The following is a 55576-nucleotide window of genomic DNA, read 5'->3' on the forward strand; positions in this document are numbered from 1 at the left end:
CCTCCACCCAGCAACTGGTGTTCAAGATCGTGGGACCCGGGCCGGGCAACGACGCCTTGCTCCGGATCACGAACCACACGACCCTCAACGCCGACGGCACCGTGACGGTCGCCTTCGACACGTTCTCAGCGGAGTGCGAACCCACCGCACCCTGACCTCCCCGGGTTCACGGCCCGTCGTCGCTTGCGGTGGTGGGGTTCGGGGCAGCCCGACCCGCTCCGGGCGGTCAGGCTTGATCCCTGCGCGGGTCGGGCTGCCCCGAACCCCGCGCTGGTCGGTGTCCGTCCGTGGGTTGCGGCTTCGTTCGCCGCTGGCGGTGGAGGCGGACTTTCGGGCGCTCGTTTCTCAGGTGGGCTTGCTTGTGCTGGCGGACCTGCTCGTCCCAGGCGGTTTACCGCCGGGAGCGTTCCTTGCAGCGGGACATATGCCCTGCTCACCGCACGGCGCGGCCTCGCAATGGACGACCCCGCCACCGGTCGGGCGCTTGTCGACCGAGCCGCCATACTGCTGGACAGCGACCGGATCTCAGCAGGAACTAACGTCTATCGTCTACAGCCTTCGCGCAGACGGACTGACCGGCACAGGAACGGGCACATGAGCGACGACCACGACGCCGCCGGAGCGATGAGCTTCATCTTCGAGGCCGGCGTCCTCAAACGCGCGGCCCGAACCGGCTGGTGGTTCGCCGGCGTCAAGCACCCCGAGTCCATCGCCGAGCACTCGTTCCGCACGGCGCTCATCGGCATGATGCTCGCCGCCATGGAGGCCGCCGACCCCGCCCGGGTGTCCATGCTCTGCGTCCTGCACGACACCCAGGAAACCCGGATCACCGACATCCCCCACATCGCCAAGCGCTACCTCACCGCCGCCCCGAACACGGCCGTCACCGCCGATCAGGTGGCCGACTGCCCACCAGCCGTCGCCGATGTCATCACCGCCGCGGTCGCGGAGTACGAGGCCGGAGAAACCCTCGAAGCCGTCGTCGCGCGCGACGCGGACAAGCTCGAATGCCTGGTCCAAGCCGTCGAGTACCGCCACCAGGGCATCGACAACGTCCAGCGTTGGATCGACAGCTCGCGGGCCGCGCTCAAGACCGCGTCCGCCCACCGCCTCGCCGACGCCGCCCTCACCGGACAACCACTCGCCTGCCTTAGCCCTCCTTCCGAGGAGGAGTAGGGGGCGCCGCACGATGTGCCATCAATTCAAGCCGCATATTGATGTACTTGGAGTTGTCTGGTCCTTCCCGGAATTTCCCGTCCGGCTTCCAGCCGTGTCTGGTGTAGAATGCTCGCGCGCGGCTGTTTCGCTCCCAGACTTCGAGGAGCCCGGTCGACAGCGAATCGTCCTCTAGGTATCGCACGAAGAGTCCGTGCAACCTGCTGCCGATGCCCTCTCCCCAACTGCCCGGGACGACGTGAATCTGGTACAGCTGGCCCACCTCACCGGCATCCACCTCCGTGGACAGCGGAGGACCCATGGCGGCGATACCCACGATCCGGCCTTCGACGGCAGCGCACAGGACCCTCTTGCGGGGTGATTCAATCGCGGCCGTCCACCCAGCTCGCTGTTCCCGCGCCAACGTGGGATTCACGACAGACTCGGAGGCCAGCCCGCCGGCTCCGTAATAGGCCAGACGCGCCTGAGTGTGCACGTCGATGATCCCATCCAGATCGGCGAGGGTCGCTTCTCGCACGTCCAGCGGCCTGCTCATGCGCAGATCCATGCATCGACATTACTAGTTGTGAGGACGTCCGCGTCGACTGGTTGCCGAAGGCGCGAAAGCCCCTCGACGCCAAAACGGGCGGCCTTGCGCGAAGCAGGACCGCCCGTTCCGGCGTAGCTGAGGTCAGTTCTTTGCGGTGGCCTCGTCCGCAGCAGGATCGACCGACTGGGCGTCCAGCCCCGAGATCCACCCGGTCACATTCCGCGCTACGTCCTGGGCCGTCAGCCCCAGGTCGGCGAGGATCTGCGCCCGCGTCCCGTGCGGGTGCCAGTCCGCCGGCACACCGAGGTCCTTCACCGGGACCCGAACATCGGCGTCCCGCATGGCCTGAGCGAGGGCGGACCCCACGCCACCAACCCGCACCCCGTCCTCGACAGTGACGACGAGCCGGTGCCCGGCGGCCAGCTCGACCAGCTCGGCCGGCACGGGCCGCACCCAGCGCGGGTCGACCACGGTCACGCCGTACCCCTGCTCGGCGACCCGGGTGGCGACCTCCATGCCGAGGCCGGCGAAGGAGCCGACCGCGACCAGCAGCACGTCGGTACGCGCCGACTCGGCCAGCACGTCGACCGGGCCGACCCGGCGCACGGTCGGCAGGTCGGCGGCGACGGTGCCGGTGGGGAAGCGCAGGATGGTCGGCCCGTCGTCCACGGCGACCGCCTCGCGCAGCTCCTCGCGGAGGGTGGCCGAGTCGCGGGGCGCCGCGACGCGCAGGCCGGGCACCACGCCGAACACGGACATGTCCCAGATGCCGTAGTGGCTGGGCCCGTCGGGGCCGGTGATGCCGGCCCGGTCCAGCACGAAGGTGACCGGCAGCTTGTGCATGGCCACGTCGAGCAGGACCTGGTCGAAGGCGCGGTTGAGGAAGGTGGCGTAGACGGCGACCACCGGGTGCAGGCCGCCCATGGCGAGGCCGGCCGCCGAGGTGGCGGCGTGCTGCTCGGCGATGCCCACGTCGTAGACCCGGTTGGGGTACTTGCGGGCGAGGGTGGCGATGCCGGTGGGCTCGGCCATGGCGGCGGTGATGCCGACCACGTCGGGGCGCTCGTCGGCGATGGCGACCAGCTCGTCGGCGAAGACGTTGGTCCATTTCACCGAGGGGACGGCGAGCAGCTTGCCGGTCTCGGCGTCGAACGCGCCGGGGCCGTGCAGGCAGTCGGCCTCGTCCTCCTCGGCGGGGCGGTAGCCGTAGCCCTTGCGGGTGACCGCGTGCACTATCACCGGCCCGCCGAAGTTCTTCGCGGCGCGCAGCGCCGACTCGACCGCCGACACGTCGTGGCCGTCGACCGGGCCGACGTACTTGATGCCGAGGTCCTCGAACATGGCCTGCGGGGCGACCGCGTCCTTGATGCCCTTCTTGACCGCGTGCAGCACCTCGTACATCGGCCTGCCGACCAGCGGGGTCGAGCCGAGGGCGTCCTTGACGGTGTCGAGCACCTTCTCGTAGCTCGGGTTGAGCCGCAGCGACGAGAGGTGGTCGGCGAGGCCGCCGATGGTCGGCGAGTAGGACCGGCCGTTGTCGTTGACCACGATCACGAGCGGGTTGCCGGCGGTGGCGATGTTGTTCAGCGCCTCCCAGCACATGCCGCCGGTGAGGGCGCCGTCGCCGACCACGGCGACGACGCTGCGCTTCTCGCCGCGCAGCGCGTACGCCTTGGCGAGCCCGTCGGCGTAGGAGAGGGCGGTGGAGGCGTGCGAGTTCTCGATGAGGTCGTGCTCGCTCTCCGCCTGGCTCGGGTAGCCGGAGAGGCCACCACGCTGGCGGAGCTTGTCGAAGCCCTCCTGCCGGCCGGTGACGATCTTGTGGACGTAGGACTGGTGGCCGGTGTCGAACAGGAGCCGGTCACGCGGCGAGTCGAAGACCCGGTGCATGGCCAGGGTCAGCTCGACCACGCCCAGGTTGGGGCCGACGTGCCCGCCGGTGCGGGAGACCTTGGCGATCAGGAAGTCCCGGATCTCGGCGGCGAGGATGTCCAGCTGCTCGGCCGTCATCCGCTTCACGTCCTGCGGGCCGCGGACGGTGCCCAGCAGCCGACCGTGGTTGGCCGTGCCCTCTTCAACACTCATGACCGAAGAGTCTATCGGCCACCCGACAGCCCGCAGCCCGGCCGTGGATCTTCCCAGGTCAGACCTCCGATCAGGGGGTGACGACCAGCCGCAGGGGCGGAGCCGGCGGGGTGGCCGCCCAGGCCGGGCCGGAGGGGGTCCAGGAGCCCAGCACGGCGGCCCGAGACGCCCCGGTCACCGAGGGGATGGCCCCGGGCAGCCCGTGCCAGGAGAGCCACCCCAGCAGGGCGAACGCGTACGCCTCCTTGGCCTGGGCCGGCACGCCCAGCTCGTCGGTGGTGCGCAGCCGCCAGCGCCCCTCCCCCAAGGCGGCGAGCCGGGCCCGGAGTGTGGGATTGCGCACTCCCCCGCCGGCGGCGATGACCTCGGTCACGCCGTGCCGGTCGCAGGCGTCGGCGATTGTCCGGGCGGTCAGCTCGGTGAGCGTGGCGAGCACGTCGTCGGCGGCCACCGGCTCCCCCAGGGCGGCCAGCCGGTCGTCCAGGTAGCCGCCGTGGAACAGCTCCTTGCCGGTCGACTTGGGCGGGGGCGCGGCGTAGTAGGGCTCGGCGAGCAGCAGCGCCAGCAGCCCCTCGTGCACCCGGCCGGCCGCCGCCCGCGCCCCGTCGAGGTCGCAGGGGCGGTCCAGGAAGCGCCGGGCCGCGGCGTCCAGGAGGGCGTTCGCCGGGCCCACGTCGTACCCGAGGACCGGCGCCCCGGGGGCAACCACAGTGAGGTTGGCGATCCCGCCCAGGTTGAGCGCCGCCCGCGGGCCGCCGGCCGCGTCGAGCAGCAGCGCGTCGAACGCCGGGACCAGCGGCGCGCCCTGCCCGCCGACCGCCACGTCCGCCGACCGCAGGTCGTGCAACACGGGTACGCCCACCCGGGCGGCCACCCGGGCCGGCGCGCCGAGCTGAAGGGTGCCCCGCACCCGGCCCGCCTCGACCCAGTGGAAGACGGTCTGCCCGGGCGAGACCACGGCGTCGACCGCGCCCCCGGCCAGCTCGACGCCGGCCGCCGCCGCCTCGGCGAAGACCTCGCCGAGCCGGTTGTCCAGCCGGCACACCGCCTCGATGGTGGTGGCCGCCGGGGGCAGCAGCGCACCGATCTCGGCCCGCAGGTCGTCGGGATAGTCCAGGCTGCGGTGCCCGAGCGGCCGGAGGGTCAGCGTCTCCCCGTCCCGGGTGAACTCGGCCGCCACCACGTCCACCCCGTCATACGAGGTCCCCGACATCAGCCCGACGATCTTCATCGAGCCAGGCTAGTCACTCCCCGGGCGGGAGGAACAGCCCGACCAGCTCGACGTGCTGGGTCATCGGGAACAGGTCGTAGCCGCGCAGCGCGGCGAGCCGCCAGCCCGCCCCGGTGAAGGTGCGCACGTCCCGGGCGAAGGCGGCCGGGTCGCAGGCCACGTACGCGACCGCGCGCGGGCCGGCGGCGACGATGTCCCGCACCACCGGGGCGCCCGCGCCGGAGCGCGGCGGGTCGAGCACCACGAGGTCGACCGGGCCGGTGACCCGGCGGCGGGCCAGCGCGGTCTCCACCCGGGCGGCGACCACCTCGACCCGGGGCAGGTCGGACAGGTTGGCCCGGGCGGCGTCCACCCCGTCCTGGCTCGACTCGACCAGGGTGACCCGGGCGTCGCCGACCCGGACGGCGAGGGCCGCGGCGAACAGCCCGGCGCCGCCGTAGAGGTCCCAGGCGGTCTCGCCGGGGCGCGGGTCGAGCAGGTCGAGGACGGCTCCGACCAGGGTGTCCGCCGCGGCGGGGTGCACCTGCCAGAAGCCGGACGCGGGCAGCGTCCACTCCCGGCCGGCAGCCACCTCGCGGACCTCGGCCGGGCCGCTGACCGGGGTGGGGACCCCCTCGGCGTACGCGACCACGCTGACGTCGCCGCCGGTCGAGGCGACCGTCTCGACGGCGTCGGCGTCCGGCCAGCGGGCCCCGCTGGGCGCCAGCACCGGCAGTTCCTGGATGGCCGGGTGGGCGATGAGGCAGCGGTCGATCGGCACCACCTCGTGCGAGCGGTGCTTGAGCAGCCCGGCCCGACCGGCCGCGTCGACCGCGTACCGGACCCGGGAGCGCCAGCCGAGCGGCCCGCCGGGCAGCGCCTCGACCCGGACGCCGAGCGCGTCGATCTGGTCGTCGGTGAGCCCGCCCAGCCGGGTGAGCTGCTCACGCACCACGGCGACCTTCCAGTCGAGCTGGGCGGCCGGGGTGACGTGCTGGAGGTCGCAGCCGCCGCAGCGGCCCGGCTTCGCGTACGGGCAGGGTTGTTCGACCCGGTCCGCCGACGCGGTCAGGATCTCCACGGCGTCGGCGCGGGCGAAGCCCCGGTGCAGCTCGGTCACCTCGACCACCACCCGCTCGCCGGGCAGCGCGTGCCGGACGAAGACGACCTGGCCGTCGACCCGGGCCACGCAGTGCCCGCCCGGGGCGACCGCGTCCACGGTCAGCTCGACCCGCTGCGCCTCCTCCAGCCCGCTCCGGGCCGGCGCGGTCACGGGCGCTCCCCCGAACCGCTCTCGCCGGGCGGCGCGGACACCACCGGCGGCACGCTGGGCGGCAGGGTGCTGCGCGGGGCGACCCGGGGGCCGCGCGCCGGGCCACGGGTGAGCGTGGCGTCCAGCCGGTCCAGGTTCTTGCTGGCGGTCGAGGCGAGCTGCCAGGGCACGCTGGTGACCATCACGCCCGGCTCGAAGAGCAGCCGGCCCTTGAGCCGCAGGGCGCTCTGGTTGTGCAGCAGGTTCTCCCACCAGCGGCCCACCACGTACTCCGGGATGAAGACGGTGACCACGTCGCGGGGCGACTCCCGGCGGGTCGACGCGACGAAGTTGAGGATCGGCCGGGTGATCTCCCGGTACGGGGAGTCGACCACGGTCAGCGGCACCGGCAGTTCGCGCCGCTCCCACTCGGCCTGGAGGTCCCGGGTGTCCTTCTCGTCCACGTTCACCGTCACCGCGGTGAGCGTGTCCGGCCGGGTCGCCCGGGCGTACGCGATGGCCCGCAGCGTCGGCTGGTGCAGCTTGCTGACCAGCACGATGGCGTGGTTGCGGGCGGGCAGCACGGCCCGCTGCTCGGTGGGCTCCAGCTCCGCGGCGATCCGGTCGTAGTGCCGGCGGATGGCCAGCATGACCAGGTAGATCATCGCCATGGCGGCGATCGCGATCCAGGCGCCGAGCAGGAACTTGGTGAGCAGCACGATGACCAGCACCACGCCGGTCATCGCCATGCCGAACGCGTTGATCGCCCGGGAACGGATCATCCGCCGCCGCGCCTCCGGGTCGCGCTCGGTGCGCAGGTGCCGGTTCCAGTGCCGGATCATGCCGGCCTGGGAGAGGGTGAACGAGACGAACACCCCGACGATGTAGAGCTGGATGAGCCGGGTCACCTCGGCCTGGAAGCCGATGATGAGCACCACCGCGAAGACGGCCAGGAACACGATGCCGTTGGAGAAGGCCAGCCGGTCGCCCCGCGTGTGCAGCTGCCGGGGCAGGTAGCGGTCCTGGGCCAGGATCGAGCCGAGCACCGGGAAGCCGTTGAAGGCGGTGTTCGCGGCCAGGAACAGGATCAGCGCGGTCATCCCGGCCACCACGTAGAGCAGCACCGAGCCGTCGCCGAAGACGGTCTGGCCGAGCTGGGTGGTGACGGTCTTCTGCACGTACCCGTCGGGCCCGGAGATGATCTGCGCCGGGTCCTCGACGAACTGCAGGCCGGTCAGCTTGGCCAGCCAGATGATGCCGACCAGCATGCTCACCGCAATGGTGCCGAGCAGCAGCAGCGTGGTGGCCGCGTTCTTCGACTTCGGGGTCTTGAAGGCGGGCACGCCGTTGGAGATCGCCTCGACGCCGGTGAGCGCGGCGCAGCCGGAGGAGAACGTGCGCAGCAGCAGGAAGATCAACGCGAAGCCGGTGACGCTGTGCTCGGCCTCGATCTGCAACCCCGCGCTCGGCGCCCGCAGGTCGTCGCCGAGGATGAAGATCCGGACCAGCCCGGTCAGCAGCATGCCGCCGATGACGATCACGAAGCCGTAGGTGGGGATGGCGAACGCCGTGCCCGACTCGCGCAGGCCGCGCAGGTTCACGGCGGTGAGCACCACCACCGCGATGACCGCGATGAGCACCTTGTGGGTGGCCACGAAGGGCACCACCGAGCCGAGGTTCGCCACGCCCGAGGAGACCGACACCGCCACGGTGAGCACGTAGTCGACCAGCAGCGCGCTGGCCACCGCGAGCCCGGCGCGCGGCCCGAGGTTGACCGTGGCCACCTCGTAGTCGCCGCCGCCCGAGGGGTAGGCGTGCACGTTCTGCCGGTAGCTGGCCACCACGGTCAGCATCACCACGACGACCGCGAGGGCGATCCAGGGGGAGAACAGGAAGGCCGACGCGCCCGCGATGGAGAGCGTCAGCAGGATCTCGTCGGGGGCGTAGGCGACGCTGGAGAGGGCGTCGGAGGCGAAGACCGGCAGCGCGATGCGCTTCGGCAGGAGGGTGTGCTGGAGACGGTCGGACCGGAACGGTCGACCGAGGAGGAGTCGCTTCAGCAGCGAGGTGGGTCTGGCCACAAGCGCCAAGAGTACGACCACCCCGCGCTGGGCGGTGGGGGTGGCTGATCGCCCGCGCGGTACGGTCGGTCCCCCGCCGGGCGCGGGGACGTGGCAGGCTCGCAGACGACGGGCCAGCGTGCGGCACCGTGGGAGGAGCGGACACCGTGCATGTCGTGATCATGGGCTGCGGCCGGGTCGGGTCGACCCTGGCCCAGAGCCTGGAGTCCCGGGGGCACTCGGTGGCGGTGATCGACCAGGACGCGGACGCGTTCCGCCGTCTCGGGCCGGACTTCGCCGGCATCACGGTCACCGGCGCCGGCTTCGACGGCGAGGTGCTGCAGCAGGCCGGCATCGAGCGCGCCGACGCTTTCGCCGCGGTCTCCAGCGGCGACAACTCCAACATCATCTCGGCCCGGCTGGCCCGGGAGACCTTCGGCGTGTCCCGGGTGGCCGCCCGGATCTACGACCAGCGGCGCGCCCAGGTCTACGAGCGCCTCGGCATCCCCACCGTGGCCACCGTGCGGTGGACCGCCGAACGGATGCTGCGCCACCTGGTCCCCGAGGGCAACGTGGAGATCTTCCGCGACCCGACCAGCACCGTGTCGATCATCGAGGTGCCGGTGCACAAGGACTGGATCGGCCGGTCGCTGCGGCAGCTCGAGGAAGCCACCGGGGCCCGGGTGGCCTACCTGATCCGGTTCGGGATCGGCACGCTGCCCACTGCCTCCACGGTGGTGCAGGAGGGCGACCAGGTCTTCATGCTGGTGACCGACGACATCACCGCCTCGGTCACCTCGGTGGCGGCGGCGCCGCCCGAAGGGGGGCACTGAGCATGCGCATCGCCATCGCCGGCGCCGGCAACGTGGGCCGGTCGATCGCCCAGGAGCTGATCGACAACGGCCACCAGGTGATGTTGATCGAGCGGCAGCCCAAGATGCTCCGCCCCGACCGGGTGCCGGCCGCCGACTGGGTGCTCGCCGACGCCTGCGAGCTGGCCAGCCTGGAGGAGGCCAACCTGGCCGGCTGCGAGGTGGTCGTGGCCGCCACCGGCGACGACAAGGTCAACCTCGTGGTGTCGCTGCTGGCCAAGACCGAGTTCGCGGTGCCCCGCGTGGTGGCCCGGGTCAACCGGGCCGAGAACGAGTGGCTCTTCACCGAGCAGTGGGGCGTGGACGTCGCGGTGAGCAAGCCGCGGGTGATGGCCGCGCTGGTCGAGGAGGCGGTCACAGTCGGCGACCTGGTCCGGCTGATGACTTTCCGCCAGGGCGAGGCGAACCTGGTCGAGATCACCCTGCCCCCCACCGCGCCCTATGTCGGGCAGCCCATCCACGCGGTGCCGCTCCCCCGGGACGCGGCGCTGGTGGCGATCCTGCGCGGCAAGCGGGTGCTCGTGCCCAGCCCGGACGACCCCATCGAGGCCGGCGACGAGCTGATCTTCGTGTGCACGGCCGCCGTGGAGGACGAGGTCCGGGCGGTGATCCTCGGCCCGGACAGCGTCGAGCGCAAGCGGGAGCGGACCTGACCGACCGCCGGGGGGCTCAGGCCCCCGGCAGCGGTTCCGGCGCGGACTCCCGGGTCACCCGGCGCACCACCCAGACGGTGATCAGCAGCAGCAGCGCGTACGGCGGGTAGCCCAGCGCGAGCCGGGCCACGCCCAGCGCGGTGTCCTGGTGGGCCAGGTAGAGCCCGGCCTGCACGCCCACCTTGGCCAGCCACACCACGCCCCAGAGCACGGTGAGCTGGGTGAAGGTGCGCACCAGCTTCGGGTCGTCCCGCCACTCGGAGCGGCCCTTGGCCACCAGCACCGACCAGATCCAGCCGACCAGCGGCTGGCGGATCGCCGCCGAGAGCAGCAGGGCCAGGCCGTAGCCGATGCCGTAGAGGATGCCGGGCAGGTAGAAGTCGCGCTCGTCGCCGGTGCGCCAGGCGATGGCCGCGCCGATGGCGATGCCGAACAGGCCGTTGACCGCGTGCCGCACCGGCCGGCGCTGGGCCAGCCGCAGCCCGGCGATCAGCAGCGCCACCGCCACCGAGGCGATCACGGCGGGACGCAGGTCGCCCACCACGTTGGCGATCACGAAGACCACCACGGGGATGCTCGACTCGACCAGGCCCCGCCAGCCACCGAGCTGGTCGGCCATCTGCTCGGCCATGCTGGGCAGCCGCTCGTCCTCCGGCCCGAGTTCCGGCTCGGTGTGCTGTCCGGTCGTCACTTCGGCGACTCCAGCTCGTAGTACGGGTTGTAGATCACCTTGCGGTCGTCCCGTACGGCCACCCGGCCGCGGGCGGTCAGGTGCCGGCCCGGCTCGATGCCGGCGATGTGCCGCCGGCCCAGCCAGACCAGGGTGACCACGTCGCTGCCGTCGTAGAGGTCGGCCTCCAGCGTGGGCAGATTGGTCCGGGGCGTGTAGACCACCGTGCGCAGCCGCCCGGCCACCGAGACCACCTGGCCACGCATGCACTGGTGGGCGGGCATGCCGCCGGACTCGGCGCTCTCCCGGCGCAGCTCCTGCGCCTCGATCTCGGCCTCGCTCGCGGTGAGCCGTTGCAGGAGCCGCCGCAGCGACACCCGGCTCTCGTCGGTCGTCATGACCTCCGCGTCACCTCTCCACCCCGGCCGGCCCGCGCCGGCTCCCTGGATCGGCCGGCCGCGCCGGCGCCGGCCCCGCAGGTGGCGGGAACCGTCCCGCCAGCGTACGCCGATCCGGACCGCCGGCGGGACCGGCGTCGGGGCGTACCGCCGCTCGGGGCCGGACGCGCGACGGGCCCGGCGTCGTCGACGTCACGCCGACTCGACCGGGCCCGGATCGCGGTGCTCAGACCTCGCGCTGCTGCGGTGCGCCCTCCTGCTCGGCCTGCTCGGCCATTTCCCGGGGCAGCCGCAGCGGCAGCGGCTCGCGGACCGGCTTGGCCTCCTGGCCGCGGTCGACGACCAGGCCGTCCAGGCAGGCGGCGAGAGGGCCGGCGGCGTCGGGGTTGGTGGCGGCCTCGCCCTGGTAGACCCCGCGCACCATCCAGCGCGGCCCGTCGATGCCGACGAAGCGCAGGTCGGTGATGCCGTCCGGGGTGCGGACCCGGGCGCGCAGCTCGGTGCCGTACTCCCCCTCGACCTCCTGGGCGGCGGCGCCGTCGTTGAACAGCGACTGCCGGATCTCCTCGCGCACCTCGTCCCAGATGCCGTCGGAGCGGGGCGCGGCGAAGACACCGAGCTGGAGGGCGTTCTCGCCGTGCACCAGCACCACCTGCTGGATCACGCCCTGCGGGTCGGCCTGCACCCGCACCTCGACCTCCGGCACCGCCGGGATCTGCAGGCTGCCCAGGTCCAGCCGGGGCGCGTCGGGCGCCTCGGCCAGGTCGTAGGGGCCGCGGGCCGGCGGCTGCGGGGTCTCCTCGGCGTCCAGGACCCCGGTGTCCATCTCGTCACGCGCGTGCCGCGCGCCCTCGGCCCGCTTACGGGAGAAGATCACTGCGCCCACCCTCCGCTGTTCGCACTCACCCTGCCACCTCTTCCGTCCGCCCGCCCGCCGGAGCCGGGACCAGCCCGGCGTGCCCGCCGGTGGAGCCGTGCCCGCCGGTCCCGCGCCGGGACGCGGGCAGCTCGACGACCGGCTGGAACTCGGCCCGGGCGACCCGCTGGACCACGAGCTGCGCGATCCGGTCGCCCCGGCTGATCTTCGCCGGCGTCTCCCGATCATGATTGATCAGGTTGACCAGGATCTCACCCCGGTAGCCGGCGTCGACCGTACCGGGCGCGTTGAGCACCGTCACGCCGAGCCTGGCCGCCAGCCCCGATCGGGGGTGCACCAGGCCGACGTACCCCTCGGGCAGGGCGACGGCCACGCCGGTGGGCACCAGGGCCCGCCCGCCGGGCGGCAGCTCGACGTCCGCGGCGGCCACCAGGTCCGCGCCCGCGTCGCCGGGATGGGCGTACGCCGGCAGCGGCAGTTCCGGGTCGAGCTGCCGTACGGGCACGGGTACGACGTCTGTCACGGTCATCCTCTTCCGTCCGGTCCTTGCGGGGGTGACCCTGCCATCCTGCCGGTTCGGCGGCCGCCCGCGCGCCGTACCCTCGGAGTGTGCGTCAGTCGTCATCCTCGGCCGCTCCGGTGGCCGCCGTTCCGGACTACTCGGAGCGCCTCGGGCTGCCCTGGTGGGCCTGGCCGGTCGGCCTGGCCCTCGCCGGGCTGCTCGCCGCCGAGCTGTGGATGGGCGCGACCGGCGTCCGGGCCTGGCTGCCGTTCGTGCTGCTGCTCCCGGCGGCGGCCGCCACGCTGTGGTGGCTGGGCCGGATCCGGGTCACGGTGCGGGCCGGGGAGCTGCGGGTCGACGACGCGCACCTGCCGGTGCGCCACATCGCGGACGCGGTGCCGCTGGACGCGGCCGGCCGGCGCGAGGTGCTCGGCGTCGGCGCCGACCCGCTCGCCTTCGTGGTGCAGCGCCCCTGGGTCGGCGGCGCCGTGCAGGTGGTGCTGGACGACCCCGACGACCCCACCCCGTTCTGGGTGGTCAGCTCCCGCCACCCGGTCGAGCTGGCCGCGGCCCTGACCGCCGCCCGCGACGCCGCCTGACCCGCCCGCGGCGTTCCCCGGTCAGGGGTGCGTGCCGGGCAGGGCGCGGGCCTGGTGGCGGAGGTCCTTGCGGAGCTGGTCGCCGAGGCTGCGGGTGGACCGCCGGTTGAGGTAGCCGGCCACGGCGGCGCCGGTCAGGAACGGGCCGAGCGTGGTGAGGTTGCGGCCGAAGCGGCGCAGCAGGCTGTCGCGCAGCTCGCGGCGGGCGGCGGTGCCCAGCACCGCGCTGACCCCGACCCCCGGCATCATCGGGTTGACCCCCCGCTGGGTGGCCCAGGACTGCACCAGCGACACGGCCCGCTGGGCGCCACCGGCGGGCAGCGGCAGCCGGTGCACCTCGTGCAGCTCGCCGATCAGCTTCAGCTCGATCGCCACCACGGCGACCGTCTCGGCGGCCAGCAGCACCGGGGCGGAGAGCAGGGTCGGGGTGACGGCCCACTCGACCGCGGCCACGCCCCCACCGGCCGCGCCGACGCCGGCGGTGGCCCGGGCCGCGTTGCGGATCAGCCGGTCGGCGAGCGCCTCGTCGTCCAGGCCGGGGAAATGCTTCCGGAGCGTGGCCAGGTCGCGGATCGGCACGCGCGGGGCGACCTCGGCGACGGTGTCGGCCATCCAGCGGATCGCGGCCTTCGGCTTGTACAGGTCGCTGATGCCGCGGGCGCGGGCCTGGCCGACCAGCCGGGTGAGCAGTTGTCGACGGCGGGCCACGGGCAGGTCGTCGGCGGTCAGCGCGGCGACGGTCGCGCCGAGCTGGTCGGCGTCCGCGCCGGACGGCGTGGGCTCGGCGGCGCCCGCGGGCGACGTCTTCTCGGTCGGCCGGTCGGCGCCGCTGTCGTCGGCGCCCGGCCCGTCGGTCCGCTCGCTCACCCGTCCGCCCTCCTCCTCCGCGCGGCGTCAAAGCCGCTCGTACGAGTCAAGCAGCTTCCCGCCACCGGCGCACGGCGGCTCGATAAGCGGCGGCCCCGTCGAGGAGGCCGCCGCCGGTGTCTCGGGTCGGGGTCAGACGCACTCGCGGCAGATCAGCTCGCCGTTGCGCTCGACCGCCAGCTGGCTGCGGTGGTGGACCAGGAAGCAGCGGGCGCACCGGAACTCGTCCTGCTGCATCGGTAGCACCTTGACCGTGAGCTCCTCGTCGGCCAGGTCGGCGCCGGGCAGCTCGAAGCTCTCGGCCACCTCGGCCTCGTCAACGTCCACGGCGCCCGACTGTGTGTCGACGCGTCGGGCCTTGAGCTCTTCCAGGCTGTCCTCGCCGAGGTCGACCTCGTCGCGACGCGGGGCGTCGTAGTCGGTGGCCATCGGTTTCACTCTCCCATATCGATATGGTCGCTTCCGGTTGTAACGCCGGACGACGCTGTTTCGGTTCCGCTGGCCGGCCACCAAATGTGTCGGTCACCCGACCCGACCGTCGTTGGGTCGGATCGGCCAGGAAGGAACTCCCCCAGCGAGCGCGGAACCTTACCCCCCCTTTGGGCGAGGCATGTATACCGCCCTCGCGGCAGAGATGTACGCCCCTGCGCCCGAAGTTGTTCCCAATGTGACTCAGGCGACACGAAGATAGGGGTAGTAGTACCCGTTCCCCCGGTGGCGCGCCGGCATGTCGGGCTGTTTCCACGCGACGGCCGGACAAGCGTTAACCTCAGCGGCGTACTCGACGGCCGGCGGGGCGGACCGACCGCCGGCGGCCGCCGCCACCCAATCATCGTCCGGGGAGCGCCCAGAATGAGTTTTGCGCGAGTGCGGGCACTCGTTGTCGTCGGACTGCTGGCGGTCATCGCCCTGGTCTTCGTCGTCGTCGCGATGGTCCGCGACACCCAGAGCAAGGCCGGCACCGCCGAAGACTGCCCCGAGGGCTGGCCGATCGCCGACGTGCGCCTGCGCGAGCAGAAGGACGTCAAGATCAACGTCTACAACGGCACCGACGAGGTCGGGCTGGCCGGCAGCGTCGCGGACGACTTCCGCAACCGCAAGTTCCAGGTCAAGAAGGAAGGCAACGCCAAGGCCGTGGACGACGTGGCGGTGCTGCGCTACGGCCCCAAGGGCGTCGGCTCCGCGCACCTGCTGCGGGCCTATTTCCTCAACAACGCCAAGCTGGAACCCGACCTGAAGCGCAAGGACGACACGGTCGACGTGATCCTCGGCAACGGTTTCCAGCAGTTGGCCACCACCACCGAGGTCAACCAGTCCCTGGGCGACCTCGGCTCGCCGGAGGCGCCGGCCGGCACCTGCCCGGGCCCGGTGAAGTAGCCGGTCGGTCGACCCCGTCATCGCCAAAAGAGTGGCCACCCCCGGCGGGGCGGCCACTCTTTTCGCACCGGTCCACGGGACCGGTCACGGGCCCCCGGAGGCGTCCAGGGCGGCGAGCCGGGTGTGCAGCGGCTCGTGCAGCGCCGGCGGCGCGGCGAGCACCAGGTCCGGACCGGGCGGCCGGCCCGACAGCCCGGTCACCAGCAGCCCGGCCTCCCGCGCCACCAGCCCGCCCGCGGCGAGGTCCCAGGCGGCCAGCCCCTTCTCGTAGTAGGCGTCCACCCGGCCCTCGGCGGCCAGGCACAGGTCGAGCGCGGCGGCGCCCATCCGGCGGATGTCCCGCACCTGCGGGATCAGCTCGGCGACCACCCGGGCCTGGTGCGCCCGGCGCCCCGCGTCGTAGCCGAACCCGGTCGCGATCAGCGCCTGCCCGAGGTCGGTCTCGGCGGAGCAGCGCAGCCGCTGCCCGTCCCGCCACGCGCCGCCGCCGGCGGTGGCGGTCCACTCCTCGCCGGTGGCGACGTTGCGCACCACCCCGGCGACGTCCTCGCCGGCCACCTCCGCGGCCAGGGACACGGCGCAGTACGGCAGCCCGTAGAGATAGTTGACGGTGCCGTCGATCGGGTCGACGATCCAGCGCACCCCGTCCTCGGCGGCCGGGCCGGTCTCCCCCGCGCCGTATTCCTCGCCCAGCACCGCGTCGCCGGGGCGCCGCGTCCGCAGCGCCCCCAGCACCTGCCGCTCCACCGCCCGGTCGGCGGCGGTGACCACGTCGGTGACCGTGCTCTTGGTCGCGGCGACCGAGACCCCCTCGGCCCGCATCCGGTGCGCGGTGGCCGCGGCGTCCCGCGCCACCTCGACGGCGATCGTGAGAAGTTCCTGCGGCGTGGGCGCCGAGGCGATCATGTTCGTCCCCTTCCCGCACGAGCCGGACCGGCCGGTTCGTGCGCGGGTATCATCCTTACAAAGTCCACAACTGCGCCTAATCGGTGGTCCATACGGCCGGTCCGCCGTGCGGCGCAGGATGATCGCGGCAGACGGCGTTACAATTCACCCTGCCCACGCGCCACGGACCGCCAGCGACCGGCCGGCCCGGGACACGGGGGTCCCTCAACGACATCGCCCGACACCGCGTTCCTTGCCGTGCCGGACGACCCGGCCGTGCTCGCTCTTCGCCTCCGGAAGGTCATTCGTGACAGAACCCCGCCAGCCCGGCGCCGACGTTCGCTCGCTCACCGACACCCTGATCGCCCACGCGCAGAGCGCCGGCGGCCAGCTCACGTCGGCCCAGCTCGCGCGCACCGTCGAGTCCGCTGAGGTGACCCCGGCCCAGGCCAAGAAGATCCTCCGTGCGCTCTCCGAGGCGGGCGTGACGGTGGTCGTGGACGGCTCCGCGAGCACCCGCCGCCGGGTGGCCGCCGCCCGGTCGGCCACGCCGGCCTCCCGGGCGACCACCGCCAAGACCACCAAGAAGGCCGCCGCGCCCGCCCCGAAGCAGGCTGCGGCCGCCGAGGAGTCCCCGGCCCCCGCCCCGCGGAAGGCGACGGCGCGCAAGGCCGCCGGCACCACCGCCGAGGTGGCCGCCACGGCCGCCGCCCCGGCGAAGGCCACCAAGACGACCCGGGCCACCAAGGCCACCGTGGCCGCCAAGAACGCGGCGGCGAAGCCGGCCAAGGACGCCGCGAAGGGCGAGGGCGCCGAGGGCGAGATCTCCCCGGAGGAGCTGGCCGCCGAGATCGAGGACGTGGTGGTCGAGGAGCCGGCCGAGCTGACCCAGGCCGCCGAGGCCGACGCCGCCAGCTCCGCCACCGACAACGACTTCGAGTGGGACGACGAGGAGTCCGAGGCGCTCAAGCAGGCGCGCCGGGACGCCGAGCTGACCGCCTCCGCCGACTCCGTCCGGGCGTACCTGAAGCAGATCGGCAAGGTGCCGCTGCTCAACGCCGAGCAGGAGGTCGAGCTCGCCAAGCGGATCGAGGCCGGCCTCTACGCCGCCGAGCGGCTGCGCGCCGCCGACGAGGGCGAGGAGAAGCTCACCCGCGACATGCAGCGCGACCTGATGTGGATCTCGCGGGACGGCGAGCGGGCCAAGAACCACCTGCTGGAGGCCAACCTCCGGCTGGTCGTCTCGCTGGCCAAGCGCTACACCGGTCGCGGCATGGCCTTCCTCGACCTCATCCAGGAGGGCAACCTCGGCCTGATCCGCGCGGTCGAGAAGTTCGACTACACCAAGGGCTACAAGTTCTCCACCTACGCCACCTGGTGGATCCGCCAGGCCATCACCCGCGCCATGGCCGACCAGGCCCGCACCATCCGCATCCCGGTGCACATGGTCGAGGTGATCAACAAGCTCGGTCGGATCCAGCGCGAGCTGCTCCAGGACCTGGGCCGCGAGCCCACCCCGGAGGAGCTGGCGAAGGAGATGGACATCACACCGGAGAAGGTGCTGGAGATCCAGCAGTACGCCCGGGAGCCCATCTCGCTCGACCAGACCATCGGTGACGAGGGTGACAGCCAGCTCGGCGACTTCATCGAGGACTCCGAGGCGGTCGTCGCGGTCGACGCGGTGTCGTTCTCGCTGCTCCAGGACCAGCTCCAGCAGGTCCTCCAGACGCTGTCCGAGCGCGAGGCGGGCGTGGTGCGCCTGCGCTTCGGCCTCACCGACGGCCAGCCGCGCACCCTGGACGAGATCGGCCAGGTGTACGGCGTGACCCGGGAGCGCATCCGGCAGATCGAATCCAAGACCATGTCCAAGTTGCGGCACCCCTCGCGTTCCCAGGTGCTCCGCGACTACCTGGACTGACCGCCACGCGTCAACCAGACGTGTCGGTTTGATCACCAGCCGTAGAACACTCTCCGGTGACCTGACGGTTGCCCGTTTGTGATCGTTGACGTGGCACCCTTGGTGCACGGCACACTGTCTTCCACGCCAGGTGTGACCTCCGTCCCCGACGGGCACACAGGGAAGGCAGGGCCCGAGAAGGGTGTTGCACGATAGGTGAGCAACCGAAGAGAGTGTTCATCGGTGACGACCAGAGGAGGAAGGCGATGACCCCGACCCTCACGCCGCCGCCCGAGACGGTGAGCCCCCCGGCCGCCGATGAACGGTGCGACCGCTGCAATGCTGCCGGCAAGCTCCGGATCACTCTGGCGGGTGGGAGTGAGCTGGTGTTCTGTGGGCACCACGCGAACAAGTACGCGGAGGATCTCGTGAAGATCACCGTGCGCTACGCGTCGGACCCCGAGTTCAGCTGGCGTGGCGCCGATCTGATGGCGAACTGAGTACGAGGAATCCGCAACTAGACATAAAGCCGGCCGGAGGTCCCCAGGGACCTCCGGCCGGCTTTTGCGCACCCCCCCGTGGGAGCGTTGATCGAGGAGTTTGCGTCGGAATCCGGTCGGGGCGGTCAGAGGGTCTGGACCGTCGCGATGCGCTCTTCCAGTTGCTCGATGGTGGCCTGGGCGCTGGGCGGGCCGCCGCAGAGGCGGCGCAGCTCGGCGTGGATCTTGCCGTGCGGCAGGCCGGTGCGATGGTGGCGGGCCGCCACCAGAGCGTTCAGCTGCCGCCGGAGGGCCACCCGGCGCTGGGCGGCACTCATCGGGGCCGGGGCCGCCGACGGTGCCTCAGGGGCCGGCTCAGCGGTCCGCTGGGTGGCCCGGCGCCGCTGCGCGGCGAGCTGCTCGGCCTGCCGCTTGGTGAGCAGCATCGAGACCTGGTCGGCGGTGAGGAGCCCGGGCAGGCCGAGGTATTCCTCCTCCTCCGGGGTGCCCGCCTGGGCGGCGGTGCCGAACGAGGCGCCGTCGAAGATCACCTGGTCCAGCTCGGCGGTCGCGGAGAGCGCGGCGAACCGCTTCTCCAGCTCGCCGCTGGCCTGGTCGTCCCGCTGGGCACGCTCCAGCAGGTCGTCGTCGAGGCCGTCGGAATCCTTCGGCTTGCCGAGCACGTGGTCCCGCTCGGCCTCCATCTCGCTGGCCAGCCCGAGCAGGTGCGGCACGCTGGGCAGGAAGACCGAGGCGGTCTCGCCGGGCCGGCGGGCCCGGACGAAACGGCCGATCGCCTGCGCGAAGTAGAGCGGGGTGCTGGCGCTGGTCGCGTAGACGCCGACGGCCAACCGAGGGATGTCGACACCCTCGGACACCATCCGCACCGCGACCAGCCAGCGCTGTTCGGAGGCCGCGAACGTCGCGATCCGCGCGGAGGCGCCCTGGTCGTCGGAGAGCACCACGGCGGCCTTCTCACCGGTCACCTGCTCCAGCAGCTTGGCGTACGAGCGGGCCACCTGCTGGTCGCTGGCGATCACCAGACCGCCGGCGTCGGGCATGCCGTTGTTGCGCAGCACGGTCAGCCGGGCGTCGGCGGCCCGCAGCACCTGCGGCATCCAGTCGCCGGCCGGGTCCAGCGCGGTCCGCCAGGCCTGCGCGATGAGGTCCTGGGTCATCGGCTCGCCCAGCCGGGCGGCCAGCTCCTCGCCGGCGTTGGTGCGCCACCGGGTCTCCCCGGAGTACGCCAGGAAGAGCACCGGCCGGACCACGCCCTCGCGCAGCGCGTCGGAGTAGCCGTAGACCGAGTCGGCGCGGGAGCGGAGCAGCCCGTCGCCGCCCCGCTCGTAGCCGACGAACGGGATCGGGTTGTCGTCGGAGCGGAACGGCGTGCCGGTGAGCATCAGCCGGCGTACGGCGGGCTCGAAGGCCGCCTTGACGCCGTCGCCCCAGGTCCGCGAGTCGCCGGCATGGTGGATCTCGTCGAGGATCACCAGGGTGCGCCGGGTCATGGTGCGCCGCCGGTGCACCTGCGGGGCCATGCCGACCTGGGCGTACGTGACGACCGCGCCGTGGAAGTCGGCCGCGGAGTGCAGGTCGGCGTTGCGGAAGGCGGCGTCGAGCTGGATGCCGACCCGGGCGGCCGACTCGGCCCACTGGGTCTTCAGGTGCTCGGTCGGGGCGACCACGGTGACGGCCTCGACGGTGCCGTCGTTCAACAGCTCGGCGGCGATGCGGAGGGCGAACGTGGTCTTGCCGGCGCCGGGCGTGGCGACCGCCGTGAAGTCGTCGGTGCGGCGGCGCAGGTACTCCACCATCGCCTTGCGTTGCCAGGCACGCAGAGGCGGGAACGTGTCGAGCGCCGGCAACCGCGGTGCCACGCGTAGCTCCTCTCCGACCGCACGACGGCGGACCCCGGCTGAGGGCCACGGGTGCAGCCGCCCATGAAAAGGCCCTCGCGCATCCGGTGCCGCGAAGGCCGACTCAGCATAACCAGCGGGGGCGTTCCGCCCCACTCGACGCCACGCTGGTCACATCCGCCCGCCCCGCCGCCGCGGGGCTCAGTGCTGCGGTCCCCGGGCGCCGGTGCGCGGCGGGCGCATCGTCGGCACCGGGGCGGACCAGCGCCGCCGCAGCGACACCAGGCGCAGCGCGAAGACGAAGGCGGCCGCGGCGGTCAGCGGCCCCGCGGTCGCCGCGCCGTACGCCGACAGCAGCGCCACCGCGATCGACCCGGCGAGCGCGGCCACGGCGTAGATCTCCCGGCGCAGCACCACCGGGATCTCGCCGGTGAGCAGGTCGCGGCCCAGCCCGCCGCCGATCGCGGTGAGCATCCCGATCATGCACGCGCCGACGGCCGGCACGTGGGCGTCGAGGGCCTTGAGCGTGCCGGTGACGGTGAACAGGCCGAGGCCGGCCGCGTCGAGCACCAGCACGGTGGTGCGCAGCCGGGCGAACTGGGGGTGCAGCCAGAAGATGGCGGCGGCGGTGACCGCCGCGGCGACCGCGTACCGCCAGTCGGCGAAGGCCAGGGGCGGCACCTCGTCGATGACCAGGTCGCGAAAGATCCCGCCGCCGAGGGCGGCGACGACGCCGACGAAGACCACCCCGAAGAGATCGAGCCGTTTGGCCACCGCCGCGGAGGCGCCCGAGGCCGCGAAGACCGCCACGCCGGTGAGGTCGGCGAAAAGCAGGGCGGTGGAGGTGGTCACCGCCGCAGGTTACGCGGGCGGCCGGGACGGCCGCCCGGGATCACTCGCGGTACGAGTCGTAGATCTCCTTGCACTTGGGGCAGACCGGGGAACCGGGCTTGGCGGCCTTGGTCACCGGGAAGGTCTCGCCGCAGAGCGCCACCACGTAGGTGCCCATGACGGCACTCTCCGCGATCTTCTCCTTGCGGACGTAGTGGAACATCTCCGGGCCGGTGTCGGCGTCCTTCAGCTCGGGACGCTCGAGAACCTCTGTACTCACGACTACACCTCCAACGGTCCAGTTTTGCAGGTCGATCCGGCCCGGTCCACCTGGGCCCGCGCCGGAGGCGGCCCGTACCGTAGCCGAAGTGACCAACTTTCACATCAGTCTCGGCGCCGAGGTGGCCGACGCCCTGCGCGACGGGCGTCCGGTCGTCGCCCTGGAGAGCACCATCGTCTCCCACGGCCTGCCCCGACCGGACAATCTTCGCGTCGCGCGTCAGATCGAGCAGGCGGTCCGGGACGCGGGAGCCGTTCCGGCCACCATCGGCATGGTCGCCGGTGAGCTGATCGTGGGGCTGGACGACGCCCAGCTCACCCGGCTCGCCACGGTGGACGGGGTGAACAAGCTCTCGGTGCGCGACCTCGCCGTGGCGGCGGCGACCGGCGCGGACGGCGCCACCACCGTGGCCGCGACCAGCGCGGTGGCCGCGGCGGCCGGGATCGGCGTCTTCGCCACCGGCGGCCTGGGCGGCGTGCACCGGGAGGCCGCGCAGACCTTCGACGAGTCCGCCGACCTGGTCACCCTGGCCCGGACCCCGATCGCGGTGGTCTGCGCCGGGGTGAAGTCGATCCTCGACGTGGGCGCCACCCTGGAGCGGCTGGAGACCCTCGGGGTGAGCGTGGTGGGTTACCGCACCCGCCGCTTCCCCGGCTTCTATCTCACCGACGCCGGCTTCGACCTGGACTGGTCGGTGGAGTCGCCGGAGCAGGCGGCCGACGTGCTCGCCGCCCGCCGGGAGCAGGGCGTGCACCACGGCGGGCTCATCGTGGCGAACCCGCTGCCGGTGGACGAGCAGCTCGACCCGGCGCTGCACGACCGCACTCTCACCGCGGGCCTGGCCATGCTGGCCCGCGAGGGGGTGACCGGCAAGGCGGTGACCCCGTTCCTGCTGGCCCACTTCCACTCCGCCACCGAGGGCGCCAGCCTGGCGGTGAACGTGCGGATCATCCTGCGCAACGCCGACCTGGCGGCGCGGATCGCGGTCGCCGCGGCGGCCCGCCGCACCGCCACCGCGGCATGAGCCCCGCACCCCGCATCGTCGTCGTCGGCGACGTGATCACCGACGTGCTCGCGGTGCTCTCCGGCCCCCTCGCCACCGGCTCGGACACCGCGGCCGGGATCCGGTTCAGCGGCGGCGGCCAGGCGGCCAACACCGCGGCCTGGCTCGCCGGCCAGGGGGCGGCGGTCACGCTGGTCGCCGCGGTCGGCGACGACGAGACGGGCCGCGAGCGGGTCGCCGAACTGGAGCGGGTCGGGGTGACCTGCGCGGTGGAGCGCCACGAGGGCTACCCCACCGGGACGGTCATCGTGCTCACCCACGACGGGGAGCGCACCATGGTCAGCCAGCGCGGGGCGAACCTGCGGCTGACCACCGGGCACGTCGACCGCACCGTCGCGGCGGCGCCCGACGCCGGGCACCTGCACCTGTCCGCGTACACCCTGCTGGACGTCGGGTCGCGCGGCGCGGGCCTGCGCGCGCTGGCCGCCGCCCGCGAGCGCGGGCTCACCACCAGCGTCGACGCGGCCTCCGCGGCCCCGCTGCGGCGGGTCGGCACGGCCTTCCTGACCTGGGTACGCGACGTCGACCTGCTGCTGGTCAACACGGACGAGGCGACGGTGCTGGCCGGCGGGCTGGACCCGGCGGCGCAGGCCCGGGCGCTGACCTCGGTGGCCCACCGGGTGGTGGTGAAGCGGGGCGCGGCCGGCGCGGTCTGGGTGGACCGGACCGGGCTGGTCGAGACGGCTCCGGCCCCCGGGGTGGCCGTGGTGGACGTGACCGGGGCGGGCGACGCCTTCGCCGCCGGCCTGCTCACCGCCTGGCTGGCCGGCGCGGACCCGCGCGCGGCGCTGGCCCGGGCCGGCGATCTGGGCGCGCTGGCGGTCACCACCGTCGGCGCGCGGCCCCAGCCCTGACGGCGGACCGGTCCGGGCGGCTGCCGCCCGGGCCGGTCAGGGCTCGGCGTCGATGACCTTGTGCGGGCGCTCCTCGGCGGAGAGCGCCATCGGCGGGGTCTCGTCGAGGTGGCGGTGCTGGAACTTCCCGGCCAGCCGGTGCTCCTCCTTGGGCGGACGGTCGTTGGCCAGCAGCACGGCCAGCCACGGGATGAGCACCATCCCGAGGGCGCAGAGCGGCAACCAGAGCCAGAGCAGCGGTGCCTTGACGCCGACCAGGACCGCGCCGATCACCAGGCACGCGACCCGGATTCCCATCATCAGCACGTAGCGCTTCTGCCGGCTGGTGAGCTGGTCGTCCTGGCTGCGCGAGGCGTCGGTGATCAGGATCGGCTGGTACGCCTGACGCTTCACCACGGACCTCCTCGAGGGATTACGACCCATCCTGTCACCCTCGACGGTTGATCGGCGAAAATCGTGACAAGCGGTGCGTGTTACGTGCGTGGTACGCTCCGTTCGTGGGCAACCGGTTCAGCTTCACCGACGAGGCGTTGGCCAACCTGCGGGTCTACGACGTCACGCCCGGGGAAGTCTGGGAGGCCCTGCACAGCACGCGGCGGGTCATCCGGCACCTCGGGGACGACGTCATGGTGGTCTACGCGACCGACCACCGGGGTCGACGCCTCGCGGTGCTGCTGGCCGAGGCCGACGGCAGCGACAACGACTGGGACATCCTCTCCGCCCGCGAACTGAGCGACGTCGAGGCCAAGCGCTACGACGACGCGGTGCGGAGGTCACGCCGACGAGGAGGCGGTCACGATGCACCGTAACGAGGCGACCAAGCGGTTCCACGACGCCGGCGACGCGCTCGCCGACCTGATCGACGAGACCCAGCCCGCGGAGCTGCCCATCCCCGACACCGACGTGCCGATGGTCAGCCGCTCGGTGCGTCTCCCGCTGGAGACGTACGACCGGGTCCGGGCGGCCGCCGAGGCGCGCGGCATCGGGGTGACCACCCTCATGCGGCAGTGGATCGAGGCAGGCCTGGCCGACCTCGACGAGTCCGCCACGGTCTCCCTGGCCGACGTGCGCCGGGCCCTGGCCGCGCTGTCCCGGCCCACGGCCGCCTGAGCGTCAGGCCTCCGGGCCGCTGCTCTCCGGCCCCTTCCGCCCGAACGGGGAGGCCGACATCTCCGGCGGGCGACCCCGGCTGCGCACCGCGTCCGCCAGCGCCACCGCGGCCAGCACGACGGCCACCAGGGACAGGGCCCGCACGGCGGGACCGTGCGCCAGCAGCGGGACGAGCAGCAGCAGCGCGCCCCCGCCGAGGATCCGGGGCAGCGAGACCGGATCTCGTACTCGAAGCGGGCCCGGGCGGCCAGGAAGAGCAGCGGCCGGCGGCTCACATTGGCGAGGCGGGCTGTTCCGGCGGGCGGCCCCGGGCCCGCAGCGCGTCGGCCACGGCCATCCCGGTCAGCACCGCCGTGACCCCGACGGCGATGCCGATCAGCGGCAGCCGGCTCAGCAGCGGCACGCCGAGGACCAGGAGCAGCAGGCCGACCACGCGGGACGGGGAGACCCGGCCGAACACCTCGTACTCGAAGCGGGCCCGGCCGACCACGAAGAGCGCCGGACCCCCGACGATGGCCGCCACCCGGACCACGTCGGCGTGCCCCCCGGGCTCGGAGATGGCCACCTCGTAACCGACCGCCGTGGTGACGATGCCGGCGATCATCGTGAGGTGGGTCCAGGTGGCCGACTGGCCGAGCCGGGCCGGCTGCCGGGCGCGGGCCACCGCCTGGGCCAGCACCGAGCCCGCCCGGTGGAAGTAGATCCGCCAGAGCAGCACGGTGGTGGCGAAGGCGTCCACGAGGGCAATCCAGCGCAGCAGCGTGAAGTCGCTGCCGCTGAACCCGACGCCGGCCACGAAGATCATCTCGCCGAGCGCGATGATCGTGAACTGCTGGTACCGCTCGGCCAGGTGCTCGCCGGTCACCGTCCACGCCGTGGCCGGCGCCCGGCCCAGTCGGGGCACCGGCCATCCGATGACCACGCCCACGTAGTCGATCATCAGGGCCACCGCCCAGCAGAGCAGCCGTGCGTCGTCCCCGACCAGGCCACCGCCCAGCCAGAACACGGCGGAGACGCCCGACCAGACCAGGATCCGGCTGGACAGGTGCCGCTGGAAGTGCCGGCGCAGTGCCACCGTCAGGTAGATCGAGCGGCCCAACTGGATGGAGACGTAGCCGGCGGCGAAGCTCAACCCGTGCGCGCCGTACGCGTCCGGCACCGACACGGCCATCACCAGGCTGCCGAACATGGACCCGATCATCACCGCCTGGATGGGCGGTTGCTCCGGGTCGTAGTGGCTGGTAGCCCAGGCGGTCAGCGACCAGACCATCCAGAGCGCGAGCAGCAGGAACAGCGTCTGCGCCAGTTCCAGCGGGAGGCGTCCGCCGCCTGCCGCCACGTCGGTGATCAGGCGCTGCGAGACCCGGGTGAAGGCGAAGACGAAGACGACGTCGAGGAAGAGCTCCAGGAAGGTCGCACGGTAAGGCCCCCCGCCCCCGCGCAGGAGTTCCGCCCCCCGCTCGTCCGCCATCACCCGCCCGTCGTCGCCGCCTTGCGGTCATGACAACGAGGCAGCGCGGGCGCGGGTTGCGTCAGCCCTTGGCGGCCTTCGCCTCCGCCTTCATCCGCTGCTTGAACTCGCGGACCCGGCGCAGCGACTCGGGATCGGTCACGTCGGCCACCGACCGGTACGCGTCCGCGTCGCCGTAGCCGCCGGCCGCCTCGCGCCAGCCGTCCGGGGTGATCCCGAACCGCTTGCCGAGCAGGGCCACGAAGATCTGCGCCTTCTGCCGGCCGAAGCCGGGCAGCTCGCCGACCCGGCGCAGCAGGTCCGGGCCGTCGACCGCCTCCGACCAGAGCCGGGCCGGGTCGCCGTCGTAGCGCTCGACCAGGGCCCGGCAGACCTCCTGCACCCGGGCCGCCATGGCCTTGGGGAACCGGTGCAGGGCCGGCGGCGTGGCGAACAGCTCGACCAGGGCCTCCGGGGAGTATTCGGCCAGCTCCCGGGCGTCCGGCTCGTGGCCGAGCCGCTGGGCCAGCACGTACGGGGACGAGAACGCCTTCTCCATCGGCACCTGCTGGTCCAGCACCATGCCGAGGAGCAGCGCCAGCGGGCTGCGCGCCAGCAGCTCGTTGGCCTGCGGATCGATGGGCAGCGAGAGCGTCATGCCCCCATCCTGCCCCGCCCGCCGCCGCCCGCCACGCCGACTCCCCGCGGCACGCGCGGCACGGCCCGGCGGACAGGGGTGGGGTCCACCGGGCCGCGCGGCCGAGGGATCGTCAGTTGACGACGAAGAGCAGCCGGTTCGGGGAGCCGGAGCCGGGGTTGGTCACCTTGCCGGTGGTGGCGTTGGTGGTCAGGTAGCTGGCCACCTGCGCCGGGGTGTCCGACGGGTTGGCGCCGAGCACCAGCGCCGCCGCGCCGGCCACGTGCGGCGACGCCATCGAGGTGCCGCTCAGCGTGCTGCTGGCGGTGTCGCTGGTCCGGTACGCGGAGACGATGCTCGACCCGGGGGCGAAGATGTCCACGCAGGAGCCGTAGTTGGAGAAGGACGAGCGCGCGTCGGTGCTGGTGGTGAAGCCGACGGTGATCGCGGCCGCGGCCCGGGCCGGCGAGGAGTTGCAGGCGTTGGCGCTGGAGTTGCCGGCCGCTACCGCGTACGTGACGCCGGAGTTGACCGAGTTGGCCAGCGCGTTGTCGATCGAACTGCTGGCGCCGCCGCCGAGGCTGTGCCCGCGACGTGGGTGCCGTGGCCGTTGCAGTCGGTGTTGTTGCTGTCCACCGTGTTGGTGCCCCAGGTGGCCCGGCCACCGAAGTCGGTGTGGGTGGTCCGGATGCCGGTGTCGATGATGTACGCCCGGACGGCCGGGGCGGCCATACATTGATGAACATGAAAGATATATCGGCCGATACCCTGAGCTGGTGGTATGGATCTGCCGGGTGCCGGCCGGGCGAGCGGCCGGGGGAGGCAGGATGACGACGTGGACCGTCACGACATGCTGCTCTCCCCCGCCGGGGTCGACGCGCTGCGCACCGCGCTGACCCGGGCGCACTTCACCGCCAACGGCATCGCCGACCGGCTCGGCCCGCAGGCCACCGGCGCGGTGGCCCGCAACGACTTCCGCGCTGCGCTGCGCGCCACCGGGGACCGTGACCCGCTCGCCACGCTGATCCGGGTCTACATCTGCGACCAGACCGAGCCGGAGCCGGCGGTGGCCGCCGCGCTCGCCCCGTTGACCGTCGAGGAGGCGCTGGCCGGGGGCCTGGTCGAGCGGCACGGCGACGGCCTGCGCGCCGGGGTGGACCTGGAGCCGTACGGGGACGACTGGTTCGTGCTCGCCGACGTGCCGGCCAGCGCCCGCCCCGGCCGCCCGCTGCACGCCGAGCACGTGCTGGGCATCGGCGGGGCCACCCACACGCTGATCGGCGCGACCGTCCGTCGGCCGGTGGAGACCGCGCTGGACCTGGGCACCGGCTCGGGCGTCCAGGCCCTGCACCTGTCCACCCACGCCCGCCGGATCACCGCCACCGACGTCTCCGAACGGGCGCTGCGCTTCGCCGCCACCACCGCCGCCCTCAACGGGCAGGACTGGGAACTGCTCCGCGGCGACCTGGTCGCCCCGGTGGCCGGCCGCCGGTTCGACCTGGTGGTCAGCAACCCGCCGTTCGTGGTCGGGCCCGGCACCACCACGCACGTCTACCGCGACTCCGGCCGGGTCGGCGACGCGATCGGCGCCGAACTGGCCGCCACCGCCCCGCACCTGCTCACCGAGGGCGGGACGATGCAGTACCTGGCGAACTGGGTGCACGTCACCGGCGAGGACTGGGCCGAGCGGGTGACCGGCTGGTTCGCCGGCACCGGGCTGGACGCCTGGGTGATCCAGCGCGAGGTGGCCGACCCGATGGCGTACGTCAACCTGTGGCTCACCGACGTCGGCGAGACGGCCGACCCGGAGCGGATGGCGACCTGGCTGGACTGGTTCGACGCGCACAAGGTGGAGGCGATCGGCTTCGGCATCGTCTCGCTGCGCCGGGCCGGCCACGACGAGCCGGTCGTCCGGGTGGAGGACCTGCGCCAGCGGGTGGAGCCGCCGCTGGGCGACCGGGTGGGCGAGTGGTTCGATCGGCAGGACTGGCTGCGCGCCCGGGACACCGACGGGCTGCTCGCCGCCCACTACCGGGCCGCCGACGGGCTCCAGCTGCGCCAGGAGGCCACCATGGGCGAGGACGGCTGGGCGGTGGACCGGCAGGTCCTCGCCATGCCCCGCGGGCTGCGCTGGTCCGAGGAGATCGACCCGTTGGTGCTCGCCCTGGTCGGCGGCGCGGACGGCCGGCTGCCGCTGCGCGACCAGCTCGCCCTGCTCGCCGCCGCGCACGACGTCGCACCGGACGAGCTGGCCGAGGCGGCCGGGCCGATCGTGGCGCACCTGGTCGAGCGCGGCCTGGTCGAGCCGGTGGCGGACTGATGCGGGCGGTGGTGCAGACGGTGGGCCGGGCCGCCGTGACGGTCGACGGCGAGGTGGTCGGTGCGATCACCGACGGGCTGCTGGTGCTGCTCGGCGTGACCCACACCGACACCCCGCAGGTGGCGGCCACCATGGCCCGCAAGGTCCACGAGCTGCGCATCCTGGACGACGAGCGCAGCGCCGCCGACACCGGCGCGCCGATCCTGGTGGTCAGCCAGTTCACCCTCTACGGCGACGCCCGCAAGGGCCGGCGCCCGAGCTGGACCGCCGCCGCCCCGGCCGAACAGGCCGAACCCCTCGTCGAGGCGGTGGTGGAGGCCCTCCGCGCCCGAGGCGCCAAGGTCGAAACCGGCCGCTTCCGCACCCACATGCTGGTCGAAAGCGTCAACACCGGCCCCCGCACCCTCCTCCTGGACCTCTGACCCCCGGCCCTTCTCGTCGACCACGAGGTTGGCGGCACTCCCGGAGATCCACACCGGCGTCAACCTCATGATCGACGCGAGGAAGGGTCAGAAGAAGAGGCCGCGGCGGGAGAGGGACTGGCGCAGCCAGCCGTCGAGCTGGGCGGCCCAGTCGGTGCGGTCCGCCGTCGCGTGGTCGACCGTGAAACGGCCGAAGGCGTCGTGGCCCTCGGTGAACAGGCCGCCGCGCTTGTCCAGCTCCAGCACCACCTGCACCTTCTGCGGGTCGGTGACGAAGGTCAGTTCGAGCTGGTTCATGGCGCGCGCGTACTGCGGCGCGGGGTGGAACTCGATCTCCTGGTAGAACGGCAGGCTCTGCCGTACGCCGTAGAGGTGGCCGCGCTCGACGTCGGCCCGGGCGAACCGGAAGCCCAGCCGCAGCAACGCCTCCAGCAACCGCTCCTGGGCGGGCAGCGGGTGCACGGCCACCGCGTCCAGGTCGCCCTTGTCGACCGCCCGGGCCACCTCCAGCTCGGTCCGCAGCCCCATGGTCATCCCGTGCAGGTGCTGGCCGTACAGGTCGGTGAGCGGGGTCTCCCAGGGCACCTGGAAGCGGAACGGCACCTCGTACCGCTGCCCCGGGTCCAGCCGGAACGCGCCGGTCACCTGGGCGCGGCCGAACTCCTGCGTGGTGTCGTACTCCGAGTCGCCGCTCTCCACCTCGACCCGGGTGACCAGGCCGAGCGCGACGTAGCTCACCTCCACCGGGTGGTCCCCGCCGACCACCTGGACGCGACCCTCCACCTGCCCGCCGGGACGGCAGTTCGGGTTGGCCAGCACCGTCTCCACCGACGGTCCACCCACACCCATCGCCTGCATGAGCCGCTTGAAGACCACCACGTCCTCCGATCGCCTGTGCGCCGCCGAGCCTCGCTGGCCGGCCGCTGGCACGGTAACCGGGCCCGGCAAGGCACAGCCGATGTTCCGCCCGGATTGCTGTCGGGTCCCCGATCGCCTCACTCCCGTTTCACGCCCCGCCCGCCAAGCTGTTCCTCACCGGCACCACCGCGCCGGCGGACGGCACGGAACCGGTATGGCACGACGAACACGGGGAGAGACCGAGATGGCCCAGCAGATGATCGAGCACCAGGAACTGGACGTCACCCTGACCGACCTGGACGCGACCGACGAACGCGGCGTCTCCACGGACCTGGTCCGGGCGTACCTGAACGGCATCGGCCGCACCAAGCTGCTCACCGCGGCGCAGGAGGTCGAGCTGAGCAAGCGGATCGAGGCCGGCCTCTTCGCCGAGGAGAAGCTCTCCGCCTGCACCCCGGTCTCCGGCGAGCTGCGCGCCGACCTGGAGCTGATCGCGGCCGAGGGCCGCGCCGCCAAGGACCACCTGCTGGAGGCGAACCTGCGGCTGGTGGTGAGCATCGCCAAGCGCTACACCGGTCGCGGGATGGCCTTCCTCGACCTCATCCAGGAGGGCAACCTCGGCCTGATCCGCGCGGTCGAGAAGTTCGACTACACCAAGGGCTACAAGTTCTCCACCTACGCCACCTGGTGGATCCGCCAGGCCATCACCCGCGCCATGGCCGACCAGGCCCGCACCATCCGCATCCCGGTGCACATGGTCGAGCAGGTCAACCGGATGGTCCGGGTCCGCCGCGAGCTGTCGGTCACGCTGGGCCGGGAGCCCACCGTCGCCGAGGTGGCCACCGCGTTGGAGATCCCGGAGTACCAGGTGATCGAGCTGATCTCCTACGACCGGGAGCCGGTGAGCCTGGACCAGACGGTCGGCGAGGACGGCGAGAGCGCGCTGGGCGACTTCGTCGCCGCGGTGGACCCCAACGCGGAGCCGGGCGACGCCGCCGGCGACGGCGAGCTGCGCAACGAGGTACGCATCGTGCTGGCCACCCTCTCCCAGCGGGAGCAGGCGGTGATCCGGCTGCGGTTCGGCCTGGACGACGGCCGCCAGCGCACCCTCGACGAGGTGGGTCGCGAGTTCGGGCTGTCCCGGGAGCGGATCCGGCAGATCGAGAAGGTGACGCTGCTGAAGCTGCGCGCCCCGGAACGGGCGAACCGGCTGGAGGCGTACGCCTGCTGAGCTGACCGACCCGACAGGCCCCGGCGGTTCGCCCGGGCCTGTCGCGCTTGAAGCGGCGGCCCGCGGCGGTCACCCTGAGGCGATGAATTGGACACTGGAAGTGGTGGTGGTGCCGGTCTCCGACGTGGACCGGGCCAAGGAGTTCTACGCCGAACGGCTCGGCTTCGCCGTCGACCACGACACCGACCTGGGGGGCGTCGGGCGGATCGTCCAACTCACGCCCCCGGGCTCCGGGTGCTCGATCGTCCTCGGCCGGGGCGTCGTGCCCGAGATGCCGCCGGGCTCGATCAAGGGGCTGCAACTGGTCGTGCCCGACCTGGAGAAGGGCCGCGCGGAGCTGGTCGAGCGGGGCGTGGAGGTCAGCGAGATCCAGGTGATCGGGCAGAACCCGCGCCCGGTGCCGCACCCGCTGGACAACGTCGGCTTCGTCTTCTTCACCGACCCGGACGGCAACGCCTGGGCGGTGCAGCAGATCTCCAGCCGGGGCTGAGCCTCACAGCCGGCGCGGGCCGGTGTCCGGGCGGGGCGCCTCGGCGCCGGTGCGGACGGTGGCGTGCAGCACCGAGATGCCGTCCGGCCGGGCCAGCACCGGGTTGAGGGTGAGCGACCGGACCCGGGGCTGCTCGTCGGCGAGCCGCCCGACCCGCAGCAGCAGGTCGACCAGGGCGGCCCGGTCCACCGGCGCGGCGCCCCGGTGGCCGCGCAGCAGCGGCGCGGCCCGGGGCTCGTCGACCAGTTCGGCGGCGTCCCGGTCGGTCAGCGGCACCGCCCGCCAGGCCCGATCGCCGAGCAGTTCGGTGGCCACGCCGCCCAGGCCGAAGCCGACCACCGGCCCGAAGGCCGGGTCCTCCACGAGCTCCACCACGCAGGCCACGCCGGGCGGGACCATCGGCTGGACCAGCACGTCCGCGCCGAAGACCGGGCCCAGTTCGGCGTACGCGCGGCGCAGCGCGGCGGCGTCGGGCAGGTCGAGCCGGACCGCGCCCAGGTCGAGGCGGTGCCGCAGCCCGGGGGCGGCCGCCTTGAGCGCGACCGGCCAGCCGAGCCGCTCCGCCGCCGCCACCGCCTCCTCGGCCGAGTGCGCCGGCGCCGACTCGACCACGTCGATCCCGTACGCCCGCAGCAGCGCCGCCGGGTCGGCGCCGTCGGGGCGCAGCGCGGCCTGCCCGGCCACCCGGTCGACCCGGTCCAGCTCGGGCAGCACGCCGGGCGGCCGGCGCAGCCAGTCGGCGTACGTGGTGACCCGGGCCAGGGCCCGGACCGCCTCCTCCACGCTCGGGTACGCGGGCACCCCGGCGGGCACCCGGCCGGCCAGGAAGGTGGCCACCACGGGCTTGCCGGTGGTCCGCGCGTCGGGCAGGGCGGTGGTGAAATCGGCCTCCGGGTCGGTGAGCTGGCCGGGCAGCGGCGGGGCGAACACCGCCACCACGGCGTCCACCCGCTCGTCGGCGGCGGAGGCGGCGAGCGCGGCGGCGTACTCGGCGGCGGTGGCCCGGGGCCCCACGTCGTGCGGGTAGCCCTCGGCCACGGTGAGGCCCTGGGCGGCGCAGGCCGTGGCGGCCAGCCCGGTCAGCGCCGAGGAGTTGCCGACCACGGCGACCCGGCGGCCGGCCGGCAGCGGCTGGTGGGCCAGGAGCACGCCGACGTCGAGCAGCTCGGCGACGGTGTCCACCCGGATCACCCCGGACTGGGCGAAGAGCGCGCTCACCGCGGCGGCGTCCAGGGCCGGCGCGTCGCCGACCCCCGGCGGGCGGGCCAGCGAGGCGAGCGCCACCACCGGCTTGCTCCGGCCGATCCGCCGGGCCAGCCGGGCGAACTTGCGCGGGTTGCCGAAGGTCTCCAGGTAGAGCGTGATGACGTCGGTGCCGGGGTCGTCCTGCCAGTACTGGAGCAGGTCGTTGCCGGAGACGTCGGCCCGGTTGCCGGCGGAGACGAAACTGGACAGGCCGAGCCCCCGCCGGGACGCCTCGGCGAGCAGGGCCACCCCGAACGCGCCGGACTGGCTGAAGACGCCGACCCGGCCGGGGGCGGGCAGCACCGGGGCGAGGGTGGCGTTGAGGCGTACCGCGGGGTCGGTGTTGGCCACGCCCAGGCAGTTCGGGCCGACCACCCGCATGCCGGCCAGGTGGGCGGCGCGGACCAGGGCACGCTGGGCGGCCGCTCCCGCCGGGCCGGACTCGGCGAACCCGGCGGAGATCACCACCAACCCGTGCGCGCCGGCCCGCGCGGCGTCGGCGACCACCTCGGTCACCGCCTCGGGGGCGACGGCCACCACGGCCAGGTCGACGTCTTCGCCGGAGTCGACCGCCGACGGATACGCGGGCAGCCCCGCCACGGTCGCCGCGGTCGGGTGCACGGGGACGATCGCGCCGGTGAACCCGCCGTCGCGCAGGTGCCCCAGCAGTGCCGCGCCGACACCCTGGCCGGTGGTGCTGGCGCCGTAGACGGCGATGCCGCGCGGGGCGAGCAGCCGGGTGATCGAGCGGGCCTCGGTGCGGTGCTCCCGGCCACGCTGCACCTCCAGGGTCGCCTCGGTGGGGGCGATCGGGAAGTTCAGGTGGACCACACCGTCGGCGTACTGGCGCTGGACCTGGTAGCCGAAGTCGGAGAAGACCCGCAGCATCGTCCCGTTGGCCGGCAGCACCTCGGCGACGAAGTGCACGATGCCGTAGCGCCGGGCCGCGTCGGCCAGGTGCTCCAGCAGCACCGACCCGATGCCCCGGCCCTGGTACGCGTCCTCCACCACGAAGGCCACCTCGGCCTCGGGCGAGCCGGGACCGAGCCGCTCGTACCGGCCGACGGCGACGATCCGGTCGCCGGCCAGCACCACGAACGCCTCCCGGTCGCGGTGGTCGACGTTGACGAACCGCTGCAGGTCCCGCTCCGGGATGCGCGGATACGGCGAGAAGTAGCGCAGGTAGCGGGTGCGCTCGGAAAAGCGCGAGTGCATCGCCACGATCGCCGCGGCGTCGTCCGGGCGGATCTGCCGCAGTTGGACGGTCGTGCCGTCGCTGAGCAGCACGTCCACCGGTTGCTCGACAGTGGTCACCGGTCGGTCCTCCCCCACCCGCGGATCAGTCGCGCGGGTCGTGGGGGTCGAGCCCGTGCAGCGGGAAGACCGCCTTGCGGGACGCCGCGATGGCGCGGTCGACGGCGCTCGGCTCGCCGCTCGGCTGCCACGGCTGGTACGCCGGGTCGACGTCGTCGGTCATCCGCAGCGGCACCTCGTGCCCGGGCCGCCGTCGCGCCGCCAGTTCCCGCCAGCCCGGCGGGGTGAGGGTGGCCGGGTCGAGCGGCTCCCCGGTGGCCACCGCGAGCAGGTGCGTCCAGGCCCGCGGCACCACCTCGACCAGCGCGTACCCGCCGCCGCCGAAGGCCACCCAGCGCCCGTCGCACAGCTCGTCGGCGAGCGCGCGCAGCGCCCGGTAGGTGGCCCGCTGGCCGTCGACGGAGAGGTGCAGGTCGGCCAGGGGGTCCAGCCGGTGCCCGTCCGCCCCGCACTGGGTGATGAGCACCTGCGGCCGGAACGTCCGCAGCACCGACGGCACGATCGCGTGGAACGCGCGCTGCCAGCCCGGGTCGCCGACCCCCGGCGGCAGCGGCACGTTGACCGCCGACCCCTCCGCGCCCGGGCCGCCGGTCTCGTCGGGGAACCCGGTGCCGGGAAAGAGCGCGAGCGGGGTCTCGTGCAGGCTGACCGTGAGCACCCGCGGGTCCCGGTAGAAGATCTCCTGCACCCCGTCGCCGTGGTGCACGTCCACGTCCACGTACGCGATGCGCTCCGCGCCCAGGTCGAGCAGGCGGGCGATGGCCACCGCCGGGTCGTTGTAGACGCAGAACCCGGAGGCCCGGGCCGGCATGGCGTGGTGCAGCCCGCCGGCCACGTTGACCGCCCGCCGGGCGTCGCCGCGCCAGACCGCCTCGGCGGCGGCCACGCTCGCCCCGGCGATCAGCGCGCTCGACTCGTGCATGCCGTCGAAGACGGGGTTGTCCGAGGTGCCGAGGCCGAAGCCGGCGAAGAGCGGGTCCCGGGGCGCGGCCCGCACGGCCTCCACGTAGCGCGGGTCGTGCACCCGGGTCAGCAGCGCGTCGTCGGCCGGCTCCGGCTTCACCAGCCGGACCCCGGGCCGGTCCAGCACCCCCAGCTCGCGGGCGAGCGCCATGGTCAACTCGACCCGCACCGGGTCGAGGGGATGGTCGCCCATGTCGTACCGGAGCAGGGCCTCGTCCCACACCACCACCGTGTCGTCGGCCATGGGGTCATCGTCGCACGCGGGCCTGGGCCGGCCCATCGCGCGCGCGGCGCAGCGGCCGGGTGTCTACCCGGTGGCGACCGGACGGTCCGGGTCGGCCACCCAGTTGCTCCACGAGCCGACGTACAGGGCGGCGTCGGGGCGGCCGGCCAGGTGCAGCGCCAGGACCGCCTGGGCCGCGGTCACCCCCGAGCCGCAGTACGCGCCGACCGGCGCCCCCTCGGCCACCCCGGCGGCGGCGAACCGTTCGCGCAGCGCCTCGGCGGTGGGGAAGTGCCCCTCGCTGACGTACTCCGGGGCGGGCAGGTTGACCGCCCCCGGGACGTGCCCGGCGACCGGGTCGATCGGCTCGGTCTCGCCCCGGTAGCGCGGGGCGGCCCGCACGTCGAGCAGCACCCCGGCGTCGACGGCGGCCAGCCGGGCGGCCTCCCCCGCGTCCAGCACCGGCAGCTCACCCGGGGTGACCGTCACGTCCCCGCGCGCGGGCGCCGGCGCCTCGGTGGAGACGGGCCCGCCGGCCGCGATCCAGGCCGGGAAGCCACCGTGCAGCACCCGGACCGCCCGGTGGCCGGCCCAGCGCAGGGTCCACCAGGCGCGGGCGGCCGACATGCCGTCGCCGCCGTCGTACACCACCACGGGGTGCCCGGCGCGGACGCCGGCGGCCCGCAGCGCGGCCTCAAGCGCGGCGGGGTCGGGCAGCGGGTGCCGGCCGGCGGCGCCCGGCCGGCCGCAGAGGTCGGTGTCCAGGTCGACGAAGACCGCGCCGGGCAGGTGACCGGCCAGGTAGTCCTCCCGGCCGGGCGGCCCGGCGAGCCGCCAGCGGACGTCGAGCAGGGTGGGCGGGTCGGCGCGGTCGAGCTCGGCGGCGAGCCGGTCGGGCTCGACCAGCAGGTCTTCGGTTCCGGACATGCGTCCAGTCAACACCATCCGGACAGCGACCTCCCGGTTCGGCGTCCGTGGATCGTCGGGGGTCCGGGGTAGCATCGAACGCCGGGAGGCCGCTGACGTGAAGCATGACCTGGTCGACACGACCGAGATGTACCTGCGCACCATCCTCGAGCTGGAAGAGGAGGGGGTGCCGCCGCTGCGTGCGCGGATCGCGGAGCGGCTGAAGCAGAGTGGTCCCACCGTCAGCCAGACCGTGGCCCGGATGGAGCGGGACGGCCTGCTCACCGTCGAGGGCGACCGCCACCTGATGCTCACCGCGCAGGGCCGCACCTCGGCCGTTTCGGTCATGCGCAAGCACCGGCTCGCCGAGCTGCTGCTCGTGAACGTGATCGGGATGCCCTACGAGGAGGCCCACGAGGAGGCCTGCCGGTGGGAGCACGTGATGAGCGACGCGGTGGAGAAGCGGGTCTACGACCTGCTCAACCGCCCGACCCGCTCCCCCTACGGCAACCCGATCCCGGGCCTGGAGGAGCTGGGCGACCCGGGCCTGCGCGAGGCCGAGACCGCGGAGGGCGAGCGCAACCTGGCCTTCCCGGGCCTCTCCGGGCCGGTCGTGGTGCGGCGGATCTGCGAGAGCGTGCAGACCGACGCCGACGTCCTCCGGCAACTGCACGCGGCGGGCGTCGACCCGGGCGCCACGGTGACTGTGGCCCAGGAACGCGACGGCGTCTCCATCGACCGCTCCGGCGACCGGGTCCGGCTGCCCCGCGAGGTGGCCTCCCGGGTGTTCGTCGCCGCCCACTGACCCGCCCGGCCCGGCCCCGCCCGGCGGTCAGAGCTGCCGGGTGTCGATCACCTTGGCGAGGGTGACCAGCTTGCCGGCCGCCTTGTCGGCCTCGGCCGTGGCGGTGCCGCGCGGGCTGGTCCAGCGCAGCGTGGCCAGCCGTCCCTCGCCGGCCAGCCAGCCCACCTCCGCCGCCGGGCCGCTCTTCGCGGTCTTCGGCAGCGTGTGCCGGTAGGCGATCTTCCCGAGCTTGGTCACCTTCTTGGCGCCCCGCGGCAGTACGTCGAGGGTGAAGGTCGACGTGTCGATCGACGTGTCGGTCACCGTGAGGGTCAGCTCCGGCAGCACGGCCTGCTCGGCCCGGACCACACAGGTGTGCGTGTCGCCCTTGTCCATGGCGGCGGCCACGTCGAACCTGCCGCCCGTGTGCTTGGCGATCACCGCGAAGTCGAGCAGCCGGCACGCCCCGCCCGACGAGGCGGCGGCAACCTCGACCGCCCTCGGCTCCCCCGCCGGCACCGCCACCGGCGTGGCCTCGGCGGCGCAGCCGGCGGTCAGCAGTACGGCCGAAGCGGCCAGCCAGGTCCGGGCGCGCACGTGGAGACCTCCGCAGTCGTCGGCGGGGGCGGCCCGCCGGATGTCCGTCGGAAACCGTACGGGCTGCCCGCCGGGGACGGAAGTCCTCAACCATCCACATACGGACAGTGCCGGCATCCTCGCCCGCAGCACGTGCCGCGGCGGGCCAGGAAACCGGCGCTGAGCACGAACAGTCCGCTCGCCGGGTCCAGGTAGCCGGGCTCACCGGCGGCCAGGGCCGCGGTGTGCGCGGCCAGGATCCGCTCCCGGTCGGGGTGCTCGGGCGACAGCCGCGACGGGTGCGGCTCGGTCAACGGCCGGTCCGCCAGGGGTCGTCGCTCTCCGGTCACCGCGCGAGTCTACGGAGGCCGCCCTGAGCGCCGGTTCAGCCGTGCCGGTCGAACGCCTCGGTGAGCGCCGGGCGGGTCGCGCCGCCGGCCAGCAGCAGCCTCAGTAGCACCTTGGCCTTGTACGGGTCGAGCAGCCCGCCGCAGATCAGCCCGCGCCGCCGCAGGTCCGTCTCCGAGCCGACCGCGCCGTAGGTGTTCCGCAGCACCGACCCGGCCCCGGTCCGGGAGGCGAGCACCACCGGCATCCGCGCGGCCAGCTCGCCCAGCGCCGGGGCGAAGTCCGGCGGCACGTGCCCCACCCCGAAGCCGGCCACCACCAGCCCGTCCAGGCCCGGGGCGAGCGCGTCGAGCAGCGCCGGGTCGTCGTCGAGGGTGACGGTGTGCAGCGCCACCCGGGTGGCGGCCAGCCGGTCGCGGTCCACCGGCGGCAGCGGAGCGTGCCGGGGCGGGCGGGTGAGCAGGCGTACCTGGCCCTCGATGACGTGCCCGAGCGGGCCCGCGTTGGGCGAGGCGAAGGTGGCCGTACTCGTGCTGTGGGTCTTGCGGACGAAGCGGGCGGCGTGGACCTCGTCGTTGAACGCCACCAGCACCCCGAGGTGCCGCGCGGCCGGCGCGGCGGCGACCCGGACGGCGGCGAGCAGGTTGGCCGGGCCGTCCGGGCCGGCCAGGGTGGGGTTGCGCATCGCGCCGGTGAACACGAGCGGCGCCGGGTGCGGCCAGACCAGGTCGGCCAGGAAGGCGGTCTCCTCCAGGGTGTCGGTGCCCTGGGTCACCACCGCGCCGGTCGCGCCCTCGGCGACCGCCGCGCCGGCCGCGTCCACCAGGTCCAGGATCTGCCGGTACGTCAGCGCGGCGCTGGGCACCGCCTCGACGTCCCGCACGTCGAGCGGGATGTCGGCGAGCCCGGGAACGGCGGCCGTGAGGTCGGCGCCGGTGAGCCGGCTGACCACTCCCTGCGCTCTCGTGCCGGCCATGGCGATCGTGCCGCCCAGGGTGAACAGCGCGACGGTCACCGGACCGGCCTCTCGGCGAGCACGAACGCCTGCGGCCCGGCCTCGGTGAGCCGGCTCGGTTCGATCATGAAAGCCGACCCTAGTCGCCGGCCGGCCCCGCGTGAAATGCCGTGCCCGGCGGCGGGCCGGCGGGATACCGTGCCGGGTCGCACACCCGTGACCCCGACGGACAGGCCCGAGCGGTGACCCAGCAACTGACGCCCCCGACGACCGGAACCCGCACCTCGCTGTGGCGGAGCCGGAACTTCCTGCTGCTGTGGAGCGGCCAGACGGTCAGCGAGGTGGGCACCCGGGTCTCCGGGGTGGCGGTGCCGCTGCTCGCCGCGGACGTGCTCGACGCCACCGTCTTCCAGATCTCCCTGCTCACCGTCCTGGCCTGGCTGCCGTACCTGATCTTCTCGTTGCCGGCCGGGATGCTGGCCGACCGGGTCGACCAGCGGCGGCTGATGGTCGCGTGTGACCTGGGTCGCGCGGCGCTGCTGCTGTCGGTGCCGGTGGTCGCCCTGGTCGGCCACCTCACGCTGGCCTTCCTGTACGCGGTGGTCGGGCTCTCCGGCGTGCTGACCGTGGCGTTCACGGTGGCGTACCGGAGCCTGCTGCCCGCGCTCGTCCCGCCGGAGCAGTTGACCTCGGCCAACGCGCGCCTGGAGGTGAGCGAGAACCTGGCCCACCTGGCCGGGCCGAGCGTCGGCGGCGTGCTCGTCGGGCTGCTCGGCGCGGCCCGGACCTTCGTCGCGGACGCGGCCAGCTTCCTGGCCAGCGCGGTCACGCTGCTGCTGGTGCGGCACCGCCCGGCATCCCGCGCCGAGGGCCGGGTGCCGGTCCGGGCGGCGCTGACCGAGGGGCTCGGCTTCATCCGCCGGCAGCGGATCCTCGCCCTGGTGCTCGCCTGCACCGCCACCTCGAACTTCTTCGTCATGGCCACCCGCGCCATCGAGGTGCCCTACCTGCTGCGGGTGCTGCACGCCACCCCGGCCACCATCGGCCTCCTGTTCAGCCTGGGCTCGGTGGGCGGCCTGCTGGCCGGGGTGCTGGCCGGACGGGTGACCGCGCTGCTCGGCGGCGCCCGGACCATCTGGGTGTCGATGGCCGTGCCCGGCCCGCTCTACCTGCTCATGCCGCTGGCCCGGCCGGGCTGGGGCGCCCTGCTCTACGCGGTCGGCACGGCTGCGTTCGCGGCCAACGCGGTGCTGTTCAACGTGGCCGCCATGTCGTACCGGCAGCGGGTCACCCCGGCCCGGCTGCTCGGCCGGGTCAACGCCGCGTTCCTGTGGATCTGCTACGGCGCGATCCCGCTCGGCGCCCTGCTCGGCGGCGCTCTCGGCACCCGGCTCGGGCTGCGCCCGGCGCTGCTGGTCTGCGTGCTCGGCATGTGGAGCGCGGCGCTGTTCGTGATCTTTTCGCCGCTGCGCCGGATGCGGGACTTCGCGACGTCCTGAAAAAGAGGCAGGATTTTTCTCCGGGCCGCTGTCGAATCCGGCCGCGCCCGTCCGTCGGTGAGGCGGAAGAGGAAACGACAACCCGAGGAGAGACCCATGGCCCAGTACGCAGTCCTCGTCTACTCGCCCGCGCCGGCCGACCCGATGGACCTGACCCCGGACTACGTGGCCCTGCTGGAGCGGTACGGCGACCAGGTCACCGAGCTGGGCGGGCAGATCCTCACGGGGTTCGCGCTCCAGCCGAGCACCACCGCCACGGCGATCCGCGGCGACGTGGTCACCGACGGCCCGTTCATCGAGGCCAAGGAGGTCGTCGCCGGGTTCTTCATCCTGGAGGCGCCCGACCTGGACGTGGCCCTGAAGATCGCCAAGCTGAACCCGGCCACCATCGACGGCGGCGTCGAGGTCCGGCCGCTCTTCCAGCCGCCGGCCGAGTGAGCGACGCCGCTACGGTCGCCGCCGAACGCGCCGTGGTGGACGCGCACCGTCGCGAGTGGGCCTTCGTGCTCGCCGCGACGGCGCGCGTCGCCGGTGACCTCGACGTGGCCGAGGAGTGCGTGCAGGACGCCTACCTGGCCGCGCTGGCCGCGTGGGCGCGGGACGGCGTACCCGACAAGCCGGGCGCCTGGCTGACCGCCACCGCGAAGCGTAAGGCGCTCGACGTGCTGCGCCGGGAGAAGGTGTTCCGGTCGAAGATGCCCCTGCTCGTCGAGCCGGCGGAGGCCGAGATGGCGGAGGAGCCCGGCGGGGATGCGGTCCCCGACGACCGGCTGCGGCTGGTCTTCACCTGCTGCCACCCGGCGCTGGCCCGGGAGGCCCAGGTGGCGCTGACCCTGCGCCTGGTCTGCGGGGTGGCCACCGGCGACATCGCCCGGGCGTTCCTGGTCACCGAGACGACCATGGCGGCCCGGGTGACCCGGGCCAAGAAGAAGATCGCCGCGGCCCGGATCCCGTACCGGGTGCCGGAGGCCGCCGAGCTGCCCGAACGGCTCGATGCCGTGCTCACCGTGATCCACCTGCTCTTCACCACCGGGCACACCGCGCCGACCGGCGCCGACCTGGTCCGCGCCGACCTGGTCGACCGGGCGGTGCACCTGACCCGGATGCTGCTCGCCCTGATGCCCGACGAGCCGGAGGTCCGTGGCCTGCTCGCCCTGCTGCTGCTCACCGACGCCCGCCGGGCCACCCGCGCCGATCCCGACGGCCGGCTGCTGGTGCTGGAGGAACAGGACCGGTCCCGCTGGGACCGGGCCGCCATCGCCGAGGGCAACCAGTTGGTCCTGGGCGCGTTTCGCACCGGCCGGGTCGGCCGGTACGCCCTCCAGGCCGCCATCGCCTCCCTGCACGCGCTCGCCCCCAGCTACGCCGCCACCGACTGGCCCCAGGTCGTCCGCCTCTACGACGAGCTGTTGAAGCGCTGGCCGTCCCCGGTGGTGGCGCTGAACCGGGCGGTGGCGGTGTCCATGGTCGACGGACCGGCCACGGCCCTGGCCGAGGTCGACGCGCTGGCCGCCGACCCCCACCTGGTCGGCTACCACTACCTGCCGGCGATCCGCGCCGACCTGCTCCGCCGCCTCGACCGCGACGCCGAGGCGGCCGAGGCGTACCGGGCGGCGCTGGACCTGGTCGACAACGAGGCGGAACGCGCCTTCCTCACCTCCCGCCTCGCCTCGCTCACCCCGCCCCGTTGATCATGAAGTTGATGCCCGCCGCCCCGTAGCCATCGACGCGGCAAAGGCATCGCTCGGCGGGTATCCGGAGGGCTCCCGGGCCAAGGCGTCGCACAGGTCCTCGTCCCGGGCGCACGCGCGCTTGGCCCCCACGGTCGCTCCTGGCCGGACGGGCAAGGGCCAGAAGGCGGTGCAGAGGCGCCTAGGTGATCCGCTGGCGGGCCCGACGCACCGTGCGGCGGGCGTCCCGCCAGGCGATCAGGGCGGTGCGGATCCGGGGCGAGGTGACCGGCTCCCCCCGGCGCCGGGCGGCCAACTGAGCGATCAGCCAGGCCGGGGCGGCGGCCTCCGCGACGGCGCGGCTCTTGGTGAGCAGGGTGCCGTGGCGGAGCGCGTGCCGGCCGCGGGCCATCGAGGTGAGCCCCAGGTCGGCGAGGGCAGGATCCAGCCACAGCCACGGTCGACGGGTGGCCCAGGCCCAGTAGCCGGTGAGTTCCGCCCGGGCGGCGGCCCGTACGTCGTCGTCGCTCATCGGCGGGATGACCTCGCGCGGCGGACGACCGAAGACGGCGTACCCGTGCCGCGCCAGCTCGGCCCGGGTGATGCCGGACAGGATGCGCTGGACGAGTTGGCCGTGTGTCCACGTCGGATGCCGCAGGTGAACGTCGGGGACGGTGGCGGCGTCGACGTAGACGCAGCCCAGGTGCAGGCCCGCGGCGGCGCCCGCGTCGAGCCGCCGGTGCACGGCGGAGAGGGTCGCCTGCCGGGCGGCGTCGACCCGGCCGTCGGTCACGGCGACCAGGTCGAGGTCGCTGACCCCGGGGAGATGGTCACCGGTCGCGAGCGATCCCGCGACCAGCAGGTCGGTGACCCAGCCGAGCGCCGCGAGTTCACCGGCGAACTCGTCGACGGCCGGCAACCTCACCACGACCTCTCCCCTCGCCTCGGCACGAGCCCTACCCGAACCAGGTGAGGGCCTGGCCGTGGCCCCGGTTCCAGGCCAGCGGCGTCCCGTCCAGCGCCAGCACGTTGTGGAACCCGTCGGGCGGCGGCTCCGGCAGCGCGGGGTACGGCAGCACGTCGGGGTCCTCATTGGCGATCCAGTGCCCGCGCAGCCCGCGTACGACCTCGGCGAACGCCTCCCGCCGCGGTGGCGGCACCTGGTACAGCACCGAGGTGTGGAACACCACCAGGGTCGCGTCCCGGGGCGCCCGCGCGGCCAGCGCCGGCAGGTCGTCCACCAGGTCACCCTGGACCAGCCGCGGCGGGTCGGCCGCGGCGACGGCGGCCGCCGCCCGCAGCCGCTCTCGGCGATGCTCGTGCTCCGGCCAGATGAGCGCGTCCAGCCACGCCACGTCCGCCGGGTCGGCCACATCGAGCGGGTTGAGGTCCAGGCCGGCCCGCCACACCACCTCGGGCCGGCGGGCCGGCGCGGCCGTCCCGCTGATCGCGCAGTCGAGGACCGGCTCGCCCGTGCCGACCCGGTGGTCGCCGTAGCGGTAGGCGTATCGGTCGGGGTAGAGACACAGGCCCGCGGACGCGCCGACCTCCAGCAGGGCGAGCGGCTGGGGCAGCGATGCCAGCACCGGCAGGAGTACGGCACACCGGCCCGGCTCGTTCGTCTGGGTGGCCCGGACCCGCATCTCCGCCTCGATCGCCGCCCAGTTCGCCAGCGCGTACCCGCGGAAGGCGGCCGGATCCGTGACCGGGCCGCCGAGCAGCCGGACCACGGCGAAGAGCAGGTTGGGCTGGCGCTTCGCCGACGGCAGGGTGTCGATCCGTGCCAGCAGCTCGTCGTCACGGGCGACCGCCTCCGACAGCCGCTCGTACGCCGACGACACCCCGCGCGCCTCTCGGGCGAAGGCGACGTAGCGGTCCGCAGTGGTCATGGCCCGAGCATCCCAGCCGGACGCCGTGACGGAGTTGCGCCGAGGGCGTGAGCTGCGTCGCTTCAGCGGGCCGCGTCCTTAAAGCCGCGAGCGCGGCAGGGGAATCCCTGCCGCGCTCGCGAGCGGTCGTGCGTCAGCTGCAGCCGCTGGTGGAGCCGCAGCCCTCGCAGACGTAGCAGCTACCGGCCGGCCGCATCTTCGTGCCGCAGGTGAAGCAGAGCGGCGCGTCCGCGGCCTTGCCGATCACGGCCTCCAGCAGTTCGGTGCTGGAGCCCACCGACGGCGCCGGCTTGACGGCGGCGACGTCCGCGACCTCCTGCTTCGGCTGGACGACCGCCTTCGGCTCGGGCGCCTCGACCGGGGCGGAGGCGGCCATCGCGGTGAGGTCCGCACCGCTCGCCTCCGCCTCCGCCTCGGCCGCGAGCTGGGCGGCCCGCTCCTTGGCCGTGAAGATGCCCAGCTCAGCGCGGCGCTCGTACGGCAGGAAGTCCAGGGCCAGGCGACGGAAGATGTAGTCCATCACCGAGGCCGCCATCCGCACGTCCGGGTCGTCGGTCATGCCGGCCGGCTCGAAGCGCATGTTGGTGAACTTGCTGACGTACGTCTCCAGCGGGACGCCGTACTGGAGACCGATGGAGATGGCCACCGAGAAGGCGTCCATCACGCCGGCCAGGGTCGAGCCCTGCTTCGACATCTTGAGGAAGACCTCGCCGAGGCCGTCGTCCGGGTACGACGAGGCGGTGAGGTAGCCCTCCGCGCCGCCGACCGAGAACGAGATGGTCTCCGACGGGCGCTTCTTCGGCAGGCGCTTGCGGACCGGTCGGTACTCGACGACCTTCTCCACGACCTTCTCGACCTGGGCAGCTGGGGCCTGGGTCTCGGCGGCGGTCTTGTTGGACGTGGCCACCGAGAGCGGCTGGCCGACCTTGCAGTTGTCCCGGTAGATCGCCAGCGCCTTGAGGCCGAGCTTCCAGCCCTCGAAGTAGATCTTCTCGACGTCCTCGACGGTGGCCTGCTCGGGCATGTTGACCGTCTTGGAGATGGCGCCGGAGACGAACGGCTGGATCGCCGCCATCATGCGCACGTGGCCCATCGGGGCGATCGACCGCTCCCCCATGGCGCAGTCGAAGACCGGGTAGTGCTCCGGCTTGAGGCCCGGGGCGTCCACCACGTGGCCGTGGTCGGCGATGTGCTCGACGATCGCCTCGACCTGCTCCTCGGGGTAGCCGAGGCTGCGCAGCGCGCGCGGCACGGTCTGGTTGACGATCTGCATCGAGCCGCCGCCGACCAGCTTCTTGAACTTGACCAGCGCCAGGTCCGGCTCCACGCCGGTGGTGTCGCAGTCCATCATGAAGCCGATGGTGCCGGTCGGCGCGAGGACGCTGGCCTGCGAGTTGCGCCAGCCGTTCTTGTCACCGATCTTGTTGCCGAGCGTCCACTGCTTGGTGGCCTCGCGCTGGACGGCGGTGGCTACGGTGCCGGTCGGCTTGATGGCGTCGTTGGCGGCGGCGTGCTTGCGCATGACCCGCTTGTGCGGCTCCGCGTTGCGGGCGTAGCCGTCGTACGGGCCGACGACGCCGGCCAGCTCGGCCGAGCGGCGGTAGGCGGTGCCGGTCATCAGCGAGGTGATCGCCGCGGCGACCTCCCGGCCCTGCTCCGAGTCGTACGGCAGGCCGGAGGCCATCAGCAGCGCGCCCAGGTTGGCGTAGCCGATGCCGAGCTGCCGGTAGGCGCGGCTGGTCTCACCGATCTTCTCGGTCGGGAAGTCGGCGAAGCAGATCGAGATGTCCATCGCGGTGATGACGAACTCGACCGACTTGACGAACTTCTCCACCTCGAAGCCGCCGTCGGCGCGCATGAACTTCATGAGGTTCAGCGAGGCCAGGTTGCACGAGGAGTTGTCCAGGTGCAGGTATTCCGAGCACGGGTTCGACGCGGTGATCCGCCCGGTCTCCGGGCAGGTGTGCCAGTCGTTGATGGTGTCGTCGTACTGCAGGCCGGGGTCGGCGCACTCCCAGGCCGCCTGGGAGATGCTGCGGAACAGCTTCTTGGCGTCGATCGTCTCGATGACCTGGCCGTCGAGCCGGCCGCGCAGGTCGAAGCCGCCGCCGTTCTGCACCGCGGTCATGAACTCGTCGGAGACCCGGACCGAGTTGTTGGCGTTCTGGTACTGCACGCTGACGATGTCGGCGCCACCCAGGTCCATGTCGAAGCCGGCGTCCCGCAGCGCGCGGATCTTGTCCTCCTCGCGCGCCTTGGTGACCACGAACTCCTGGATGTCCGGGTGGTCCACGTCGAGGATGACCATCTTGGCCGCCCGCCGGGTGGCGCCGCCGGACTTGATGGTCCCCGCGCTGGCGTCCGCGCCGCGCATGAAGCTGACCGGGCCGGACGCGTTGCCGCCGGAGGAGAGCAGCTCCCTGGAGGAGCGGATCCGGGACAGGTTGACGCCGGAGCCGGAGCCGCCCTTGAAGATCAGCCCCTCCTCCTTGTACCAGTCGAGGATCGAGTCCATGGAGTCGTCGACGGCCAGGATGAAGCAGGCGCTGACCTGCTGCGGCGACGGCGTGCCGACGTTGAACCAGACCGGCGAGTTGAAGCTGAACACCTGGTGCAGCAGCATCCAGGTCAGCTCGTGCGCGAAGACCTCCGCGTCGGCCGGGGTGGCGAAGTAGCCGTACTCCTCACCGGCGGTGCGGTAGGTGGCGACCACCCGGTCGATGAGTTGCCGCAGCGACCACTCCCGTTCCGGGGTCCCCACCGCGCCCCGGAAGTACTTGGTGGTCACGATGTTGGCCGCGTTGACCGACCAGGACTCGGGGAACTCCACCCCGCGCTGCTCGAAGTTGATCGAACCGTCCCGCCAGTTCGTCATCACGACGTCGCGGCGCTCCCAGGCGACCTCGTCGTAGGGATGCACCCCCTCGGTCGTCCAGACGCGCTCGATCTTCAGCCCGGTCCCGGCCTTGTTCCGTGACTTGCTGGTCGTCACGCCCTCGCCCCCCTCGTCAGCGCGGTCACCCACCGCGCGTCGTCAAACTGTCAGAAATTCGTGAGAACTCAACTGGTCGCGCCGGCGGCCCCGACCGCCCCGGCGCCCTCCCGGGCGCGCGCGGCGGCCCGCAGCGTCTCGATCTCGCGCTCGAAGTCGGCGAGCGAGTCGAAGGAGCGGTAGACGCTGGCGAACCGCAGGTAGGCCACCTCGTCGAGGTCGCGCAGCGGCCCGAGGATGGCCAGCCCGACCTCGTGGCTGGGGATCTCGGCGGCCCCCTTGGCCCGGACGGTCTCCTCGACCTTCTGCGCGAGCAGCGCGATGGAGTCGTCGTCGACCGGCCGGCCCTGGCACGCCTTGCGCACCCCGCCGATGATCTTGATGCGGCTGAACGGCTCGGTCACCCCGCTGCGCTTGACCACCGCGAGCACCGCCTCCTCGACGGTGGTGAACCGCTTGCCGCACTCCGGGCAGGACCGCCGCCGCCGGATGAGCTGGCCGTCGTCGGCCTCCCGCGAGTCGACCACCCGAGAGTCGGCGTGCCGGCAGTACGGACACCGCATCGCCTGACCTCCTTCATCGACCGCGGCCCGCCGGCCGCCTCCGGGCACGCGTCACCGCGGCGGCACCACCTCTCGGTGGTCGCCGCCGGGCCGACGGTACGGGAGTGCGGTCGGTAACCGGACCCAACCTGTAGGCGACTTACGCCCATGTAACCACAACATCTAGGGGTCGACCGTATGCCGTCGCCCTAGCGAGGTCAAGTTGGCCGGCGTGTCCGGCGCGTCGTCAGAATCACTCACCCGTGCCACCTCGTCCCCGCCGTACCGAGGAACCCAACGGCCGGCGACCGCCGGGGTCACGGGACGCCGGGATAGAACATTCGTTCGAGAGCGACGTACCATTTATCAGAACAGGCGTTCGGAAATCCAGGATTCCGGCGCGACACGCCGACAACACGTCGTACAGATGTTTGAAAATGGCCGATCTCACCTATACGGTCAACAACGACCGGGCGCGGCGGATTCCGCCGGACCGGTCGACAGCACCGCCTGAGCACGCACCACGAGCCGACGAGGCACCCAGCGCCGACCAGGGAGGACGGACGTGACCGAGGACCGGGCCAGCCGGCAGAAGAACCCGCAGCCGATCGACGGGGCGGGTCCGCCGGCGACCCGTCGACCCCGCACCGCGCGCAGCCGGGCGTCCCAGCCCGCCGTCCGTCCGGTCACCCCGGTGGTCAGCAGCTTCCCCGACCCCACGACGGTCGACCTCACGGCCCGGCAGCGCCGGATCCTGGAGTTCATCCGCACCTGGGTGGAGCGCCACGGCTACCCGCCGAGCGTGCGCGAGATCGGCGAGGCGGTCGGCCTGGTCTCCCCGTCGAGCGTCGCCTACCAGCTCAAGGAGTTGGAGAAGAAGGGCTTCCTGCGCCGCGACCCCAACCGGCCCCGCGCCGTGGACGTCCGCGCCCCCGCCGACGTCGACGACGAGGCGGCCCGGGCCCAGCGCCCCGCACCCGCCTACGTGCCGATGCTGGGCCGGATCGCCGCCGGTGGCCCGATCCTCGCCGAGCAGGCGGTGGAGGACATCTTTCCCCTCCCCCGCGAACTGGTCGGTGAGGGCGAGGTCTTCATGCTCCAGGTCAAGGGCGACTCGATGCTCGACGCGGCGATCTGCGACGGCGACTGGGTGGTGGTCCGGCAGCAGCCGACCGCCGAGGTCGGCGACATCGTGGCGGCCATGCTCGACGGCGAGGCGACCGTGAAGACCTACCGGCGGCGCGACGGGCACGTCTGGCTGATGCCGCAGAACCCGGCCTTCGACCCGATCCCCGGTGACGACGCCACCATCATGGGTCGCGTGGTCGCCGTGCTCCGCCGCATCTGAGACGACACGAAAGGGGGTGACCGCCGGTCTCGGCGGTCACCCCCTTTTCTCGTGTGCTCAGTAGCGGTCGCCCCGGTAATCCCGGCCGCCGCCGGAGACGTGGCCGTACTGCTGGCCCCCGCCGCCGTAACCGCCGTCGCGGCGGCCGTCGCGCGGGTCCCGGTGGTCGGGCTCGCGGCGCGGCGGTTCGGCCCGGCCGGGGCCGTAGCCTCCGCCGCCGCCCGGCCGGGCACCGCCGTAGCCGCCACCGCCCGGGGAGCCGCCGCCGTAGACGCCGCCACCCGGAGGGCGACCACCGCCCTGCGGGCCGCCGCCGTAGACCGCGCCCCCGCGACCGCCGCCGCCCTGCGGACGGCCACCGCCGTAGACACCGCCGCCCGGGCGGCCGCCGTTCGCCGGGGCGCCGCCGTAGACCCCGCCCTGGCCGCCACCGCCGCCGTAGACCCCGCCGCGCGGCGGGGCGTCGGGCCGGTTGCCCGGCGGATAGCCGGGGTTGCCCGGGAACTCGTCGCCGCGCTCGTCGGTCGGCGCGGCGGGCGGCGCCGGCTTGCGCCGGGCCCGCAGGATGCCGAAGATGCCCGCGCCGACCAGGAGCGCGCCGACCACGCCCACCGCCGCGATGAGGTACGTGATCTCGTCGAGGCTGAGCCCCTCGATCCAGGACTTCTCGGCGGCCGGCTTGGTCACGTCCTTGCCGGCGTTGGGCAGCGCCTCGACCCCGGTGGTGGCCGGGGTGTAGCTGAGCACGTCGATCGGGTCCGCGGCGTCCAGGAGGCCGCCGTCGGAGACGGTGACGAAGGACTTGCCGTCCGGCGTGTAGGAGATGGCCTCGCCGAACGGGTCCGCGAGGGGCGTGACCCGGGGCTTGCCGGTGGCCAGCGCGCCGACGATGTTGCCACCGGTCACATCGAACTCGAAGGCGTCGCCGTAGGTGCGCAGCACCACCCTGCCGCCGTCGGGCGAGCGGGCCGCGCCCGTGACCAGCAGTCGGCCGGGGCCGCCCAGCTTGTTCTCGGTGTTGGTCTTGGGCAGGGTGACCTCGCCGACCTTTTTCATCGGGATGGCCTCGAGGTCACCGCTGGCCTTCAGCTTGACCGTCGGCGTGAAGATCTCGGACTTGCCGGACAGGTCCTTGGTGATGACCAGCGGCAGGTTGTCGTCGCCCACGAGCAGCGCCTCGGCGTCGTGCGGCTCCTTGCCGGGGTAGCTCAGCCGGTGCAGCACCGGCTGCTTCGACCCGTTCAGCGGCATGGTCCAGACCGCGACCCGCTCCCGCCGGGTCTTGGCCTCGACGTTGTCGCCGGTGTCGGCGATGAAGAGCGTCTTCTTGTCCGGCCCGACGGCGAGGTCCTCGGTGTCGAAGGGCCCGGAGCCCGAGTATCGGACCGGGTCCTTGGCGATCTCGCACTTCGTGTCGAGGAAGAAGACCCGCTTGCGGCTCTCGTCCTCGGTGCCGTCGTTGATCACGACGTAGCCGGTGCTGGTGGCCACGAGGCCGGACAGCTCCCGGAGTCGCTTGTCGTCGACGGTGCACTTCTTCTTGGGAGCCGCAGCCAGCACGGGGGCCGCGGCGGGAGCCGCCAGGGCGAGCCCGGCCGGTGCCACGACCGCGCCGACGAGGCTCAGCGCGATCGTGACCGAGGAGACAGCGTGCCGCATGGCGCCAAGTGTCGCACGGCCCGCGTTTCCGGCGGGTGACGCCGGACGGCTCACCGCCCGGCGGCCACCGGCTCGTCGCTGGTGAGCCGGTCTCCGGCCCGGTACGGCACGAGCTCGGCGGCCAGCGCCTCGCGCACCCGGACGTGCAGCAGCGTGCCCTCAGGCAGGTGCGCGGTGCTCAGCACCTCGCCCTGCCGGTGCACCCGGGCCACCAGGTCGCCCCGGTCGTACGGGAGCACCGCCCGGACCTCGACGGCCGGCCGCGGCAGCCGCTGCTCGATCGCCTCGCGCAGGCCGTCGACCCCGCGCCCGCTGTACGCGGAGACGAGGACCGCCTCCGGCCAGAGGCGCTTGAGCCGCAGCAGCGTCTCCTCGTCGGCGGCGTCGATCTTGTTGACCACCAGCAGCTCGGGCAGCCGGTCGGCGCCCACCTCGGCGAGCACCTCGCGGACCGCCCGGACCTGCTCCTCCGGGTCCGGGTGGGTGCCGTCGACCACGTGCACCACCAGGTCGGCGTCGGCGACCTCCTCCAGCGTCGAGCGGAACGCCTCGACGATCTGGTGCGGCAGGTGCCGGACGAACCCGACCGTGTCGGAGAGGGTGTAGAGCCGGCCGTCGGAGGTGGTGGCCCGGCGGGTGGTCGGGTCCAGGGTGGCGAACAGCGCGTTCTCCACCAGCACGCCCGCCCCGGTGAGGCGGTTGAGCAGGCTGGACTTGCCGGCGTTGGTGTAGCCGGCGATGGCCACCGCGGGCACCGCGTTGCGGGATCGGCGGGCACGCTTGGTCTGGCGTACCGTCGTCATGCTCTTGATCTCGCGGCGCAGCCGCGCGATGCGGTGCCGGATCCGGCGCCGGTCGGTTTCGAGCTTGGTCTCACCGGGACCGCGCAGGCCCACGCCGCCGCCGGCGCCACCGCCGCGGCCGCTACCACCGGTCTGCCGGGAGAGCGTCTCGCCCCAACCACGCAGTCGCGGCAGCAGGTATTCGAGCTGCGCCAGCTCGACCTGCGCCTTGCCCTCGCGACTCTTGGCGTGCTGGGCGAAGATGTCGAGGATCAGTGCGGTGCGGTCGACCACCTTGACCTTGGTGCGCTGCTCCAGGTTGCGCAGCTGCGACGGGGAGAGCTCACCGTCGCAGATGACCGTGTCGGCGCCGGTGGCGAGCACCACCGCGCTCAGGTCCTCGACCTTGCCCCGACCGATGTACGTGGCCGGGTCCGGCCGGTTGCGCCGCTGGATCAGCCCCTCGAGCACCTGCGAGCCGGCCGTCTCGGCCAGCGCCGCCAGTTCGGTGAGGCTGTTGTCGGCGTCGACCTGGGTCCCCTCGGTCCAGACGCCCACGAGGACGACCCGCTCCAGCCGGAGCTGGCGGTATTCGACCTCGGTGATGTCGCTGAGCTCGGTGGAGAGGCCGGGGACCCGCCGCAGCGCCTGCCGCTCCGACAGCTCGAACTCGCCGGTGGTGGCGTCGAGCTCGTCGTCCTCGTAGGTAAGGAAGGTCTCCTGGTCTCGCAAACCGCGACTCCTGTCCGTTATGTCGCTTGCCGGGGCACTTCCCGTTCGCATGAGCATCCTGACACGTACCAACGCCGGACGCACCCGCTATATGCCCGTGGCGCTACTAACCGGTAGCGGGGTCGGATGCCGGCCCACCTGGGCGGGCGAGTAGAAATGCCAGGCGAGCCGCTCAGCGCTGACGGAGGAGTTATTCGTGGCCAACACCCGACTGCCGAGTGCCGGATTCTCGATCACGATCCGGATCGCGGTACCCGCGGACGCCTCCTCCATCGGGCGGCTGACCACCGCGGCGGGCGAGGCCGGCGCCATCGTCACCGCACTGGACGTGGTCGACTCCGACCCGGCCCACGTGATCGTCGACCTCACCTGCGACACCGCCGACTCGAACCACGCCGACCAGGTGGTCGACGCGCTGACCGCGCTCGACGGGGTGGACGTCCGCAAGGTCTCCGACCGGACGTTCCTGCTGCACCTGGGCGGCAAGATCGAGGTCAGCTCGAAGGTCGCGCTGCGCACCCGCGACGAGCTGTCCCGCGCGTACACCCCCGGGGTGGCCCGGGTCTGCATGGCGATCGCCGAGAACCCGGCCGACGCCCGCCGGCTCACCATCAAGCGCAACACGGTCGCCGTGGTCAGCGACGGCTCCGCCGTGCTCGGCCTGGGCAACCTCGGGCCGGCCGCCTCGCTGCCGGTGATGGAGGGCAAGGCGGCGCTGTTCAAGCGCTTCGGCGGGGTGGACGCCTGGCCGGTGGTGCTGGACACCCAGGACACCGACGAGATCGTGCAGATCGTCAAGGCGATCGCGCCGGCGTACGGGGGCATCAACCTGGAGGACATCGCCGCGCCGCGCTGCTTCGAGATCGAGGCCCGGCTGCGCGAGGCGCTGGACATCCCGGTCTTCCACGACGACCAGCACGGCACCGCGATCTGCGTGCTGGCCGCGCTGACCAACGCGCTGCGGGTGGTCGGCAAGCACCTCTCGGACGTCCGCGTCGTCGTCTCCGGCGCCGGCGCGGCCGGCACCGCGATCATGAAGCTGCTGCTGCGGCAGGGCGTGGGCGACATCATCGCGTACGACCGGCAGGGCGCCCTGCACCGCGGGCTGCCCGACCTCAACCCGGCCTGGCAGTGGCTGGCCGAGCACACCAACAAGGAGAACTACTCCGGCGACCTGCCCGGCGCGGTCCGCGGCGCGGACGTGTTCATCGGGGTGAGCGCGCCGAACCTGCTCACCGGCGACGACATCGCCACCATGGCCAAGGACGCCATCGTCTTCGCGCTGGCCAACCCCGACCCGGAGGTGGACCCGCGGGAGGCCCGCAAGTACGCCGCGGTGGTCGCCACCGGCCGGTCCGACCAGCCGAACCAGATCAACAACGTGCTCGCCTTCCCGGGCGTCTTCCGCGGCATGCTCGACGCGCACGCCGAGGAGTTCACCGAGGAGATGGCGATCGCGGCGGCCCGGGCCATCGCGGACGTGGTCGGCGAAGACAAGATCAACCCGACGGTGATCGTGCCCAGCGTCTTCGACTCGCGGGTCGCCCCGGCCGTCGCCGCCGCCGTCCGCGCCGCCGCCCAGAACCCGGCCACGACGCCCCCGCCGGCCGCCGACCCGGGCCCGGCCGACCTCCCCGAAATCGCGGCCAACGCCAGCGCCACCCCCTGACCGAACCAACACCTCGGCGACCGGGGCCCGGCGGCGTTGATCAAGAAGTTTGCGTCGTGGGCGGGCCCGTTCCTGACGCAAACCTCTTGATCAACAGCAGCAAGGGGGGCGCGGTGCGTCAGGGGTGGGGGTCCAGTGCGGTGACGAAAGTTGCGGTGCGGTCGGCGACCAGGTCGGGGTGGCTCAGCGGGAGGTCGTGGCCGGCTCCGGGGATGACCTCCGCCCGGATGGCCGGGTTGACGGCGATCAGGCGATCGGCCAGGGCGCGGGCGTCGTACATCTGGCTGCGCTCGCCCAGCAGCGCGAGGACCGGCACGGCGAGGCCGCGCAGTTCCTCGTCGGTGACGGAGTGCGGCGCCGGGTGCCGGCGGCGGTAGCCGAGGGTGGCGCGCATCAGCCCCATCAGGTCGTCGTCCCGCAGAGTGGCGTTGCGCAGCAGCCGGGCGGCGCCCCGCCGCACCGCCGCAGGGGCGAGTCCGGCCACACCGCCCAGCAGCACCCAGGCGAGGAACCGGCCACCGACCCGGCCGAAGCCCGCCGGGTCGAGCAGGACCACGCTCGCCACGCGCGCGGGTGAGTGCAGCGCGTGCTGGAGCGCCACCCATCCGCCGAAGGAGCAGCCCACGAGGTGTGCCCGGTCGACATCGAGGCCGGAGAGCACCCCGTCGAGCCACCGCGCCCAGTCCACGCCCCCGTCGAGTGGCCGGGACTGCACCGAGCCGCCCGGTTCGCCCACCGGGTCGACGGCGATCACCGGGCGGTCCCGGCCGAGTCGCCGGACGTGCGGGTGCCAGCTCAGTGCGTTCCCGCCGGCGCCCGGCAGCAGCACGAACGGCGCCCCGGCGCCCTCGCCCCACCGGTAGGCCCGGGTCGCGCCGAAGGTGGTCGGCAGGTCGACGGCGACCGCGTCGGCGGGCCACACCCGGCGCCGGGTCCGCTCGTACGCGTCGAGGAAGCGGACGCGCGCACGGTCGCTGGTGAACTGGCTGATCGGTACGACTGTCACGATGACTCCGTCCGCCGTTTCGTGATACGACCGTATCAACAAACTGAAGGGGGCGGCAGTGCCCAAGCGCGTCGACCATGAACAGCGGCGCCGGCAGATCGGCGACGCGCTGCTGCGCATCGCCAGCAGCCGGGGGTTGCAGTCGGCGAGCATGCGCGAGGTGGCCGCCGAGGCGGAGGTGTCGCTGCGGCTGGTGCAGTACTACTTCCACACCAAGGAGGAGCTGCTGCTGACCGCGCTCGGCTACCTGGGCGAGCAGTTGGCCACCCGGGTCGAGGACCACATCCGCGCGCTCGGCCCGGTCACCCCGCGCAGCGTCGTGTATGGCACCCTCACCGCGATCCTGCCGACGGACGACGAGAGCCGGCGCCTCACCCGGGCCTACACCGGCTACTACACACTGGTGTTCAGCGAGCCCGACCTCGCCGAGCGGCACGGCGCGACATATCCCGACAAGATCGAACGGCTGCTCGGCCGGCAGCTGCGGCAGGCGCAGGAGAACGGCGAGGTCGACCCGCGACTGGACCCGGAGCTGACCACAGCCGGGCTACTCGCCCTGACCAACGGGCTCGGCTCCAGCGTGCTCGGCGGGCAACGCGACGGACGGGCTGCGCTCGCGGTCCTGACCTACCACCTCGACCGGGTGTTCACGCCCCCAGGGCGGCCGGCGTGATCTCGCCG

57 protein-coding genes and 2 pseudogenes (2 of these 59 only partly in view) are annotated in these 55576 nt (G+C 73.4%); 24 read left to right on the plus strand and 35 right to left on the minus strand.

Translation table 11 applies throughout. The features are described from left to right. The 3 genes and pseudogenes from ACFYPD_RS13850 to ACFYPD_RS13860 form a co-directional block, all read left to right on the plus strand. Positions 1–155, plus strand: partial view of a hypothetical protein gene (locus ACFYPD_RS13850; protein ID WP_387112732.1) — the 3' end only. The gene continues 373 nt to the left of window position 1, outside the view; the window shows 155 of its 528 coding nt (coding positions 374–528); its start codon lies beyond the left edge, outside the window; its stop codon occupies positions 153–155. 268 nt (positions 156–423) lie between these two features. Continuing rightward, positions 424–598, plus strand: a pseudogene (locus ACFYPD_RS13855) (transcriptional regulator); the annotation flags it as partial. After that, positions 595–1176, plus strand: a complete 582-nt coding sequence (locus ACFYPD_RS13860) for an HD family hydrolase (protein WP_387112734.1) — start codon at positions 595–597, stop codon at positions 1174–1176. The pseudogene ACFYPD_RS13855 and the gene ACFYPD_RS13860, both read left to right, overlap by 4 nt. On the opposite strand, the gene ACFYPD_RS13865 is transcribed toward ACFYPD_RS13860, so the two are convergent. The 5 genes from ACFYPD_RS13865 to ACFYPD_RS13885 form a co-directional block, all read right to left on the minus strand. Next, a complete protein-coding gene (locus ACFYPD_RS13865) occupies positions 1151–1723 on the minus strand; it encodes a GNAT family N-acetyltransferase (RefSeq protein ID WP_387112736.1) in 573 nt (190 codons plus the stop codon). The two genes, ACFYPD_RS13860 and ACFYPD_RS13865, sit on opposite strands and share 26 nt — an antisense overlap. 123 nt (positions 1724–1846) lie before the next feature. Next, positions 1847–3790 carry a 1-deoxy-D-xylulose-5-phosphate synthase gene (gene dxs / locus ACFYPD_RS13870; RefSeq protein ID WP_387112738.1) on the minus strand — a complete coding sequence of 648 codons (1944 nt, stop codon included), beginning with the start codon at positions 3788–3790 and terminating at the stop codon, positions 1847–1849. Positions 3791–3860: 70 nt separating this feature from the next. Further along, positions 3861–5021, minus strand: coding sequence for an anhydro-N-acetylmuramic acid kinase (locus ACFYPD_RS13875; protein WP_387112740.1), 1161 nt, complete (start codon positions 5019–5021; stop codon positions 3861–3863). A gap of 13 nt (positions 5022–5034) precedes the next feature. Further along, positions 5035–6273 (minus strand): class I SAM-dependent RNA methyltransferase, encoded by a 1239-nt coding sequence (locus tag ACFYPD_RS13880; protein ID WP_387112742.1) that lies wholly within the window; start codon positions 6271–6273, stop codon positions 5035–5037. Beyond that, positions 6270–8333: an APC family permease gene (locus ACFYPD_RS13885; protein WP_387112744.1), complete on the minus strand. Its 2064-nt coding sequence runs from the start codon at positions 8331–8333 to the stop codon at positions 6270–6272. Before ACFYPD_RS13885 ends, ACFYPD_RS13880 begins: the two co-directional genes overlap by 4 nt. A gap of 146 nt (positions 8334–8479) precedes the next feature. On the opposite strand from ACFYPD_RS13885, the gene ACFYPD_RS13890 reads away from it, so the two are divergent. Together ACFYPD_RS13890 and ACFYPD_RS13895 are read left to right on the plus strand one after the other, a co-directional pair. Further along, positions 8480–9145 carry a potassium channel family protein gene (locus ACFYPD_RS13890; protein WP_387112746.1) on the plus strand — a complete coding sequence of 222 codons (666 nt, stop codon included), beginning with the start codon at positions 8480–8482 and terminating at the stop codon, positions 9143–9145. A gap of 2 nt (positions 9146–9147) precedes the next feature. Further along, positions 9148–9837: a potassium channel family protein gene (locus ACFYPD_RS13895; RefSeq protein ID WP_387112747.1), complete on the plus strand. Its 690-nt coding sequence runs from the start codon at positions 9148–9150 to the stop codon at positions 9835–9837. A 16-nt stretch (positions 9838–9853) separates the two neighbouring features. On the opposite strand, the gene ACFYPD_RS13900 is transcribed toward ACFYPD_RS13895, so the two are convergent. The 4 genes from ACFYPD_RS13900 to dut form a co-directional block, all read right to left on the minus strand. Beyond that, on the minus strand, positions 9854–10528 hold the full coding sequence (locus ACFYPD_RS13900; protein ID WP_387112749.1) for a DUF3159 domain-containing protein: 675 nt from the start codon (positions 10526–10528) through the stop codon (positions 9854–9856). After that, a complete protein-coding gene (locus ACFYPD_RS13905; protein WP_313722389.1) occupies positions 10525–10905 on the minus strand; it encodes an OB-fold nucleic acid binding domain-containing protein in 381 nt (126 codons plus the stop codon). The genes ACFYPD_RS13900 and ACFYPD_RS13905 overlap by 4 nt, the downstream gene beginning before the upstream one ends. A 226-nt stretch (positions 10906–11131) precedes the next feature. Then, entirely contained in the window at positions 11132–11782 is a 651-nt protein-coding gene (locus ACFYPD_RS13910) for a DUF3710 domain-containing protein (protein ID WP_387112751.1), read from the minus strand. 25 nt (positions 11783–11807) lie between these two features. Beyond that, entirely contained in the window at positions 11808–12305 is a 498-nt protein-coding gene (dut, locus tag ACFYPD_RS13915) for a dUTP diphosphatase (protein WP_254331564.1), read from the minus strand. Between the two features lie 86 nt (positions 12306–12391). Between dut and ACFYPD_RS13920 the strand changes: the two genes are divergently transcribed. Further along, on the plus strand, positions 12392–12883 hold the full coding sequence (locus tag ACFYPD_RS13920) for a DUF3093 domain-containing protein (RefSeq protein WP_387112753.1): 492 nt from the start codon (positions 12392–12394) through the stop codon (positions 12881–12883). Positions 12884–12904: 21 nt separating this feature from the next. Here ACFYPD_RS13920 and ACFYPD_RS13925 read toward each other — a convergent pair whose 3' ends face one another. Both ACFYPD_RS13925 and ACFYPD_RS13930 read right to left on the minus strand, forming a co-directional pair. After that, a complete protein-coding gene (locus tag ACFYPD_RS13925; RefSeq protein ID WP_387112754.1) occupies positions 12905–13750 on the minus strand; it encodes a hypothetical protein in 846 nt (281 codons plus the stop codon). Between the two features lie 132 nt (positions 13751–13882). Further along, positions 13883–14179, minus strand: a complete 297-nt coding sequence (locus ACFYPD_RS13930; RefSeq protein WP_091269374.1) for a DUF4193 domain-containing protein — start codon at positions 14177–14179, stop codon at positions 13883–13885. Positions 14180–14617: 438 nt separating this feature from the next. Here ACFYPD_RS13930 and ACFYPD_RS13935 point away from each other — a divergent pair, with 438 nt between their 5' ends. After that, on the plus strand, positions 14618–15127 hold the full coding sequence (locus ACFYPD_RS13935) for a LytR C-terminal domain-containing protein (protein WP_387113387.1): 510 nt from the start codon (positions 14618–14620) through the stop codon (positions 15125–15127). An 84-nt stretch (positions 15128–15211) separates the two neighbouring features. On the opposite strand, the gene ACFYPD_RS13940 is transcribed toward ACFYPD_RS13935, so the two are convergent. Further along, positions 15212–16033 carry an inositol monophosphatase family protein gene (locus tag ACFYPD_RS13940; RefSeq protein WP_387112756.1) on the minus strand — a complete coding sequence of 274 codons (822 nt, stop codon included), beginning with the start codon at positions 16031–16033 and terminating at the stop codon, positions 15212–15214. Between the two features lie 286 nt (positions 16034–16319). Here ACFYPD_RS13940 and ACFYPD_RS13945 point away from each other — a divergent pair, with 286 nt between their 5' ends. Continuing rightward, positions 16320–17930: an RNA polymerase sigma factor gene (locus ACFYPD_RS13945; protein WP_387112758.1), complete on the plus strand. Its 1611-nt coding sequence runs from the start codon at positions 16320–16322 to the stop codon at positions 17928–17930. Between the two features lie 245 nt (positions 17931–18175). After that, positions 18176–18409, plus strand: a complete 234-nt coding sequence (locus ACFYPD_RS13950; RefSeq protein WP_013284786.1) for a hypothetical protein — start codon at positions 18176–18178, stop codon at positions 18407–18409. Between the two features lie 125 nt (positions 18410–18534). Here the strand turns inward: ACFYPD_RS13950 and ACFYPD_RS13955 are convergent, their stop codons facing one another. The 3 genes from ACFYPD_RS13955 to ACFYPD_RS13965 all read right to left on the minus strand — a co-directional run bounded on the left by ACFYPD_RS13955 (position 18535) and on the right by ACFYPD_RS13965 (position 21358). Further along, positions 18535–20268: a DEAD/DEAH box helicase gene (locus ACFYPD_RS13955; protein ID WP_387112760.1), complete on the minus strand. Its 1734-nt coding sequence runs from the start codon at positions 20266–20268 to the stop codon at positions 18535–18537. 180 nt (positions 20269–20448) lie between these two features. Then, positions 20449–21099: a trimeric intracellular cation channel family protein gene (locus ACFYPD_RS13960; RefSeq protein ID WP_387112762.1), complete on the minus strand. Its 651-nt coding sequence runs from the start codon at positions 21097–21099 to the stop codon at positions 20449–20451. Between the two features lie 40 nt (positions 21100–21139). Beyond that, positions 21140–21358 carry a DUF3039 domain-containing protein gene (locus tag ACFYPD_RS13965; RefSeq protein ID WP_088946800.1) on the minus strand — a complete coding sequence of 73 codons (219 nt, stop codon included), beginning with the start codon at positions 21356–21358 and terminating at the stop codon, positions 21140–21142. 88 nt (positions 21359–21446) lie between these two features. Between ACFYPD_RS13965 and ACFYPD_RS13970 the strand changes: the two genes are divergently transcribed. Next, on the plus strand, positions 21447–22382 hold the full coding sequence (locus ACFYPD_RS13970; RefSeq protein WP_387112764.1) for a pseudouridine-5'-phosphate glycosidase: 936 nt from the start codon (positions 21447–21449) through the stop codon (positions 22380–22382). Next, positions 22379–23275 (plus strand): carbohydrate kinase family protein, encoded by an 897-nt coding sequence (locus ACFYPD_RS13975; RefSeq protein ID WP_387112766.1) that lies wholly within the window; start codon positions 22379–22381, stop codon positions 23273–23275. Before ACFYPD_RS13970 ends, ACFYPD_RS13975 begins: the two co-directional genes overlap by 4 nt. A gap of 36 nt (positions 23276–23311) precedes the next feature. Here ACFYPD_RS13975 and ACFYPD_RS13980 read toward each other — a convergent pair whose 3' ends face one another. Further along, on the minus strand, positions 23312–23668 hold the full coding sequence (locus ACFYPD_RS13980; protein ID WP_387113389.1) for a DUF3099 domain-containing protein: 357 nt from the start codon (positions 23666–23668) through the stop codon (positions 23312–23314). A 104-nt stretch (positions 23669–23772) separates the two neighbouring features. Between ACFYPD_RS13980 and ACFYPD_RS13985 the strand changes: the two genes are divergently transcribed. Together ACFYPD_RS13985 and ACFYPD_RS13990 are read left to right on the plus strand one after the other, a co-directional pair. Further along, positions 23773–24084 carry a hypothetical protein gene (locus tag ACFYPD_RS13985; RefSeq protein ID WP_212837393.1) on the plus strand — a complete coding sequence of 104 codons (312 nt, stop codon included), beginning with the start codon at positions 23773–23775 and terminating at the stop codon, positions 24082–24084. Further along, positions 24074–24385: a hypothetical protein gene (locus ACFYPD_RS13990; protein ID WP_387112768.1), complete on the plus strand. Its 312-nt coding sequence runs from the start codon at positions 24074–24076 to the stop codon at positions 24383–24385. The genes ACFYPD_RS13985 and ACFYPD_RS13990 overlap by 11 nt, the downstream gene beginning before the upstream one ends. A gap of 3 nt (positions 24386–24388) precedes the next feature. On the opposite strand, the gene ACFYPD_RS13995 is transcribed toward ACFYPD_RS13990, so the two are convergent. From ACFYPD_RS13995 to ACFYPD_RS14010, 4 genes and pseudogenes are all read right to left on the minus strand, one after another. Continuing rightward, a complete protein-coding gene (locus tag ACFYPD_RS13995) occupies positions 24389–24529 on the minus strand; it encodes a hypothetical protein (RefSeq protein ID WP_387112770.1) in 141 nt (46 codons plus the stop codon). A 127-nt stretch (positions 24530–24656) separates the two neighbouring features. Continuing rightward, positions 24657–25856, minus strand: a complete 1200-nt coding sequence (locus ACFYPD_RS14000; RefSeq protein WP_387112772.1) for a low temperature requirement protein A — start codon at positions 25854–25856, stop codon at positions 24657–24659. A gap of 61 nt (positions 25857–25917) precedes the next feature. Continuing rightward, positions 25918–26493, minus strand: a complete 576-nt coding sequence (locus tag ACFYPD_RS14005; protein WP_387112774.1) for an HhH-GPD-type base excision DNA repair protein — start codon at positions 26491–26493, stop codon at positions 25918–25920. Between the two features lie 112 nt (positions 26494–26605). Beyond that, a pseudogene (locus tag ACFYPD_RS14010) lies at positions 26606–27198 on the minus strand (S8 family serine peptidase); the annotation flags it as partial. A gap of 109 nt (positions 27199–27307) precedes the next feature. On the opposite strand from ACFYPD_RS14010, the gene ACFYPD_RS14015 reads away from it, so the two are divergent. Together ACFYPD_RS14015 and dtd are read left to right on the plus strand one after the other, a co-directional pair. Then, entirely contained in the window at positions 27308–28792 is a 1485-nt protein-coding gene (locus tag ACFYPD_RS14015; protein ID WP_387112776.1) for a methyltransferase, read from the plus strand. Next, the gene (dtd, locus tag ACFYPD_RS14020; protein ID WP_387112778.1) at positions 28792–29214 is read left to right on the plus strand and encodes a D-aminoacyl-tRNA deacylase; all 423 of its coding nucleotides are present in this window, start codon (positions 28792–28794) and stop codon (positions 29212–29214) included. The genes ACFYPD_RS14015 and dtd overlap by 1 nt, the downstream gene beginning before the upstream one ends. 87 nt (positions 29215–29301) lie before the next feature. Here the strand turns inward: dtd and ACFYPD_RS14025 are convergent, their stop codons facing one another. Continuing rightward, the gene (locus tag ACFYPD_RS14025) at positions 29302–30090 is read right to left on the minus strand and encodes a sporulation protein (RefSeq protein WP_387112780.1); all 789 of its coding nucleotides are present in this window, start codon (positions 30088–30090) and stop codon (positions 29302–29304) included. 226 nt (positions 30091–30316) lie between these two features. On the opposite strand from ACFYPD_RS14025, the gene sigB reads away from it, so the two are divergent. Both sigB and ACFYPD_RS14035 read left to right on the plus strand, forming a co-directional pair. Further along, positions 30317–31303 carry an RNA polymerase sigma factor SigB gene (gene sigB, locus ACFYPD_RS14030; RefSeq protein ID WP_387112782.1) on the plus strand — a complete coding sequence of 329 codons (987 nt, stop codon included), beginning with the start codon at positions 30317–30319 and terminating at the stop codon, positions 31301–31303. Positions 31304–31385: 82 nt separating this feature from the next. Then, complete coding sequence (locus ACFYPD_RS14035) at positions 31386–31793, plus strand: VOC family protein (RefSeq protein ID WP_387112784.1); 408 nt, start codon at positions 31386–31388, stop codon at positions 31791–31793. A 3-nt stretch (positions 31794–31796) separates the two neighbouring features. Here the strand turns inward: ACFYPD_RS14035 and ACFYPD_RS14040 are convergent, their stop codons facing one another. From ACFYPD_RS14040 to ACFYPD_RS14050, 3 genes are all read right to left on the minus strand, one after another. Continuing rightward, positions 31797–34352 carry a GNAT family N-acetyltransferase gene (locus ACFYPD_RS14040; RefSeq protein ID WP_387112786.1) on the minus strand — a complete coding sequence of 852 codons (2556 nt, stop codon included), beginning with the start codon at positions 34350–34352 and terminating at the stop codon, positions 31797–31799. A 25-nt stretch (positions 34353–34377) separates the two neighbouring features. Continuing rightward, complete coding sequence (locus tag ACFYPD_RS14045; protein ID WP_387112788.1) at positions 34378–35559, minus strand: acetoin utilization protein AcuC; 1182 nt, start codon at positions 35557–35559, stop codon at positions 34378–34380. Between the two features lie 63 nt (positions 35560–35622). After that, the gene (locus tag ACFYPD_RS14050; RefSeq protein WP_387112790.1) at positions 35623–36465 is read right to left on the minus strand and encodes a sulfurtransferase; all 843 of its coding nucleotides are present in this window, start codon (positions 36463–36465) and stop codon (positions 35623–35625) included. A 97-nt stretch (positions 36466–36562) separates the two neighbouring features. Here ACFYPD_RS14050 and ACFYPD_RS14055 point away from each other — a divergent pair, with 97 nt between their 5' ends. Next, positions 36563–37249 (plus strand): metal-dependent transcriptional regulator, encoded by a 687-nt coding sequence (locus ACFYPD_RS14055; RefSeq protein ID WP_387112792.1) that lies wholly within the window; start codon positions 36563–36565, stop codon positions 37247–37249. Positions 37250–37276: 27 nt separating this feature from the next. On the opposite strand, the gene ACFYPD_RS14060 is transcribed toward ACFYPD_RS14055, so the two are convergent. From ACFYPD_RS14060 to ACFYPD_RS14070, 3 genes are all read right to left on the minus strand, one after another. Continuing rightward, positions 37277–37825 (minus strand): hypothetical protein, encoded by a 549-nt coding sequence (locus tag ACFYPD_RS14060; RefSeq protein ID WP_387112794.1) that lies wholly within the window; start codon positions 37823–37825, stop codon positions 37277–37279. A gap of 86 nt (positions 37826–37911) precedes the next feature. After that, positions 37912–38154, minus strand: a complete 243-nt coding sequence (locus tag ACFYPD_RS14065) for a DUF5522 domain-containing protein (RefSeq protein WP_387112796.1) — start codon at positions 38152–38154, stop codon at positions 37912–37914. 35 nt (positions 38155–38189) lie between these two features. Next, positions 38190–39167 carry an asparaginase gene (locus ACFYPD_RS14070; RefSeq protein WP_387112798.1) on the minus strand — a complete coding sequence of 326 codons (978 nt, stop codon included), beginning with the start codon at positions 39165–39167 and terminating at the stop codon, positions 38190–38192. Between the two features lie 182 nt (positions 39168–39349). On the opposite strand from ACFYPD_RS14070, the gene ACFYPD_RS14075 reads away from it, so the two are divergent. The 3 genes from ACFYPD_RS14075 to ACFYPD_RS14085 all read left to right on the plus strand — a co-directional run bounded on the left by ACFYPD_RS14075 (position 39350) and on the right by ACFYPD_RS14085 (position 42297). Continuing rightward, complete coding sequence (locus tag ACFYPD_RS14075; protein ID WP_387112800.1) at positions 39350–40606, plus strand: MFS transporter; 1257 nt, start codon at positions 39350–39352, stop codon at positions 40604–40606. A 96-nt stretch (positions 40607–40702) separates the two neighbouring features. Continuing rightward, the gene (locus tag ACFYPD_RS14080; RefSeq protein ID WP_355055756.1) at positions 40703–41044 is read left to right on the plus strand and encodes a YciI family protein; all 342 of its coding nucleotides are present in this window, start codon (positions 40703–40705) and stop codon (positions 41042–41044) included. Between the two features lie 32 nt (positions 41045–41076). Next, positions 41077–42297, plus strand: a complete 1221-nt coding sequence (locus tag ACFYPD_RS14085) for an RNA polymerase sigma factor (protein ID WP_387113391.1) — start codon at positions 41077–41079, stop codon at positions 42295–42297. A 181-nt stretch (positions 42298–42478) separates the two neighbouring features. On the opposite strand, the gene ACFYPD_RS14090 is transcribed toward ACFYPD_RS14085, so the two are convergent. The 4 genes from ACFYPD_RS14090 to nrdR all read right to left on the minus strand — a co-directional run bounded on the left by ACFYPD_RS14090 (position 42479) and on the right by nrdR (position 47720). Continuing rightward, entirely contained in the window at positions 42479–43195 is a 717-nt protein-coding gene (locus ACFYPD_RS14090) for a nucleotidyltransferase domain-containing protein (protein WP_387113393.1), read from the minus strand. A gap of 37 nt (positions 43196–43232) precedes the next feature. Next, positions 43233–44165, minus strand: a complete 933-nt coding sequence (locus tag ACFYPD_RS14095; RefSeq protein WP_387112802.1) for a DUF2332 domain-containing protein — start codon at positions 44163–44165, stop codon at positions 43233–43235. Positions 44166–44298: 133 nt separating this feature from the next. After that, positions 44299–47190, minus strand: a complete 2892-nt coding sequence (locus ACFYPD_RS14100) for a vitamin B12-dependent ribonucleotide reductase (protein WP_387112803.1) — start codon at positions 47188–47190, stop codon at positions 44299–44301. 35 nt (positions 47191–47225) lie between these two features. Next, complete coding sequence (nrdR, locus tag ACFYPD_RS14105) at positions 47226–47720, minus strand: transcriptional regulator NrdR (RefSeq protein WP_387112805.1); 495 nt, start codon at positions 47718–47720, stop codon at positions 47226–47228. 544 nt (positions 47721–48264) lie between these two features. On the opposite strand from nrdR, the gene lexA reads away from it, so the two are divergent. Continuing rightward, positions 48265–49047: a transcriptional repressor LexA gene (gene lexA / locus ACFYPD_RS14110; protein WP_387112807.1), complete on the plus strand. Its 783-nt coding sequence runs from the start codon at positions 48265–48267 to the stop codon at positions 49045–49047. Positions 49048–49104: 57 nt separating this feature from the next. On the opposite strand, the gene ACFYPD_RS14115 is transcribed toward lexA, so the two are convergent. Continuing rightward, the gene (locus ACFYPD_RS14115) at positions 49105–50706 is read right to left on the minus strand and encodes a hypothetical protein (RefSeq protein ID WP_387112808.1); all 1602 of its coding nucleotides are present in this window, start codon (positions 50704–50706) and stop codon (positions 49105–49107) included. Between the two features lie 50 nt (positions 50707–50756). After that, positions 50757–52220 (minus strand): GTPase HflX, encoded by a 1464-nt coding sequence (gene hflX, locus ACFYPD_RS14120; RefSeq protein ID WP_387112810.1) that lies wholly within the window; start codon positions 52218–52220, stop codon positions 50757–50759. A 196-nt stretch (positions 52221–52416) separates the two neighbouring features. On the opposite strand from hflX, the gene ACFYPD_RS14125 reads away from it, so the two are divergent. Beyond that, on the plus strand, positions 52417–53889 hold the full coding sequence (locus ACFYPD_RS14125) for an NAD-dependent malic enzyme (protein ID WP_387112812.1): 1473 nt from the start codon (positions 52417–52419) through the stop codon (positions 53887–53889). A gap of 118 nt (positions 53890–54007) precedes the next feature. Here ACFYPD_RS14125 and ACFYPD_RS14130 read toward each other — a convergent pair whose 3' ends face one another. After that, positions 54008–54895 (minus strand): alpha/beta fold hydrolase, encoded by an 888-nt coding sequence (locus ACFYPD_RS14130; protein WP_387112814.1) that lies wholly within the window; start codon positions 54893–54895, stop codon positions 54008–54010. A gap of 58 nt (positions 54896–54953) precedes the next feature. Between ACFYPD_RS14130 and ACFYPD_RS14135 the strand changes: the two genes are divergently transcribed. Beyond that, the gene (locus ACFYPD_RS14135) at positions 54954–55568 is read left to right on the plus strand and encodes a TetR/AcrR family transcriptional regulator (RefSeq protein WP_387112815.1); all 615 of its coding nucleotides are present in this window, start codon (positions 54954–54956) and stop codon (positions 55566–55568) included. Here ACFYPD_RS14135 and dapF read toward each other — a convergent pair. Continuing rightward, a protein-coding gene (dapF, locus tag ACFYPD_RS14140) for a diaminopimelate epimerase (protein ID WP_387112817.1) crosses the window boundary here: on the minus strand, positions 55543–55576 show its final stretch. 812 nt of this gene lie beyond the right edge of the window; 34 of the gene's 846 nt are visible here — the last part of the coding sequence; its start codon lies beyond the right edge, outside the window; the stop codon is at positions 55543–55545. The genes ACFYPD_RS14135 and dapF overlap by 26 nt on opposite strands.

This window comes from Micromonospora sp. NPDC005299 (assembly GCF_042872345.1).
GTDB lineage: Bacteria > Actinomycetota > Actinomycetes > Mycobacteriales > Micromonosporaceae > Micromonospora.

What these genes read in the sequence shown, in the direction of transcription:
- ACFYPD_RS14035 (WP_387112784.1), top strand. Translation starts at nt 31,386, where the DNA reads ATGAATTGGACACTGGAAGTGGTGGTGGTGCCGGTCTCCGACGTGGAC.
- ACFYPD_RS13865 (WP_387112736.1), bottom strand. Translation starts at nt 1,723, where the DNA reads ATGGATCTGCGCATGAGCAGGCCGCTGGACGTGCGAGAAGCGACCCTC.
- ACFYPD_RS14080 (WP_355055756.1), top strand. Translation starts at nt 40,703, where the DNA reads ATGGCCCAGTACGCAGTCCTCGTCTACTCGCCCGCGCCGGCCGACCCG.
- dxs (WP_387112738.1), bottom strand. Translation starts at nt 3,790, where the DNA reads ATGAGTGTTGAAGAGGGCACGGCCAACCACGGTCGGCTGCTGGGCACC.
- ACFYPD_RS13905 (WP_313722389.1), bottom strand. Translation starts at nt 10,905, where the DNA reads ATGACGACCGACGAGAGCCGGGTGTCGCTGCGGCGGCTCCTGCAACGG.
- nrdR (WP_387112805.1), bottom strand. Translation starts at nt 47,720, where the DNA reads ATGCGGTGTCCGTACTGCCGGCACGCCGACTCTCGGGTGGTCGACTCG.
- ACFYPD_RS14005 (WP_387112774.1), bottom strand. Translation starts at nt 26,493, where the DNA reads ATGACGCTCTCGCTGCCCATCGATCCGCAGGCCAACGAGCTGCTGGCG.
- ACFYPD_RS13990 (WP_387112768.1), top strand. Translation starts at nt 24,074, where the DNA reads ATGCACCGTAACGAGGCGACCAAGCGGTTCCACGACGCCGGCGACGCG.
- ACFYPD_RS13875 (WP_387112740.1), bottom strand. Translation starts at nt 5,021, where the DNA reads ATGAAGATCGTCGGGCTGATGTCGGGGACCTCGTATGACGGGGTGGAC.
- ACFYPD_RS13930 (WP_091269374.1), bottom strand. Translation starts at nt 14,179, where the DNA reads ATGGCCACCGACTACGACGCCCCGCGTCGCGACGAGGTCGACCTCGGC.
- ACFYPD_RS13950 (WP_013284786.1), top strand. Translation starts at nt 18,176, where the DNA reads ATGACCCCGACCCTCACGCCGCCGCCCGAGACGGTGAGCCCCCCGGCC.
- ACFYPD_RS14095 (WP_387112802.1), bottom strand. Translation starts at nt 44,165, where the DNA reads ATGACCACTGCGGACCGCTACGTCGCCTTCGCCCGAGAGGCGCGCGGG.
- ACFYPD_RS13940 (WP_387112756.1), bottom strand. Translation starts at nt 16,033, where the DNA reads ATGATCGCCTCGGCGCCCACGCCGCAGGAACTTCTCACGATCGCCGTC.
- ACFYPD_RS13895 (WP_387112747.1), top strand. Translation starts at nt 9,148, where the DNA reads ATGCGCATCGCCATCGCCGGCGCCGGCAACGTGGGCCGGTCGATCGCC.
- ACFYPD_RS13860 (WP_387112734.1), top strand. Translation starts at nt 595, where the DNA reads ATGAGCGACGACCACGACGCCGCCGGAGCGATGAGCTTCATCTTCGAG.
- sigB (WP_387112782.1), top strand. Translation starts at nt 30,317, where the DNA reads ATGGCCCAGCAGATGATCGAGCACCAGGAACTGGACGTCACCCTGACC.
- ACFYPD_RS14115 (WP_387112808.1), bottom strand. Translation starts at nt 50,706, where the DNA reads ATGCGGCACGCTGTCTCCTCGGTCACGATCGCGCTGAGCCTCGTCGGC.
- ACFYPD_RS14050 (WP_387112790.1), bottom strand. Translation starts at nt 36,465, where the DNA reads ATGTCCGGAACCGAAGACCTGCTGGTCGAGCCCGACCGGCTCGCCGCC.
- ACFYPD_RS14000 (WP_387112772.1), bottom strand. Translation starts at nt 25,856, where the DNA reads ATGGCGGACGAGCGGGGGGCGGAACTCCTGCGCGGGGGCGGGGGGCCT.
- ACFYPD_RS14045 (WP_387112788.1), bottom strand. Translation starts at nt 35,559, where the DNA reads ATGGCCGACGACACGGTGGTGGTGTGGGACGAGGCCCTGCTCCGGTAC.
- dtd (WP_387112778.1), top strand. Translation starts at nt 28,792, where the DNA reads ATGCGGGCGGTGGTGCAGACGGTGGGCCGGGCCGCCGTGACGGTCGAC.
- ACFYPD_RS13975 (WP_387112766.1), top strand. Translation starts at nt 22,379, where the DNA reads ATGAGCCCCGCACCCCGCATCGTCGTCGTCGGCGACGTGATCACCGAC.